General features: G+C 33.3%; 60 protein-coding genes, 1 tRNA gene, 2 rRNA genes and 1 pseudogene (2 of these 64 cut by a window edge). 36 read left to right on the top strand and 28 right to left on the bottom strand.

Annotated elements, in window-relative coordinates:
• Together MR07_RS00690 and MR07_RS00685 are read right to left on the bottom strand one after the other, a co-directional pair.
• Positions 1-162, bottom strand: the 5' portion of a protein-coding gene (locus tag MR07_RS00690; protein WP_024070940.1) for a hypothetical protein. It extends 81 nt beyond the left edge of the window; only the first 162 of its 243 coding nucleotides appear in the window; its start codon is at positions 160-162; its stop codon lies off the left edge, out of view.
• A 193-nt stretch (positions 163-355) separates the two neighbouring features.
• A complete protein-coding gene (locus tag MR07_RS00685; protein WP_144079540.1) occupies positions 356-1,123 on the bottom strand; it encodes a hypothetical protein in 768 nt (255 codons plus the stop codon).
• 795 nt (positions 1,124-1,918) lie between these two features.
• Between MR07_RS00685 and MR07_RS00680 the strand changes: the two genes are divergently transcribed.
• The 7 genes from MR07_RS00680 (at position 1,919) to MR07_RS00650 (ending at position 7,171) form a co-directional block, all read left to right on the top strand.
• A complete protein-coding gene (locus tag MR07_RS00680) occupies positions 1,919-2,437 on the top strand; it encodes a hypothetical protein (RefSeq protein ID WP_024070937.1) in 519 nt (172 codons plus the stop codon).
• Between the two features lie 98 nt (positions 2,438-2,535).
• Positions 2,536-2,742, top strand: a complete 207-nt coding sequence (locus MR07_RS00675; protein WP_024070936.1) for a hypothetical protein — start codon at positions 2,536-2,538, stop codon at positions 2,740-2,742.
• A gap of 44 nt (positions 2,743-2,786) precedes the next feature.
• Positions 2,787-3,116, top strand: coding sequence for a hypothetical protein (locus MR07_RS00670; protein ID WP_024070935.1), 330 nt, complete (start codon positions 2,787-2,789; stop codon positions 3,114-3,116).
• A gap of 203 nt (positions 3,117-3,319) precedes the next feature.
• Positions 3,320-4,369, top strand: a complete 1,050-nt coding sequence (locus tag MR07_RS00665) for a hypothetical protein (RefSeq protein WP_024070934.1) — start codon at positions 3,320-3,322, stop codon at positions 4,367-4,369.
• A 281-nt stretch (positions 4,370-4,650) separates the two neighbouring features.
• Complete coding sequence (locus MR07_RS00660) at positions 4,651-5,733, top strand: hypothetical protein (RefSeq protein ID WP_024070933.1); 1,083 nt, start codon at positions 4,651-4,653, stop codon at positions 5,731-5,733.
• Between the two features lie 388 nt (positions 5,734-6,121).
• Positions 6,122-6,406 carry a hypothetical protein gene (locus MR07_RS00655; RefSeq protein WP_024070932.1) on the top strand — a complete coding sequence of 95 codons (285 nt, stop codon included), beginning with the start codon at positions 6,122-6,124 and terminating at the stop codon, positions 6,404-6,406.
• Positions 6,407-6,559: 153 nt separating this feature from the next.
• Positions 6,560-7,171, top strand: coding sequence for a hypothetical protein (locus tag MR07_RS00650; RefSeq protein WP_235062726.1), 612 nt, complete (start codon positions 6,560-6,562; stop codon positions 7,169-7,171).
• Positions 7,172-7,532: 361 nt separating this feature from the next.
• Here the strand turns inward: MR07_RS00650 and MR07_RS00645 are convergent, their stop codons facing one another.
• The gene (locus MR07_RS00645) at positions 7,533-8,081 is read right to left on the bottom strand and encodes a phospholipase D-like domain-containing protein (protein ID WP_024070930.1); all 549 of its coding nucleotides are present in this window, start codon (positions 8,079-8,081) and stop codon (positions 7,533-7,535) included.
• 4 nt (positions 8,082-8,085) lie between these two features.
• The gene (locus MR07_RS00640) at positions 8,086-8,805 is read right to left on the bottom strand and encodes a restriction endonuclease PLD domain-containing protein (RefSeq protein ID WP_024070929.1); all 720 of its coding nucleotides are present in this window, start codon (positions 8,803-8,805) and stop codon (positions 8,086-8,088) included.
• A 31-nt stretch (positions 8,806-8,836) separates the two neighbouring features.
• On the opposite strand from MR07_RS00640, the gene MR07_RS00635 reads away from it, so the two are divergent.
• Positions 8,837-9,961: a hypothetical protein gene (locus MR07_RS00635; protein ID WP_043901142.1), complete on the top strand. Its 1,125-nt coding sequence runs from the start codon at positions 8,837-8,839 to the stop codon at positions 9,959-9,961.
• 193 nt (positions 9,962-10,154) lie between these two features.
• On the opposite strand, the gene MR07_RS00630 is transcribed toward MR07_RS00635, so the two are convergent.
• Together MR07_RS00630 and MR07_RS04540 are read right to left on the bottom strand one after the other, a co-directional pair.
• Positions 10,155-10,709 (bottom strand): phospholipase D-like domain-containing protein, encoded by a 555-nt coding sequence (locus tag MR07_RS00630; RefSeq protein ID WP_043901141.1) that lies wholly within the window; start codon positions 10,707-10,709, stop codon positions 10,155-10,157.
• A gap of 4 nt (positions 10,710-10,713) precedes the next feature.
• Positions 10,714-11,330 (bottom strand): annotated as a pseudogene (locus MR07_RS04540) (restriction endonuclease PLD domain-containing protein).
• A gap of 100 nt (positions 11,331-11,430) precedes the next feature.
• On the opposite strand from MR07_RS04540, the gene MR07_RS00620 reads away from it, so the two are divergent.
• Together MR07_RS00620 and MR07_RS00615 are read left to right on the top strand one after the other, a co-directional pair.
• Positions 11,431-12,486: a hypothetical protein gene (locus tag MR07_RS00620; protein ID WP_024070925.1), complete on the top strand. Its 1,056-nt coding sequence runs from the start codon at positions 11,431-11,433 to the stop codon at positions 12,484-12,486.
• Between the two features lie 120 nt (positions 12,487-12,606).
• Positions 12,607-14,031, top strand: a complete 1,425-nt coding sequence (locus tag MR07_RS00615) for a type 2 periplasmic-binding domain-containing protein (protein ID WP_024070924.1) — start codon at positions 12,607-12,609, stop codon at positions 14,029-14,031.
• 154 nt (positions 14,032-14,185) lie between these two features.
• On the opposite strand, the gene MR07_RS00610 is transcribed toward MR07_RS00615, so the two are convergent.
• Complete coding sequence (locus MR07_RS00610) at positions 14,186-14,515, bottom strand: hypothetical protein (RefSeq protein ID WP_024070923.1); 330 nt, start codon at positions 14,513-14,515, stop codon at positions 14,186-14,188.
• Positions 14,516-14,724: 209 nt separating this feature from the next.
• A complete protein-coding gene (locus MR07_RS00605; RefSeq protein ID WP_024070922.1) occupies positions 14,725-15,141 on the bottom strand; it encodes a restriction endonuclease PLD domain-containing protein in 417 nt (138 codons plus the stop codon).
• Positions 15,142-15,372: 231 nt separating this feature from the next.
• Between MR07_RS00605 and MR07_RS00600 the strand changes: the two genes are divergently transcribed.
• On the top strand, positions 15,373-16,500 hold the full coding sequence (locus tag MR07_RS00600; protein ID WP_024070921.1) for a hypothetical protein: 1,128 nt from the start codon (positions 15,373-15,375) through the stop codon (positions 16,498-16,500).
• 208 nt (positions 16,501-16,708) lie between these two features.
• On the opposite strand, the gene MR07_RS00595 is transcribed toward MR07_RS00600, so the two are convergent.
• Both MR07_RS00595 and MR07_RS00590 read right to left on the bottom strand, forming a co-directional pair.
• Positions 16,709-17,263, bottom strand: a complete 555-nt coding sequence (locus MR07_RS00595) for a phospholipase D-like domain-containing protein (RefSeq protein WP_024070920.1) — start codon at positions 17,261-17,263, stop codon at positions 16,709-16,711.
• Positions 17,264-17,284: 21 nt separating this feature from the next.
• The gene (locus MR07_RS00590; RefSeq protein ID WP_024070919.1) at positions 17,285-17,887 is read right to left on the bottom strand and encodes a restriction endonuclease PLD domain-containing protein; all 603 of its coding nucleotides are present in this window, start codon (positions 17,885-17,887) and stop codon (positions 17,285-17,287) included.
• 171 nt (positions 17,888-18,058) lie between these two features.
• On the opposite strand from MR07_RS00590, the gene MR07_RS00585 reads away from it, so the two are divergent.
• A complete protein-coding gene (locus tag MR07_RS00585; RefSeq protein WP_158432897.1) occupies positions 18,059-19,135 on the top strand; it encodes a hypothetical protein in 1,077 nt (358 codons plus the stop codon).
• A 185-nt stretch (positions 19,136-19,320) separates the two neighbouring features.
• On the opposite strand, the gene MR07_RS00580 is transcribed toward MR07_RS00585, so the two are convergent.
• A complete protein-coding gene (locus MR07_RS00580; protein WP_024070917.1) occupies positions 19,321-19,869 on the bottom strand; it encodes a phospholipase D-like domain-containing protein in 549 nt (182 codons plus the stop codon).
• A gap of 4 nt (positions 19,870-19,873) precedes the next feature.
• Positions 19,874-20,491, bottom strand: coding sequence for a restriction endonuclease PLD domain-containing protein (locus MR07_RS00575; RefSeq protein WP_024070916.1), 618 nt, complete (start codon positions 20,489-20,491; stop codon positions 19,874-19,876).
• A 29-nt stretch (positions 20,492-20,520) separates the two neighbouring features.
• On the opposite strand from MR07_RS00575, the gene MR07_RS00570 reads away from it, so the two are divergent.
• The 4 genes from MR07_RS00570 to MR07_RS04080 all read left to right on the top strand — a co-directional run bounded on the left by MR07_RS00570 (position 20,521) and on the right by MR07_RS04080 (position 23,383).
• Complete coding sequence (locus MR07_RS00570; RefSeq protein ID WP_024070915.1) at positions 20,521-21,393, top strand: hypothetical protein; 873 nt, start codon at positions 20,521-20,523, stop codon at positions 21,391-21,393.
• A complete protein-coding gene (locus MR07_RS00565; protein ID WP_144079538.1) occupies positions 21,357-21,758 on the top strand; it encodes a hypothetical protein in 402 nt (133 codons plus the stop codon). The genes MR07_RS00570 and MR07_RS00565 overlap by 37 nt, the downstream gene beginning before the upstream one ends.
• Positions 21,759-21,890: 132 nt before the next feature.
• Positions 21,891-22,280, top strand: a complete 390-nt coding sequence (locus MR07_RS04535) for a hypothetical protein (RefSeq protein ID WP_043901139.1) — start codon at positions 21,891-21,893, stop codon at positions 22,278-22,280.
• Positions 22,265-23,383: a type 2 periplasmic-binding domain-containing protein gene (locus MR07_RS04080; protein WP_327084504.1), complete on the top strand. Its 1,119-nt coding sequence runs from the start codon at positions 22,265-22,267 to the stop codon at positions 23,381-23,383. Before MR07_RS04535 ends, MR07_RS04080 begins: the two co-directional genes overlap by 16 nt.
• Positions 23,384-23,511: 128 nt before the next feature.
• Here MR07_RS04080 and MR07_RS00550 read toward each other — a convergent pair whose 3' ends face one another.
• From MR07_RS00550 to MR07_RS00535, 4 genes are all read right to left on the bottom strand, one after another.
• A complete protein-coding gene (locus MR07_RS00550) occupies positions 23,512-24,063 on the bottom strand; it encodes a phospholipase D-like domain-containing protein (RefSeq protein WP_024070913.1) in 552 nt (183 codons plus the stop codon).
• 4 nt (positions 24,064-24,067) lie between these two features.
• Positions 24,068-24,685, bottom strand: coding sequence for a restriction endonuclease PLD domain-containing protein (locus MR07_RS00545; protein ID WP_024070912.1), 618 nt, complete (start codon positions 24,683-24,685; stop codon positions 24,068-24,070).
• Positions 24,686-24,986: 301 nt separating this feature from the next.
• On the bottom strand, positions 24,987-25,544 hold the full coding sequence (locus tag MR07_RS00540) for a hypothetical protein (RefSeq protein ID WP_024070911.1): 558 nt from the start codon (positions 25,542-25,544) through the stop codon (positions 24,987-24,989).
• Between the two features lie 231 nt (positions 25,545-25,775).
• Entirely contained in the window at positions 25,776-26,174 is a 399-nt protein-coding gene (locus MR07_RS00535; protein WP_024070910.1) for a hypothetical protein, read from the bottom strand.
• A 13-nt stretch (positions 26,175-26,187) separates the two neighbouring features.
• On the opposite strand from MR07_RS00535, the gene MR07_RS00530 reads away from it, so the two are divergent.
• The 4 genes from MR07_RS00530 to MR07_RS00515 all read left to right on the top strand — a co-directional run bounded on the left by MR07_RS00530 (position 26,188) and on the right by MR07_RS00515 (position 31,789).
• Positions 26,188-27,531 carry a hypothetical protein gene (locus tag MR07_RS00530; protein WP_024070909.1) on the top strand — a complete coding sequence of 448 codons (1,344 nt, stop codon included), beginning with the start codon at positions 26,188-26,190 and terminating at the stop codon, positions 27,529-27,531.
• A 135-nt stretch (positions 27,532-27,666) separates the two neighbouring features.
• Positions 27,667-28,755 (top strand): hypothetical protein, encoded by a 1,089-nt coding sequence (locus tag MR07_RS00525; RefSeq protein WP_024070908.1) that lies wholly within the window; start codon positions 27,667-27,669, stop codon positions 28,753-28,755.
• Between the two features lie 281 nt (positions 28,756-29,036).
• The gene (locus tag MR07_RS00520) at positions 29,037-30,167 is read left to right on the top strand and encodes a hypothetical protein (RefSeq protein WP_024070907.1); all 1,131 of its coding nucleotides are present in this window, start codon (positions 29,037-29,039) and stop codon (positions 30,165-30,167) included.
• A gap of 128 nt (positions 30,168-30,295) precedes the next feature.
• Positions 30,296-31,789, top strand: coding sequence for a type 2 periplasmic-binding domain-containing protein (locus tag MR07_RS00515; RefSeq protein ID WP_024070906.1), 1,494 nt, complete (start codon positions 30,296-30,298; stop codon positions 31,787-31,789).
• Positions 31,790-31,917: 128 nt separating this feature from the next.
• Here MR07_RS00515 and MR07_RS00510 read toward each other — a convergent pair whose 3' ends face one another.
• The 5 genes from MR07_RS00510 to MR07_RS00490 all read right to left on the bottom strand — a co-directional run bounded on the left by MR07_RS00510 (position 31,918) and on the right by MR07_RS00490 (position 34,976).
• Positions 31,918-32,466: a phospholipase D-like domain-containing protein gene (locus tag MR07_RS00510; protein ID WP_024070905.1), complete on the bottom strand. Its 549-nt coding sequence runs from the start codon at positions 32,464-32,466 to the stop codon at positions 31,918-31,920.
• A gap of 4 nt (positions 32,467-32,470) precedes the next feature.
• Positions 32,471-33,088: a restriction endonuclease PLD domain-containing protein gene (locus MR07_RS00505; RefSeq protein WP_024070904.1), complete on the bottom strand. Its 618-nt coding sequence runs from the start codon at positions 33,086-33,088 to the stop codon at positions 32,471-32,473.
• Positions 33,089-33,323: 235 nt separating this feature from the next.
• Positions 33,324-33,590 carry a hypothetical protein gene (locus tag MR07_RS00500; RefSeq protein WP_043901137.1) on the bottom strand — a complete coding sequence of 89 codons (267 nt, stop codon included), beginning with the start codon at positions 33,588-33,590 and terminating at the stop codon, positions 33,324-33,326.
• Positions 33,590-33,979 (bottom strand): hypothetical protein, encoded by a 390-nt coding sequence (locus tag MR07_RS00495; protein WP_024070902.1) that lies wholly within the window; start codon positions 33,977-33,979, stop codon positions 33,590-33,592. The genes MR07_RS00500 and MR07_RS00495 overlap by 1 nt, the downstream gene beginning before the upstream one ends.
• A 64-nt stretch (positions 33,980-34,043) precedes the next feature.
• On the bottom strand, positions 34,044-34,976 hold the full coding sequence (locus tag MR07_RS00490; protein WP_024070901.1) for a DUF6856 family protein: 933 nt from the start codon (positions 34,974-34,976) through the stop codon (positions 34,044-34,046).
• 339 nt (positions 34,977-35,315) lie between these two features.
• On the opposite strand from MR07_RS00490, the gene MR07_RS00480 reads away from it, so the two are divergent.
• Positions 35,316-35,816: an inorganic diphosphatase gene (locus tag MR07_RS00480; RefSeq protein WP_235062725.1), complete on the top strand. Its 501-nt coding sequence runs from the start codon at positions 35,316-35,318 to the stop codon at positions 35,814-35,816.
• 11 nt (positions 35,817-35,827) lie between these two features.
• Here the strand turns inward: MR07_RS00480 and MR07_RS00475 are convergent.
• A tRNA-Arg gene (locus MR07_RS00475) sits at positions 35,828-35,904 on the bottom strand.
• Between the two features lie 11 nt (positions 35,905-35,915).
• Between MR07_RS00475 and MR07_RS00470 the strand changes: the two genes are divergently transcribed.
• The 13 genes from MR07_RS00470 to rrf all read left to right on the top strand — a co-directional run bounded on the left by MR07_RS00470 (position 35,916) and on the right by rrf (position 47,927).
• Positions 35,916-36,662, top strand: coding sequence for a hypothetical protein (locus MR07_RS00470; RefSeq protein WP_024070898.1), 747 nt, complete (start codon positions 35,916-35,918; stop codon positions 36,660-36,662).
• A 4-nt stretch (positions 36,663-36,666) separates the two neighbouring features.
• Complete coding sequence (locus MR07_RS00465) at positions 36,667-37,005, top strand: thioredoxin family protein (RefSeq protein WP_043901135.1); 339 nt, start codon at positions 36,667-36,669, stop codon at positions 37,003-37,005.
• Between the two features lie 6 nt (positions 37,006-37,011).
• Entirely contained in the window at positions 37,012-38,052 is a 1,041-nt protein-coding gene (locus MR07_RS00460; RefSeq protein WP_024070896.1) for an ECF transporter S component, read from the top strand.
• A gap of 48 nt (positions 38,053-38,100) precedes the next feature.
• Positions 38,101-39,390, top strand: coding sequence for a His/Gly/Thr/Pro-type tRNA ligase C-terminal domain-containing protein (locus MR07_RS00455; protein WP_024070895.1), 1,290 nt, complete (start codon positions 38,101-38,103; stop codon positions 39,388-39,390).
• A 6-nt stretch (positions 39,391-39,396) separates the two neighbouring features.
• On the top strand, positions 39,397-41,283 hold the full coding sequence (locus tag MR07_RS04075) for a CHC2 zinc finger domain-containing protein (protein ID WP_024070894.1): 1,887 nt from the start codon (positions 39,397-39,399) through the stop codon (positions 41,281-41,283).
• Between the two features lie 42 nt (positions 41,284-41,325).
• Positions 41,326-41,718 carry a Holliday junction branch migration protein RuvA gene (ruvA, locus tag MR07_RS04210; RefSeq protein ID WP_084289601.1) on the top strand — a complete coding sequence of 131 codons (393 nt, stop codon included), beginning with the start codon at positions 41,326-41,328 and terminating at the stop codon, positions 41,716-41,718.
• A gap of 27 nt (positions 41,719-41,745) precedes the next feature.
• A complete protein-coding gene (locus MR07_RS04205; protein ID WP_084289599.1) occupies positions 41,746-41,937 on the top strand; it encodes a hypothetical protein in 192 nt (63 codons plus the stop codon).
• 3 nt (positions 41,938-41,940) lie between these two features.
• Entirely contained in the window at positions 41,941-42,909 is a 969-nt protein-coding gene (gene ruvB / locus MR07_RS00440; RefSeq protein WP_024070893.1) for a Holliday junction branch migration DNA helicase RuvB, read from the top strand.
• Positions 42,910-43,007: 98 nt separating this feature from the next.
• The gene (locus MR07_RS00435) at positions 43,008-43,622 is read left to right on the top strand and encodes a hypothetical protein (protein ID WP_043901134.1); all 615 of its coding nucleotides are present in this window, start codon (positions 43,008-43,010) and stop codon (positions 43,620-43,622) included.
• A gap of 289 nt (positions 43,623-43,911) precedes the next feature.
• Positions 43,912-44,220 carry a hypothetical protein gene (locus tag MR07_RS00430; protein ID WP_024070891.1) on the top strand — a complete coding sequence of 103 codons (309 nt, stop codon included), beginning with the start codon at positions 43,912-43,914 and terminating at the stop codon, positions 44,218-44,220.
• Between the two features lie 41 nt (positions 44,221-44,261).
• Positions 44,262-44,645, top strand: coding sequence for a hypothetical protein (locus MR07_RS00425; RefSeq protein ID WP_024070890.1), 384 nt, complete (start codon positions 44,262-44,264; stop codon positions 44,643-44,645).
• Positions 44,646-44,814: 169 nt separating this feature from the next.
• Positions 44,815-47,756, top strand: a 23S ribosomal RNA gene (locus tag MR07_RS00420).
• Between the two features lie 61 nt (positions 47,757-47,817).
• Positions 47,818-47,927 (top strand): 5S ribosomal RNA (rrf, locus tag MR07_RS00415).
• A 239-nt stretch (positions 47,928-48,166) separates the two neighbouring features.
• Here the strand turns inward: rrf and MR07_RS00410 are convergent.
• The 6 genes from MR07_RS00410 to tmk form a co-directional block, all read right to left on the bottom strand.
• A complete protein-coding gene (locus MR07_RS00410; protein WP_024070889.1) occupies positions 48,167-48,958 on the bottom strand; it encodes a hypothetical protein in 792 nt (263 codons plus the stop codon).
• Positions 48,959-49,010: 52 nt separating this feature from the next.
• Positions 49,011-50,399 (bottom strand): M17 family metallopeptidase, encoded by a 1,389-nt coding sequence (locus MR07_RS00405; RefSeq protein WP_024070888.1) that lies wholly within the window; start codon positions 50,397-50,399, stop codon positions 49,011-49,013.
• A gap of 67 nt (positions 50,400-50,466) precedes the next feature.
• Complete coding sequence (locus MR07_RS00400; protein WP_024070887.1) at positions 50,467-51,576, bottom strand: hypothetical protein; 1,110 nt, start codon at positions 51,574-51,576, stop codon at positions 50,467-50,469.
• Between the two features lie 2 nt (positions 51,577-51,578).
• Positions 51,579-52,832 (bottom strand): threonine--tRNA ligase, encoded by a 1,254-nt coding sequence (locus MR07_RS00395; protein ID WP_024070886.1) that lies wholly within the window; start codon positions 52,830-52,832, stop codon positions 51,579-51,581.
• Complete coding sequence (locus tag MR07_RS00390) at positions 52,820-54,700, bottom strand: M3 family metallopeptidase (RefSeq protein WP_024070885.1); 1,881 nt, start codon at positions 54,698-54,700, stop codon at positions 52,820-52,822. Before MR07_RS00390 ends, MR07_RS00395 begins: the two co-directional genes overlap by 13 nt.
• A 14-nt stretch (positions 54,701-54,714) precedes the next feature.
• Positions 54,715-55,377 carry a dTMP kinase gene (gene tmk, locus MR07_RS00385; RefSeq protein WP_024070884.1) on the bottom strand — a complete coding sequence of 221 codons (663 nt, stop codon included), beginning with the start codon at positions 55,375-55,377 and terminating at the stop codon, positions 54,715-54,717.
• Positions 55,378-55,444: 67 nt separating this feature from the next.
• Between tmk and MR07_RS00380 the strand changes: the two genes are divergently transcribed.
• Positions 55,445-56,425, top strand: a complete 981-nt coding sequence (locus tag MR07_RS00380) for an ATPase domain-containing protein (RefSeq protein WP_024070883.1) — start codon at positions 55,445-55,447, stop codon at positions 56,423-56,425.
• A protein-coding gene (gene metG, locus MR07_RS00375; protein WP_327084515.1) for a methionine--tRNA ligase crosses the window boundary here: on the top strand, positions 56,407-57,671 show its 5' portion. It continues 277 nt past the right edge of the window; 1,265 of the gene's 1,542 nt are visible here — the first part of the coding sequence; it begins with the start codon at positions 56,407-56,409; its stop codon lies beyond the right edge, outside the window. The genes MR07_RS00380 and metG overlap by 19 nt, the downstream gene beginning before the upstream one ends.

Here is a 57,671-nt window from a genome sequence, read left to right as displayed (position 1 = left end):
GGCCGCTTTTCGAAGCTCGTCTCTTTTGAACAGCGTAAGCTCTATAACGGGACTCTCCATAGCTCCCTTGCCCATTGCCCCATAAATAAAGCTTCTATCTTTGCTCATGACTCTTAAGTCATAATTTCTATTATAATCTCCATATTCCTTATATCCCCCCACCTGTCATTTTGCAATATTGCCCGACTACACCAAGTAAAACTCCAAAATATCCCCTTATATTGGCCTGGGCCATTTCAATAAAGAGTTCCCCCATCCTTAGAACTAAGAGTCATCACAGAATATTCACTCAACCCTCCGCCAAAGCTATTACCATAATGCAAAAGCAAAGTCAAATTGAACCCGTGTCCTCCGTTTACCTTCCCCAATCCCTCGCAAACACCATAACCTGTTGAAACCATCTTGTTATCTTTGTCTCACTTCATCTGATCTCCAATCAAAGACTTATTTTTATCGTTTTGTCTCACTTCATCTGATCTCCAATCAAAGACTTATTTTTATCGTTCTCAAACCCAGTTCCAACGGCAAAAATAAAACCCAAAGAACTTAGATTGTCTATTTGTTTATTCTTGGTTATAAGTCTTGCCATACAAACCGTCCTTCCCAAATAACTGAGTTGATCATCAGTCGCTTTCTGATTTACTAAAGGAACCAAATCAACATCTAAATGTCTTGTGATAACCTGCCCCTCCCGTCTAGTCTTCTCACTATTTTCTGGACAACTTCTTAGATCTTTCCATTTAGCTCCATTCTTATTACTTACGAGTATACATGGCCCAGTGATCTCTTTGACTCTTATTCCAAGACCACTAATTAAAGTTTTGAATTTTTCCCCGCCAGAAATGGTATGCCCGCCTTCAGCCTTCCCATTTAGTCAACTGTAATCTTTAAATCCAAAGATACTTTCATCTTTATAAACTTTTCCAGATTTTGTTAACCTTCATGCTTCACCTGCCGAGTCATTTGTAAATCCAAAAGCAATTGGATTTCTTTCTCGTAAAAAGTTCCCATCCGCGTTTTGATAAATTTTCCCACCCTTCGCCTTAAACCCATCCATTTGTCCATCATCAACTGAATCACCAATAGCAGTAAGGAGTGGAATCCCAAAGATGGAAAGGGGCATGAAAAGCCCGATTAGACCTTTGAAAAGTTGCAAAAATAAAATATACCCTTCCCTTAGTAAAAATTATACAACGATTTGGTTTCAGATGTTTGCATCTGAAACCAAAAACGATATCTATAGCAAAGGTGTATAATTTGTTTTTGTCTGGGGGCGATCTCGATATGGCGTGAAATGGCAAATACAAGATTCGACCGTAGATGAATCTCACGCTCTCGACAAAACTTACCTAATGGATAAGCAGCTTAACTTTATCAAAAAATCAAAAGTAAGTTTGACCTTAAGCTCCAACGAACTGAAATTTGTTAGGAGATAAGCGAGGCTTCCTTAGTTATATCCCTTCCTCCCCCCCCTTCCTTTTTCGAGGAAACTTCTCCAGAGAGAAAAAGGTCTTGCCATCTGTTCCCGAAAGGATTACAAAAATTCTAGATACTTTATCAAAACTAAAAAGATTTTTGTGAACTTACACCATTTAACAGACTGAAAAACAAGAAATGAACTAAACTATTTTTCATACTTTTTGGCGTTGAAGAGTAATTAAGTATTTGAGAGGAAATACAAAAATATTATTCATAAATTCACTCCTCTCAATACAATTACTATTAATCCCTCAAACAAAGTAATAGTTATGAATATTATGCAAAGAATTGTCTTGTCAAAGAAGACAGGAACTGTTCATGAAAGAGATGCATAATCCTCTGCCTGTGGTTATGGTTTTTTATGAGAAATTTGGAAGAAAATTCAAGTAATAGAAAATACACTTTGTTATACTTCTTTAAATAAATAATTAACAAAGACATGAGCATCTTCAAATTTAAAAATAGAAAGAAAAAAGTTTTAAATAAGGACAAATTGCTTGAGCTTGCAATGACGGACCACGAAACTTGTCTCAAAATAATTCTGAAGCTTCCAGCTATTCAAATAGCAAAGGAACCAATAAGATTCAAAAGGGAAATGCTTATTCAAAGAAGAACAGTTGGAGACGAAGATGTTTATAGACATTCTGTTTCCATTGAATATCTTAAAGTGGGAATTTCAAAGGACGGAAATCTTGGATATGTTTTCCCTGATGATGAGCTTCCTGATGATAAAAATGAAAAAGATTGAAAAAAGTTAAATGAAACTGAACATACTGTGATTTATGAGAAGAGCAGAATTGAAAGAGTAGCTCGTACGGGTAATTCTTGCCCAAGGGCACTAGCGGAAGGGGAGGAAGAAATTGTAGAACATAAACTTAGTTCTGAAGAATTTTTTGATAAGTTGAGAGAACTAACTGAAGAACTGAAACGGATGAGAAAAAGTGGCGAAGTTAAATAAGAGGAAGAGTAATATTAATAAATTAGAGAAGCTTTATTTACTACTCCTTCCCTTTAATCCCATTATTATCTGGTAATTCAATTTATGAAAAGTAAATAGTGAAGTTTGAGAATCCGAAAGTAAATGTTAATTACATTTTTGATAGAAGGAATTGTGGTGATTCCGTTGTAACCGATAATGAGGGAGCTGCATGGAACAATCTAAGGTGCTTAAAGAAGGAAAAGAGAATTAGAATTCAAAGAGTTCCTTGTTATGTAGTTGAAGAAAAAGACTTAGTTGAAAAGGTGTTGGAGACAACTTTCTAATTAAAAGTTACGGCTGTAACCATTTAGAATACTGGTTCAAAAAGGTGATAAAACTAGGGATTGGTTATAGCTTAAAAAGTGATAACAGCAATTGAAGTGCTAGGGAGGGTAGTTTAGTAGTTCTTAAAAGTGGTGATGGAATAATTCAAGTCAATAATGACAAGGGAAAGCCAGTTATTCTCATTGTCTTGGGGTTGGTGTGTAATAAAATTCAGGCTTGAACTGTGAACTTAGCGAGGAAAGGAGGAGAGCCAGAAGATGAAGGGCGGGAAGTAATTCTGGATGATCAGTATGATGATTGGAATCAGCAATCATGGAATGATGTTGTGAGTGATTGCTCAAAAACAGTTAAACCAAGTAAGTTAAGGAGTTAAACCTGAATTCAAAGAAAACTGTCCTAGCGTTAAAAGTCGAACTAATGTTTTTAAGAGATAACAGGCAAACATAAATCTTACTTATTCTTACAGACTTCAATAATTAACTCTTAATTACCTATTTAAAAGAAGGGGAAGACACAAAAAGAAAAGAGCGCCCTCCCCTAAATAAATTTGGTGATTCAGTTGATGAAGGTGGAGAAGTGAAATTTAAGAGTCCGGATGTAAAAGTAAGTATTCAATCCTTTTTGCACAAGCGGAATGCGACGGGTTTAGGAACGGAGTTAGGAAAGATTGGAGATGTATGAAAAGGAAATAAGACAGGACAAATGTATCGGGATAGTTTTTATTACGTCGAGCCCAACTTTGGATGACTTAAGGGTATAGAAGGGTCGGAAAAAATTCAGAGCAAGGTAAGTGGTGTTGGTTGAAAGGTAATAACAAATAATGGCGATCCAATTGTTGCAGGAAAAGAGGGGATCACATGAAAGGATCTGAGGGAAAATCCTAGTTGAGTTGTTGCAAACCAGACGGACTTAAAGAAAGAGAAAAGCATCAAAATTAGACGCGCTCCATACTATGAAGTGAAAAATACAGACGGAAGTACACAAACCATTGATCTCAGTGAAAACACTTGTATTGTGAATGTAGGGAGCACGAGCACTGAAGGAGGCGTATATGCTTACTTAGTGATTGGATTTGCACAGGGGAAGGCTAAGAAAGAGAGCGGTAACGAATATAGACTTAGTTGAGAAAATGTTGGTAACAACTTTTTGATTAGCGGGTACGGTTGCGACAATTTGAAAGGATGATTTAATGGCGATGTTAATTTAGGGGTTGATTGAAGTTGGAATGACGGGGGTGGAAAATGGACTGCAAGAGAAGATAGTATGGTGGTTTTGAAAAGGGATGAAGAAATAATTAACCTTACGGGAGTGAGTGGAGACGCTGTCGTACCAATTGTATTGGGGCTGGTTTTAGATAAAGTCACTGTTGTACAACCGAATAGACCGAGAGGTTGAACGTACAATAGTTTAACTAACAATGAATGGAAACAAGTGGAGAAGGGGGAGCTTGATAAATGGAAAGTCGTAGACGAGAAGGGTAAAGACAGCAAGTGTTTCGACAAGACTGAACGAGGGAAGATACGAAAAATTAAAAAAGATTGTTTGAATGATAGAAATAGATTAAATACCTTGCAGAAAAGAGTGATGGAATTGAAACTCACTTATTCTTACAAACTTAAACAGTAGACATAATAGATTAATTAACTCTGAATTACCTATTTAGAGGAAGAGGAAAACAAAGAAAAATTTTGATATTTATTTATTTACTCACGGATTAGCAATAAAAAAGAATCTATATTAAATAATTCCAAAAAACATATACCAATCCTTATATAGCTAATAAAGTACAAGCTAGAACCAATCTATTCTTAATTAGCAAACAAAGTAAATGTCGACGTCACCCCCCCGCCGCTCTAGACTTCCCACTCCTTACTGCTATTGGTGATTCAGTTGATGAAGGTGGTACAGTGGAGATTAAGCAGGAAGGAGATTGATGAAAGAGTATGAAGGGCTTGGACGCAAGAAATCCAGAGGCATTAAGAGTTGGTCAGGGATCTATCTGAGCGGGCGGGAAGAAAGGAAATATCTTCGAGGACAGGTTTTATTATGTTCCTAAAGACTTTGGTTGATTGGGAAAGGACTTTAAGGGTGTGAAGTCATTAGTTAGTGGTATTGGACTAAAGGTGACGAGTATTGAAGGAAAGAATTTTACTAAAGACATGAGCGGTGTAACTTTTAAAAGCATGCGCGACAGAAAAGTGCTAAAGGATAACGAAGAAAGCGGTAGTAAAATGAAAAGGACGTTGAGTATTGAACGAGTTGCTTACTATAGAGCGAGTCAAGGGGAAACTTGAGAATTGGGGAAAGAAATATGTGTAGTTGAAAGAAAAGCTGGCAAAAGACCTATTTATTTGTTTTTTGGTTTTGTTGAGGTGCAGAAGGGAGAAAAGGTGAACGGCAGAGGGTATGCGTGAAACTTTATTGGCAACAAATTCCTTAGTGATGAGGGAAACTGTAATAATTTGGTGCGATGGGGCAAAAGCAAAGGGCATAAGTTGATTCAAAGCCTAGACGGTGATTATCGGAATGGAGATGGACAATACTGGACGGGTCCGAATGAGAAGGTCATTCTTCTAGGCAATAAGAACAATGGAGGAAACCAGATCTGACAATTCGCAGAGACAAAGGAAAGGAATGCGTTGGTTGGGATTCTAATGGGCATCGCCGTAAATCTAAGTTTTGATAAAGACTGCGATGGTGCGTTTGGGACGAACAATGGTAAGAGCACTAGCAAAGCAATTAGCGAATGTATTGGTAGGGCAAGAAGAAAGCTAGAGAAGCAAGAAAGCGAGGTAACAATGGGTGGGAACGGAGGAGTTGGATTCAGACCGTGAAAAATTGAAAGCAGTAGTGACGCTAGAGGGGGAACTGTGGACCTTAGTGAAAGTTGGGTTGAGCGACCTTGGAAAGAACTCGAAGGGAACAAAAAGAAGTTTACGAATTTAAGCGATTGAAAGGAGGAGATAGAGCTGTCGTACAAGTATAGTTAATGAAGTCGGTGACACTGGATGGTGTGTGTAGCAAATTAAATCTGAATTACCTATTTAGATGAAGGGGAAAACAAAGAAAAAACTTTTTGATATTTATTTTTTTACTAACAAGTTAGCAATGAAAGTGTTTTTAAGATAAATACTTCACATATTCATTTATCAGGATTTATATAGCTAACAAAGTGTTTTTGTTGTTTTCTCTAGAGTTTTCCATTTAGCAAACTAAGACTTTCTACTTTAGAAAAGGCTATACAACAACTTCAAAAATTGAATAATTCTATTCAAAGAAAGTTAGAGTCAATCTATTCTTAATTAGCACAAAAAGAGGGTTGCGTCCCCCCCCAAAAAAAACCCTGCTATTGGTGATTCAGTTGATGAAGGTGGAGAAGTGAAGTTTAAGAATCAAAGTGTAGAGGTGAATGTTAATTACATTTTGGACAAACGAAATGAATCGGGTTTGGGAGCGGAGATAGGAAAGATTGGAGAAGTGTGAAGGAGTGACAAAGTAGGACAGATATATAGAGATAACTTCTTTTATGCTGAGCCTGACTTTGGTTGGATTGATGGAATACAAGGGGCAGAGAGGATTAAAAGCAGGGTGAGTGGTGTTGGTGTAAAGATAATAAAGAATAATGGTGATCCGATTGTTGCAGGAAAAGAGGGGATAACATAAAAGGATCTGAGGGAAAATCCTAGTTGAGTTAATAACACCCAAAGAGACTTAAAAAAAGAAAAGGAAATCAGAATTCAACGGGTCCCTTACTATGAGGTGAAGGGTGAGAATGGGAACACACAGATCATTGATCTCAGCGAGAATACTTGTATTGTGAATGTAGGGAGTATGAACCTAGAAGAGGGAATACATGCTTATTTGGTAGTTGGCTTTGCTCAAGGGAGAGGGAAGAATGGAGGAGGTGGAAAATACAGACTTAGTTGAGAAAATGCTGACAAGAACTTTTTGGTTAAAAATTATGGTTGCAAGAACTTACCATGGCACACGGGTAGCAACCTAAGACTTAGACCGGACTGGAGTTGAAACACAGGAGAGGGGAATTGGTCAGCTAGAGGGGATAGTATGATTGTTCTTGGCAATGATAGCGGAATAATACAGATCGGTGGGGAGGGGGATAGACCTATTGTCGCTGTTGTTTTGGGATTGGTTTATAATAAGGTGACGGTTAAGTGAAAAAACAGGACTAAATCAGGTTGAGAAAAAGCATCAGAAGAGGGAGGTTGGAGAGGAATTCTGAAAGATGAAAGCGAAGAATGAAAAAAGCATCCATGGAGGGAAGGAGAGACAGAATGTTTTGCCCAAAGTGGGAGAAAAGTAGAAGTTAGGATTGAGGAGGGCTGTTTGAAGACAAAGGCGCGTCTTGATGCTTTCAAGGGGTGAAAGGCGAATCTAAAACTCACTTATTCTTACGAACTTGAACAGTAGACATAATAGATTAATTAACTCTGAATTACCTATTTAGATGAAGGGGAAAACAAAGAAATAATTCTTTTAACTAAAGGATTATTAACCTATCAATCCTATATCAGATGTGATTATTTAATAACTTTAAGGGAATTGATTACACACCAGTTCTTCAAGATTACAACAAATGCATTGAAAATACTCCAACAGAAGATATTTGTTAAAAAGAGGATTCTCGGCATTTAACCTCTCTTTAACTTTTGAAAGGTGAAAAAATAATTTTTAGTTAAAGGTCAGTTTCTTTAGTTTTTCTTAGTTAGCTAACTATATAATTTTTTTCAATTAATAAACAATCAAAAATATAAACTTCAAGTTTTTTAATCTAAAGTTTGAAAGGAAAAGAAATTAATCACACATCCCTTTCAATCCCTTGTTTATCCTTCTCAGTTATAGTCGTTTTCTTTAAAATTACTTGATTTCCTCCGTAATCGTCCAAATCTTCTTTAGTAATTACTCCTCTTTTTCTAGGATCTTCATCTACATAATCAAAACGGTTCACAATTTCACATTGAGCTAGCCTCCCCTTTATTCACTTACCTATAAGTCTTGAATTTTCAAAAGAACTTAATCATTTAATTTTTCTCCCCGCAAAACAAGCCTTAAATAAATATCCATGATCTGTAACTAAAAAGAACCATTCTTTTCTAGAAGGAAGATTATCTTCACCTTCAACGGTTAGCCTTACATCAAATCAACTTTGCTTTTTTCCAGTTCTCTTATTAATCAAAGGCTTACTATAACAAGCATTCAGAGGTGATTTAGATAAATCTAATTCTTTTGAATTTAAAACTTCTTCCTCCGAAGGAACAATCAAAGGCAAAGTAATAGTGCGGAGAGATATGGAGTCTTTTAAATCTTTAAGACACAACATCGATCTAAGGAGAAAAAATTTTGTAAATAATTTTAGATTGTCTTTGTTCTCCCCCTAAATCGGGGTCTTTTTCTACATGTGATTTGTATTTTTCTAGTATTTCTATATTTTCAGAGATTCTTCTAGATTTCAAATACTCTAAATATTTTGCAAACTTTTTTAGTGTTCTTAGATTATTTGTTAGTAAGGCTATTTCATGTTGGGATGGGTAAACTTGCCTCTCAACTAAAAAACTTAAGTTTGGAGAGCCTATTATGGCTGAAACAATTCTATTTTTTCGGTAAAAACAATAAAGTTTTCCATGGTATTTGCAAGAATGTACCAATCTTATTTCCCCTATTCCTAACTTGCTTCATCTTTCATTAATTTCTAAAACCAATTCATATAATGAACTAAGCAATCCATCAAAGTAGTACATACCTAGGATTACACAAACATTTCTAATATTTCCCTGTAAAACCAATTTTTCTAATTCTTTTAATGATCTATAGGAACAAAATCCCACAGCAATTTCCAATCTATCAGACTTATTAAGTTCTCTCCTAAAACAATCATTTAGTGATTCTTGTTCTCCCCATTCTAACAGAGGACAAATATTAGTTCCCAGAAACTTTTCCTCAACTTCAATTACATCTTTATGGGAGAGGTGAAAGCTCTTTAAAGAACCAAAGAGTCAGCACCAAAAATTACATTTAATTCCAATAAATTTTTCTAATTTATTCATTCAATTAGTTAATTACTTCTCCTTGACAAAAATGCATAAATTTTTAACAAAAGAGGGTTGTGAGCCCCCCCCAAATAACTTTGGTGATTCAGTTGATGAGGGTGGGGAGGTGAAGTTTAATAATCCACAAGTAAAGGTAAGTTCTAATTACGTTTTGGATAAAAGGAGTAAAGAAGGCTTAGGCACAGAGAAAGGGAAAATTGGAAGTGTATGAAAAGGCAATGAAACAGGAAAGATATATAGAGATAACTTTTTTTATGTCGAACCACACTTTGGTTGACTCGCCGGTATTAGTGGCACGGAAAAGATTAAGAGTAAAGTAAGTGGTATTGGTTGGAAGGTAATAAGCAATAAGGGTGATCCGATTATTGCGGGAGAAAGTGGAATTGCATGAGGGGAATTAAGAAAGGATCCTAGTTGAATCAGTAATACTCAAGAAGAGTTAAAGAAAGAAAAGACGATCAGGATTCAACAAGTTCCTTACTATGAAACTGAGAAGGATGGAATTAAACATACCGTTGATCTCAGCGAAAACACTTGTATTGTAAATGTGGGAAATCGAGTGAATGGAAAGGGTGTGGATGCATATTTAATAATTGGATTCGCGCAAGGCAGTGGGGAGAAAGAAGATAAAAAGGGATACAGACTTAGTTGAAAAAATATTAAAGATGACTTTTTAGTTAAAGGTTATAGTTGCAAAAGCTTGAGTAGTTGATTTAATAATGGGGTTAGTTTAGGGCTTGATTGGAGTTGGGCGAGTGACAATGGTAGCTGAAGTGCGCGGGAGGATAGTATGGTGGTTTTGAAATCTGGGGGTGGAATAATTTATGTTAATGGAGACGTAGTCAAGCCGGTCGTACCTATTGTTTTAGGCTTAGTCGTTAATAAACTCACAGCTGAGTGACAGTACAAAGCGGATGACGATTGGAGGGAGAAGTATGGGAAGATTAAATGGGATAAAGTTCTTAGTAATAAAGAAGAAGACTGAAAGAATAGAAGCTGGGGAAATGGTAAAAAAAGCTGCTTTGTTGAGAAGGAAACAGGTGTGAAAGGTGAAATGACAGAAACCTGCTTAAAAGACAAAAAACGACTTGATGCTTTCACCAAAAGGGTAGGGAATATTACACTCACTTATTCTTACAAACTAAACCAATAGACATAACAGATTAATTAACTCTGAATTGCCTATTTAGAGGAAGGGGAAAACAAAGTATCTTTATTTTTGAAGTTTTTGTTAAATAGTTATTTTTTTAGAAGTAAATCCTAAATAAAAAATGTATTTCCCTTCTTAAACCTGTTGTAAAACCAATAAAGTTAAGAAGATAACTAACTAAATATGAACTTACAGTTTATATGTCAAAATTCAGAGGTAAAGAAATGAATCACACATCTCTTTCAATGCCTTGATTGTCTTTTTTAGTAATGCTTGTTTTCTTCAAAACTACTTGATCTCCTCCCAAAACTTCCAAGTCTTCTTTGGTAACTACTCCTTTTCTTTTGGGATCTTGGCAAACATAATCAAAGCCCCTCACTATCTCACAACCAGCCAAATCTCCTTTTATTCAATGACCTATACACCTTGAATCTTCAAAAGTGTTCAATCACTTATTTTTTTTGCCAGCAAAACAAGCCTTACATAAATATCCACTGTCTGTAACTAAATAAAACCATTCTTCTCTAGAAGGAAGATTTTCCTCTCCCTTAACGGTTAACTTTACATCAAATCAACTTTGTCTCTTTCCAGTTCTCTTATTAAACAAAGGCTTGCTATAACAAGCATTAAGAGATGACTTAGATAGATCTAACTCTGGAAAATTTAAAACTTCTTGCCTTGAAGGAACAATTAATGGAAAGGTAATCGTTCGAAGATCCTCAGCTTCCTCTAAGTCTTTAAGGCACAACATATCCCTAAGAAAAAATTCTGTACATGATTTTATCTTGCTGTTGCTCGACTTTTGAGTTAAGGTCTTTGTCTACTTGTAATTTGTATCTTTCAAGAATTTCTATATTTTCAGAGATATCTCTGCATTTTAACTCCTCTAAATGTTTTAAATAATCTTGGAGCTCTCTGGGATTACTGGTGATCGAAGCTATTTCATATTGAACTGGGTCATCTGTTTGTTTCTCATCTAAAAAACTCAAATTAGGAGAACCCATAATAGCTGAAAACATTTGATTGTTTAGAAAGAAAAAATAAAGTTTTCCATGATATTTCCCAGAATGTACTAATCGTATTTCTCCGATTCCTTCCTTTTTTCAATTTCTATTAATCCTCAAGGCCAAACTATGCAAGTATTTAGACATACCATTAAGTAATACATTCCTAGAATTAAACATACTTTTTTAATCTTCTTTTGCAAAATCAATCTCTCTAACTCTAGTAATGATTTGTAAGAACAAAATCCTACAGCAATTTCTAAGCGATCCGACCTGCTTAGTTCACTCGTGAAACAATAATTTAGTGGCTCTGTTTTCTCTCTATCTGATGAAGGGCGAAGTTTGGTTCAAATCGCTTGGTCTTTCACTTAAATTACATTTCTAATGAATTAATTTACCTGTTTAATTATCCAATTTTCTAAAAAGGAATAATTTTTTAACCAAAAAGGGTTACGGCCGCCCCCCCCGATGCACCTTACTGCTATTGGTGATTCAGTTGATAAAGAAGGAGCGGTTAAGTTTGAACGTCCAAATGTAAAGGTAAATGTTAATTACATTTTGGACAAAAGGAATGAAGCTGGTTTAGGAACTGAGATAGGAAAAATTGGAGATGTATGGAAGGGAAATAAAACAGGACAAATATATAGAGATAAATTTTTTTACACTGAACCGGACTTTGGTTGGATTTCTAATATTAAAGACGCGAACAAGATTAAGAGCAAAGTAAGTGGTATTGGGTGAAAGATAATAAAAAATAATGGCGATCCAATCATTGCTGGGAAAGATGGAATTACATGAAAAGATCTAAGAGAAAATCCTAGTTGAGCAAATAGCAACCAAGAAGACTTAAAGAAAGAAAAGGAGATCAGAATTCAACGAGTTCCCTACTATGAGACTCGAGATAAGGACGGAAGTACACAAATAATTGATCTTAGCGAAGGAACTTGTGTTGTAAATATTGGTGAAGTGGGGAGTAAGGATGTTTATTTGGTGATTGGCTTTGCTCAAGGGAGTGGGAAGAATGAAGGAAATGGAAAGTACAGACTTAGTTGAGAAAATGCTGACAAGAACTTTTTGGTTAAAAATTATGGTTGCAAAAACTTACCATTGCACAAGGGTAGCAAACTAAGACTAAGACCGGACTGGAGTTGAAACACAGGAGAAGGTAATTGGTCCGCTAGAAAGGATAGTATGATTGTTCTTGGCAATGACAGCGGAATAATACAGATCGGTGGAGACGAGGAGAGACCTATTGTTGCTGTTGCTTTGGGGTTGGTTGTTAACAAAGCCCAGATTATAAAAGAAAGGGATGAAAATGGGTGAATGAAAATATTAAATGATGGTGATGATATGTGAAAAGGGAGAAGTTGAGTCGGGCAAATAACAACGTGTTTGAATACAACAGGTGATAGTGAAATTCAAGTAAGGTTCGAAAAATGCTGGGGAAAGCAAGGACGAATTGATGCTATTAAAAAGTATAAGGCTAACGTGAAGCTTACTTATTCTTACAAACTTAAGAAGTAATAATTTTTAACTAATTAACTCTGAATTACCTATTTGGAGGAAAGGGAAAACAAAGAAAAACTTTTTGTATTAGTAATCCTGTTAATTCAAAGAATTAACAAAAAACTTTAAATCGAGAATATGGGGCTAGCAAAATTCTTCTTAATCCCTTCTTCGGGGGTACTGGCGATACCAATATCTTTAATGTCGCTAAATACCGAGATCGATGATGAGATAGTATTGGCAACTTATCAGTCCTACATCAATTCTGATATAGCCGATCAAGCTTTTAATGATTATTCATTAAAAACAATCTACTTTGAAACCGATAAAGAAGTTTTCAATGGTTTTGCTTCCGGAGCTTTTGATTTGGCCATCTTAAGCTCTTCTACATTGGAGGAGGCTATTTCCAAAAATTTAGCCAAAAAGATTGATTGAAGAAAATTTAGTTCTATTAAAGGCCAATTAGGAGAAAATGGAGGGGGCAATGGACAAGAAAAAATTAATGAGAAATTAGGAAAACTTTATTCGCCAGTTGTTAATAAGTTCTTTAAAAATGCCCCTGAATTGGCGGAATATGGAGTTCCTTATTTCATAAGCTATTTTGCTTTCGCATATAGAGGAAAACCTTTAGAAGAAAATGGTTCGACTGTAACTACAGTTTCGCACACATCCTCAACCACTTCCGAGACTTCACCAAAAACTCCTATGACTTGACATGATTTGATGCAAAAAATCTCCAAAGATAAACGTTTTCACTCAAAAGATGGTGAGCCGAAACTAGGGATGGTAGAAGATGAGTTAACTTTATTTTCGTTATCTAAGTTAAGTGGTAAAAATACAGAAAAGGAAAAAGTAGAGGAATTATTTAAAAAGGAGGAAAAGACATCTGAAGATGATTTTTACAGGCAATATATGCAAATAAATGAAGCGGGAATTAACAAAAAAATTTTGGGAGAAAGACCTTTGTTTTTTAGTCCTGACTCAGTTGTATTATCTACTGCCTTAAGTTCTGGAGATCTAGAGGGTATTTTCTTCTACAATGGTGATGCTTTATATGCCCACCAATTGCTAGAAGAAGAAAAGGAAGAAAAAGATTCAGAAGATGAGCGGGAGATTAACGTTGTACCACTGTCTCCTGCACTTTGGTTTCTAGATAGTATTGTTATTTCTTCAAAATCAAGTCCTGCAAAGGAAGCCAGAATTTATAAATTTTTGGAAAAGTTATCTTTTGAGCATTTTGACCAATTATCAAGCTTAAATAGAGAAAAAGAGTTAGGGGAAGAAAATGATGATCAGGTAGAAGAAGAGAATAGGCCAGAATGATTATTGGATAACTTTAAGGAAATTGGTTACACCCCGGTTCTCCAAGATTTCAATAAATGAATTAAAGGAGAACGAGCCAGTCCTCCGGTACCAGCACCTTCAGGAGGTAATGGTTATTTTTACAAAAAAGAAAAAGAATTTCTTTATGGTGAACCAGATATGGAAAAATGTTTAGAGCAACAAAAACGCAAGAAACAACTAATGGTAAAAATTGTTTTGTTATTTTTGAGAGAGGTTTAAATGATTCTCAGAATTTAAATCTTGCTTTGGCTTTTGAAAGATGAAAGAATCATTTTTAATTACAATGAAGTTGCTCTGAATTTTTCGCCTTTAAGCCTTTTTTACTTACAGAAATCAATAAATAACAAGAAATATAGATTTAAAGTTTTTTAATTTAAACCTTGAAAGGAAAAGAAATTAATCATTTAATTTTTTTGCCTGCAAAACAGGCCTTCACCCAATATCCATTATCTGTAACTAAAAAGAACCATTCTTTTCTAGAAGGCAAATTATCCTCTCCTTCAACGATTAGTTGTACATCAAATCAACTTTGTTTTTTTCCAGTTTTTTCATTCACCAAAGGTTTACTATAGCAGGCATTCAGGGGTGATTTGGATAGATCCAGTTCTTTGAAATTTAAGACCTCTTGTTCTGAGGGAACAATTAGAGGAAAAGTAATAGTTCGAAGAACTTCCGACGCTTTTAATTCTTTAAGGTTGAACATTTACCTAAGCAAAAGGTTTGTAGATTATTTTACGTTGTAATGGCTGATTGCTTAGATGGGGGATTTCTTCTAAATGTGATTTTTATTTTTCGAGAATTTCTATGTTTTCAGAGATTTTTTGTGACTTTAGATATTTTAAATATCTTGGAAACTTATTAAGTGTTATGGGATTATTTGTGATTATGGCCATTTCTTCCTGTTCTGTATTACTAAATCACTTCTCGGTTAAATAAAAAACTTAAATTCGGAGATCCGTAGATTGCTGAGAAAATTTGATTATTTTTGAAAAAACAATAGAGTTTTACATGGTATTTTCAAGCATGTACTAATCTTATTTCTCCTATTCCTGCCTTTCTTCACTTCTCATTAATCTCTAAAACCAAATCATGCAATGATTCGGGAATTCCATTAAAGTAATACATTCCTAGTATTAAACAAACTCTTTTAATTTTCTTCTGAAAAATCAATGCATCTAATTCTCTTAAAGATTTGTGGGAGCAAAAACCTACAACAATCTCTATTTGATCAGACTTGTTAAGTTCTTCCCGAAATCGATCATTGAGTAGTTCCTGTTCTAATTCTTCTAATAGGGGGTAAATATTGGTGAAAAGAAATTGGTCCTCCATTTAAATTACATTTTTATTTCAGACGCAATAATCTCATAGAAAAAACAAAGTTAAGCGCTGAAAATTACATGTAATCCCAGTAAATTTTTCTAATTTATTCAATTTATTAATTACTTGTCATCGACAAAATGCATAATTTTTTAACAAAAGATACTTCGGGCACCCCCCCCATTCCTTACTGCTATTGGTGATTCAGTTGATGAGGGTGGAACAATTTCTATTAAGCCAGTTGTGAACTGAAAGTGAAAAGTAGATGGGCTATATCCGAGAAATCCCGAAGCATTTAAGCCAGATGGAGGAGCTATATGAACAACTGGAGAGAAAGGTAATATCTTCGAAGATCAGTATTTTTATGTTCCAAAAGACTTTAGTTGATTAGGGGAGCAATTTAAGAATGTTAAGTCTTTAGTCAGTGGAATAGGTTTGAAAATCACAAATATCGAAGGTGAGAAGTTTACCAAGGATATGAAGAGTGTTAGCTATAAAAGTAAGAGAAGTGGAGATGTCAAAGAAAACACCAAAATTGGGAATGGTGTATTAACTAGAAAAGTAGATTTGGAGCGGGTTGTGTATTATCAACCTGATAAAAATGTACCAACATGAGAGTTTGGTGAAAGAGTTTGTGCTATCAAAGGAAAGATGAATAAACAGGATGTTTTCTTATTTGTTGGGTTTATTGAGGTTGCACCGGAGGGTAAGGGAGAAAAAGGAAGCGGAACACACTACTCTATACCTGATGATGGAAGAGGGGTTTTTATTAAGGAACAAATGTGTGGGTTATTGGGAGATTGAGGATCGTATAGCTTAGTTGAATTCAATACTAAGTCAAGGACACCTTTAATAGAAGGTAAAACAATGATTGGTCTTGGTCCTGCGGGTCAGAAGGGCAACAACATAGGAAGTCTTAGGAGTTCTGGAGCAAACCGACCCCTAGTTGGTGCTTTGATGGGTCTTGCGATTAATGTAGCGCAGTCAAAAAACGAGAAACACGAGGAGGGTAAAATATGCGGAACTACATGAGGAAAAGAATATGAAAAGAGAAATAAACTAGGTGAATGGCGAGCGAACGAAGAGCAAGCTAAAAGGGAAGTTTGGGGCAAAGTGTGAGATGAAATTATGAGGGCACGCAAGGAATGTATTGACGGATCGAAATTAAAACTAAATAAGAAAGATAAAAATGAAATAGGAACGTCTTTAAAAAGTAGTAGTGGATGAAAAAAAGGTGAAGAATATAAGAAACCTCAATTAATTTTTGACGCAACTAGAAAGATTACTGATGCTAAGAAACTGAGGTTAATGGGTGAGAGTAAGTGAGTTCCGTGAACAAGTTCTACTGAATTACCTTACCGATATGAATAAGTCAAAAATCTTTTTCAACTAATTAACTCTGAATTACCTATTTAGAGGAAGGGGAAGACAAAGTATCTTTATTTTTGGAGATTTTGTTGCATTTGCTATTCCCAAATAAAACTTGAATAAATAAAAAATATATTGTTGTTTTTAAATCTTATGTAAAACCAATAAAGTTAAGAAAATAACTAACTAATTAACTAAACGAAGAAGTTATTTAAAGTTTGAAAGGAAAAGAAATTAATCATACATCCCTTTCAATACCTTTATTGTCCTTTTCAGTTATGTTTGTTTTCTTTAAAAATATTTGATCTCCCCCATACTCCTCTAACATCTCTTTAGTAATTATCCCTTCTTTGTCCCGATCTTCTTCCACATAATCAAAACTACTCACTAATTCCCATTCATCAGCTAACTTACCTTTTATTCATGTACCTATAATCTCTGAATCTTCAAAGCAACTTAACCATTTAACCTTCTTACCTGCAAAACACGCCCTGAACAAATATCCACTATCTGTTGCTAAATAAAACCATTCTTTCCTCGAAGGCAAATTATCTTCGCCTTTAACGGTTAATTTTACATCAAATCAACTTTGTTTTTTTCCTGTTTTTTCATTAACTAAAGGCTTACTATAACAAGCATTAAGAGGTGATTTAGATAGATCTAGTTCTTTGGAATTTAAAACTTCCTTTTCTGAAGGAACAATCAAAGGTAAAGTAATCATTCTAAGAGCTTCGGCTTCTTCTAGTTCTTCAAGATATAACGTCATCTCCAGAAAATTTTTTGTAAATTATTTTAGAAATTTTTCGTGTCTTTTTAGATTTTTTCTTCTTTTTAATTTTGTCTTCAATTTATATTTTTCGAGAATTTCTATATTTTCAGAGATTTTTTTTGACTTTAAGTATGCTAAATATTTTGAAAAATTTTTGAGTTTTTTTGGATCATTTATAAGTACAGCCATTTCTTTCTGAGCCTTATCATTAACTGGCCTCTCAGTTAAAAAACTTAAATTAGGAGACCCGAATATTGCTGAGAAAATTTGATTATTTTTGAAAAAACAATAAAGTTTTACATGGTATTTTCAAGCATGTACCAATCTTATTTCCCCGATTCCAGCCTTCAATCACTTTTCATTAATTTCTAAAGCCAATTTATGCAATGCTTTAGGAATTCCATCAAAGTAATACATTCCTAGAATCACACATACTTTTTTAATATTCATTTGAAAAATCAATTCTTCCAACTCTTTTAAAGATTTGTTGGAGCCAAAGCCCACAGAGATCTCTAATCTATCTGATTTCTTAAGTTCTTCCCTGAAACGATCATTAATTAGTTCTTGATCTGTTTCCTCTAATGCAGGACAAATATTAGTAACAAGAACTTTTTCTCCCATTGATTTACATTGCCATTTAGCTGGATAATTTTTTCAAAAATTAAAAGTCCTATCTAATTAGTTAATTACTCTTCCTTGACAAAAATGCATAATTTTTGAAAAAGACAAGTTCCTCGCCTTCGCCTCCCCCCCCGAATCGCTATTTGTGATTCAGTTGATGAAGGTGGTACGGTGAAAATTACACAGACTGGGAAAGACTGGTGAAAAGCAATGAAGGGTTTAGACGCAAGGAATCCAGAGGCATTAAGAGTAGGTCAAGGATCTATCTGAGCAACTGGTAAGAAGGGAGATATTATCGAAGACAAGTTTTTTTATGTTCCTGAAAACTTCGGTTGATTAGGAGAGAAGTATAAAGACGTTAAATCACTAGTTAGTGGGATTGGGCTGAAGATTACAAATATCGAAGGGGAAAGATTTACAAAAGATATGAATGGTGTAACTTTCGGGAGTAAGCGGAGCGGAGAAGTGCGAAGGGATAGTAAGCAAGGAAGTGATGTATTAACGAGAAAATTGAACATGGAACGAGTTGCTTACTATAAGCCGAGTGGCGGGGGTATTTGAGAATTGGGTCGCGGGACGTGTGCGATTGAACATAAAATTGGAAAACGGGAAGTTTATTTATTTGTTGGGGCTGTTGAGGTTGAAAGGCTTGGTGAGAAAGACGCGAAGGGTTATGAATGGGAATTTAAGAAAGATAAGTTTTTTGATGGAACATATGGTTGCGAGGTGTTTAAGGGTAGGAGGGACGAAACAAAATATCAACTGATTAGAAAAAAAGTTGGTAAAGCGGGAAAGCATGATGGGCCAGAGGGAAATGAAGTGATTGTTATTGGAGTTGATGGTGAGGTTAACAATGGAAAAGGGGCGCTAGTCGAAGTGAACGGTGTCTTAGACTTCGGAGTGTCTAGAAACGTTAAAAGTACGATGGGGGTTTTAATGGGAATCGCGATAAATCTGATCCGAGATAAAGAGTGCAAGACGGCTTTTAGTGGAGACTCTAGTGAAGATACAAGCAAGGCAATTGACAAGTGTATAGAAGGAGCCAGAGATAAAATCGTAAAGGCAATCCAGCATGTCCGAGGCGGCCGCAATAACCTGAAAGTCCCTGGGGATTGGAATGGATCTGAAAAAAACATTGATCGAGATTGGGTTGTTAACCAGTTAAGAAGTCACTTGAAAGCTGGAGGGAGATTTGCGACTCTGAGTAGATGGAGACAGGATATAAAATTATCATACAAATATAGCTAAGCAGGAGGAGTAACTCTGAATTACCTATTTATAGGGAGGGGAAAACTAACAAAATTTTTGAGATATTATTAATAGTTGTTTCCAGAAACATTAATAAATAGAAAATATATTTTCTCCTTTAAACCTTTTACAAAGCCAACAACGTCAAAAAGATAACTTATGAAACTACTAATTAATAAAAAAATTTAAGCCTGCAAAGGAAAAGATATTAACCATACATCCCTTTCAAACCCTTGCTTATCTTTTTCAGTTATATTTGTTTTCTTTAAAATCACTCGATCTCCCCCATATCATTCCAAAACCTCTTTAGTAATTATTCCTGATTTTTTTTGATCTTCGCAGACATAATTAAAACCATCTACTAATTCACACCCAGCTAGCCTTCCCTTTATTCACTTGCCTATCAGTCTTGAATTTTCAAAAGAACTCAACCACTTTATCTTTCTTCCGGAAAAACAAGCCTTAAATAAATATCCACTATCTGTAACTAAATAAAACCATTCTTTTCTAGAAGGTAAATTATCTTCTCCTTCAACAGTTAGTTGTACATCAAATCAACTTTGCTTTTTTCCAGTTTTTTTATTAACTAAGGGCTTACTATAACAGGCATTTAGTGGTGATTTTGATAGATCTAATTCTTTTGAATTTAAAACTTCTTTCTCTGATGGAACAATTAATGGTAAGGTAATGGTTCGAAGTGCTTCGGCATCCTCTAATTCTTTGAGGTATAACATAGTTCTACAAGAATTTTTTGTAGACTATTTTAGATTGTTTTTTCTCATCTTGGAAATAAGATTCTTCTTCCCAATGTGATTTGTATCTTTCGAGAATTTCTATGTTTTCAGAGATGTTTTTAGACTTTAGATATTTTAAATATCTTGGAAACTTCTCAATTTTTATTGGATTGTTTGTGATAAAAGCCATTTCATGCTGATCTTGATTATTAAATCATGTCTCAGTTAAAAAGCTTAAATTCGGAGATCCAAATATTGCTGAAAAAATTTGATTATTCTTGAAAAAACAGTAAAGTTTTCCATGGTATTTACAAGAATGTACCAATCTTATCTCTCCTATTCCAGCTCTCATTCACCTCTCATTAATTTCTAAAGCCAATTTATGCAAAGATTCAGGAATTCCATTCAAGTAATACATGCCTAGAATCAAACAAACTCTTTTAATTCTCTTTTGAAAAATCAATGCATCTAATTCCCTTAATGATTTGTGGGAACAAAATCCCACTGCAATCTCTATTTGATCAGACTTGTTAAGTTCTTCCCTAAAGCGATAATTGAGTAATTCTTGTTCTCATCCCTCCAAAAAGGAACAGACATTAGTGAGAAAAAGCTTATTTTCCATTTAAATTACATTGCCATTTAGCTGGATAATTGTTCCAAGTAATAAAAGACCTATCTAATTTATTAATTACTCTTCCTCAACAAAAATGCATAAATTTTTACAAAATAAAGGGTCCCGTGTTACCCCCCCCGACACTCCTTACTGCTATTGGTGATTCAGTTGATGAAGATAGTTCAATAGGTCATGAGGTAAAAGTAAATGTCCAACAAAAAAGTTTTAAGATGTTGGGAGTTAGAAATGAAGATTTTATGGGAATTAGCAAAGAAAAAATTGGAAGTATATGAACAGGGGATAAAACAGGAGGTATTTATAAAGATGGATTTTTTTATGTTCCGGAGAACTTTGAATGACTAAAGGGAATACCGGATGCAGGCCAGGTCAAAAGCTTAGTAAGTGGAATTGGTATGAAGGTGGTTAAAAATTCGGGTAAAGCCATTAGTTTTGACAATAAACCTAGCAAATGAAGGGATGCGCTTTCTTGTAATAAGTGAGTTGAAAGCCACGGAAAGAAGAAATGTCTAATTGAGAAAGAAATAGAAGTTCAGAGAGTTGCTTACCTCGAAAGAGAAGGGAAACAGTATGAACTTGGAGAAAATATTTGCATGTTAAGGATCGACGGCAATAACAATAAAACAGGGAGAAACGGTTATGCCGTATATTTAATGGTTGGATTAGTTGAAGTTAATGTCAATGAAAATAGAGGAAATGGCAAAGACTGAGAATGAAAAGATGAAAGTTGGTTGAAGAATTTAAGAAGTTGTGATCTCTTGAAAAAGACTGGGTGAAAACAATTGAAACTAAAGGTTGAGAAACATGGGATATCAGGGGATAAAGGTGTTTCACCTGATAGTTGAATTATGGTTTTTTGGGGGGGGATACGAGCAATGGGATTGCAGATTTAGATGGGAATAAAACTGTTGGAATTGTTTTGGGGGCAGTAGTTAATTGGACAATGGATAAAAAGTATTGAGGTATGCACGGCGGAGTAAGGGGAACATTTGCATGCTTAGAAAAAGAATGATGGGATCATAAATTTGTAGAAGTTAGAAGTGGTAAGTGCGGATTTGAAGAAGAAAGAGTAAGAGACGAGGTTGAGAGGGTTCACAAAATGGTTCGCGAAGATCTTAGAGAGGACTTCAAGTCCCACTATTTAGAAAAAGATGGAAATCTCAATATGAAAATGATTAGAGCTAAGAATGAAGTTAAGGCACTCACTAAATGAGAAAGTAAGATGGCAATGAGGTATGAATGGAGCTTAGAAAGATAAGAGATAAAAAACCTTTATAAATAATTAACTCTGAATTACCTATTTAGAGGAAGGGGAACACAAAAAAATAATTTCTTTTAATTTAGTTGCTGTTAATTCTTTGAATTAACAAAAAAACTTTAAATCAAGAATATGGGGCTAGCAAAATTCTTCTTAATCCCATCTTCAGGAGTACTGGCGATACCAATATCTTTAATGTCTCTAAATACCGAGATCGATGATGAGATAGTATTAGCAACTTATCAATCTTATATAAGTTCTGATATAGCCGATGAGGCTTTTAATGACTATTCATTAAAAACTATCTACTTTGAAAACGACAAAGAAGTTTTCAATGGTTTTGCCTCAGGAGCTTTTGATTTGGCCATCTTAAGCTCTTCTACTCTAGAGGAGGCTATTTCCAAAAATTTAGCAAAAAAGATTGAATGAAGCAAATTTACTTCTATTAAAGATAAGCTGGAGAATGGGCACACTAATGGCGGGGGGGCGCAGGACAACAAGGAAATATTAGTGATAAATTAGGAAAACTTTATTCCCCTGTTGTTTCCAAATTTTTTAAAAATTCTCCTCAATTAGCGGAATATGGAGTTCCTTATTTCATAAGTTATTTTGCATTTGCCTATAGAGGTAAAAAAGAATGGGGAGAAAATGGAAGTTTAACAACAGCTTCAACAACTAGCTCTGATTCAAGTTCCACATCAACAACTCAAAAGCCAATGAGTTGGAATGAGCTTATAGAAAAAATATCTAAAGATAGTAGATTTAAGTCTGATGATAAGCCTAAATTAGGAATGGTAGAGGATGAGTTAACTTTATTTTCGTTATCTAAATTAAGTAGTAAAAATGATTCTTCTCAAATAGAGAAATTATTTGAAAAAGAAATCAAACAATCTGAAGATGACTTTTACAACCAATATATGAAGATAAATGAAGCAGGTATTAATAAGACAGGATTGGGAGAAAGACCTTTATTTTTTAGTCCTGATTCGGTTGTATTATCTGAGGAGCTTAGTTCAGGAGACCTAGAAGGTATTTTCTTTTACAATGGAGATGCTCTATATGCGCATCAATTGTTAAAAGAGGAAAAATCAAAAAATACAGAAGAAACTACTAGTCAAGAAATTCATATTGTTCCTTTATCGCCAGCCCTTTGATTCTTAGATAGTATTGTTATTTCTTCAAAATCCAGTCCTTCAAAAGAAGCCAGAATCTATGAGTTTTTAGAAAAGTTGTCTTTTAAAAACTTTGATAAATTATCAGAATTGGATAGACAAGAAGAATTAGGTGGAGATAGTGAAGATAAAGAAGAGGGAGACAAAGAAAGACCCCAATGATTACTTGGTAACTTTATGGAAATTGGTTACACCCCTGTTCTTCAAGATTTCAATAAATGAATTAAAGGGGAAAAACCTCCTAAAAGTCCCCCAGAACCTCCAGAAGGAGAAGGTGATTTTTACAAAAAAGAAAAAGAATTCTTATACGGTAATCCGGATATAGAGAAGTGTTTGGCACAACAACCGCCAAATAATGGCCAACAGTGTTCTATAGTTTTTGAAGGAGGTTTAAATGATTCTCAGAATTTAAATCTTGCTTTGGCTTTTGAGAGATGAAAGAATAATTTTTAGTTACAAGAAAGTTGCTCTGAATTTGTTGTTTTTAAGCTTTTTTTAAAACTAATAGAGTTAATAAGATAATTTTTTATTTAACTAATTAACTATAAAACTATCTTGAAATAATAAGTAACAAAAGAAATTTAAACCTTGAAAGGAAAAGAAATTAATCATACATCTCTTTCAATTCCTTGATTATCTTTTTTAGTAATATTTGTTTTCTTTAAAAATACTTGATCTCCTCCATATCATTCCAAAACCTCTTTAGTAATTATTCCTGATCTTCTTTGATCTTCGTAAACATAATCAAAACCATCTACTAATTCACACTCATAAGCTAACCTTCATGTAATTCATTTTCCTAACAGTTTTGAATCTTCAAAAGAACTTAATCATTTAATTTTCTTACCTGCGAAACATGCCTTTAGCCAATATCCATCATCTGTAACTAAAAAAAATCATTCTTTTCTAGAGGGCAAATTATCTTCTCCTTCGACGGTTAGTTGTACATCACATCAACTCTGTTTTTTTCCAGTTTTTTCATTAACTAAAGGTTTGCTGTAACAAGCATTGAAAGGAGATTTGGATAGATCTAGTTCTTTTAGATTTACAACTTCTTTCTTTGAGGGGGCAATTAATGGAAAAGTAATCGTTCGAAGTGCTTCGGATTCTTCTAATTCTTTAAGGTTGAACATTGACCTAAGAAAAAATTTCGTAGATTATTTTAGATTGTGTTTGCTTGTCTTTTAAGTGTGAACTTTTCTTGGAATCTAATTTGTATTTTTCGAGAATTTCTATGTTTTCAGAGATGCTTTTTGACTTTAAGTTTTTTAAATATCTTGGAAACTTGTTAAGTGTTTTTGGATTATTGATAAGCATAGCCATTTCTTTTTGATCTGAGTCATTATCTCATTTCTCAGTTAAAAAACTTAGATTCGGAGATCCAAATATTGCTGAAAAAATTTGATTATTCTTGAAAAAACAATAAATCTTTCCATGGTATTTGCAGGAATATACTAATCTTATTTCTCCTATGCCCGCCTTTCTTCACTTCTCATTGATTTCTAAAACAAATTTATGCAATGATTCAGAAATGCCATTAAAGTAGTACATTCCCAGAATTAAACAAACTTTTTTAATTTTCTTTCTCGAGATTAATATGTCTAGTTCTTTTAAGGATTTGTAAGAACCAAAGCCTACAGCAATTTCCAATTGATCTGATTTGTTAAGTTCTTTTCTAAAACGATCGTTGAGTAGTTCTTGTTCCCATTCCTCTAAGAAGGGACAAATTTCAGTGCAAAGAAATTGGCCTTCCATCTAAGTTACATTTCTATTTGACTTGACAATCTTTGTGGGAAATAAATTCAAAAATTAAAAGTCCTATCTAATTTATTAATTACTCTTCCTTAACAAAAATGCATAATTTTTTTAAAAAACGATTTAATTTCTTTTTTTAACTTATGAAATTAAAGAATACAGCAAATGGACTTTAGCCAAAGATTTTGAAGGATTTCTTAAGCGCCTTATAGCCCTTAAAAGTATTAATCAATACTCAACTAAATAAAAATTATTGAAAAAATATCCTCTAGAAATACTTAAACACTAAAAAATATCTAAATTAACAAATAACTTTTCAATCTTTCTTTTGTTCAGTTTGATCAATCACTCACTCAACAACACATTGTTCTTTAGTGAAGCTGGTCTTCTTTAAAGAAAAATAGCTTTTATCACTAAATAAGTGATCTGGTAAATCAAATCACTTACTTCTATTCTCTCTGCCTCCATTCTCAATGCCAATTACTTCTACATTGAGTCTATTGGGAGAAGCAAAACTAAATTGCCCTACATCGTAAGCAACATTATCTATAGTTTCTCCGGAAATTGTACCTAAAGATTCCATAAAGGTAAACTTAACCTTTTTATCATTCTGTTTATCGTAGCATAAAATAATTCTTCCCTCTGAAGATTTTGTTAATTCCCTGCAATTATCTATACTTGGTTCCTCCTGAATTGGGCTTGATGAGGAGCTACGAGAAGCTTTAGACTCTTCTGAAGATTCCTTTTCCACTTCTTTAAACTGTCTGTCTAGAGTGGTGTTAGAAACTACAGACCAAACAATTGGTGCAGAAGAAACACTTCCAACAAAAGTCAAAACTTTTAAGGAAAAGAAAGCCATACAACTAATCTAAAACGACAAACTCATTTTTGTTATCTACTCAAACAATTTGACATTTATCTAGTCTCAAAGGATAGTTATTACTTATGTTAAGTCTAGAATTTCACAGAAAGTTCATTTATTATGTTTACTTACTAACCTCTTCATTCGCAAACTTCTAGATCCGCTATTTTTCAATTTGTTTAAACCATATTCCGCTTCAACTACCCTGAAAAAGGAACTCTTAGTCTCCTATTGAAGGGAAAGGGGAATCGAAAAAAAATTTCTTTTCTTTAAATATTTAATTTTCAAACACAAAAAGCCAAAATTCTTATAAGAGAGTTCTTTTTTAATTAATAAATAACTTTCCAATGTAATAAATTGGAAAACACTTAAGATGGATAGCTGACTATCCTTTATATTCTTTTTTCTGCTCCTATTTGGAGTAGTTTTTCACAAATATAGATTATTAGGTTTATCTTCTTGTGCCTTTCTGGCACTGGGTTGTTGTTCTATATATAGTATTTTCTTATTAGCTGGTTTGACATTTAACAAATCAACTATTTTTGGCATCTTTGCCCTTCTATTCCTCTCTATATCTAATTCACTGAATTTATTCAGCTGAATTAAGAAATATCTAAAAACTAACAACTATACAACAAGAATGGCAATTTATTTGGCTAATAAAAAACATAATGTCTATCTTTATGAACTAGCATTAATGCTTTTGATTCCCTCTTCTTTATTGATATTTTTATTGCCTGCATCACTAAAGGAAATGGGAATTGTATTAGCATTAGGAACTCTTTTTATATTTGCCATTTGATTTATTTTCTCTAATTTCTATCTCCCTAAGTTAAGTTATTTGGGAGAAGATAAAGAGTCTTGATTAATTTCTTTGAAAAGTACAAAAGCAGATGGTTTGAGAGCAACTCACTCTTACTCGGGCATAGTCAAAGAGATGAGAGCCACAGGCAAAAAAGATCAAATCAAAGAAGAAGTTAGAAAGAGAAGGGCAAGTCTAGCCCCTCTAGACTTTGCTCCTGTAATTTTTCTTCTAGGATTTATTGGATTTATTCTCTGGCTTTCTAATTACGAATTGAATTACCCAAATTTTTTCAAGAGCAACAAGTTATTGTCTATGAATAAAAGTCTGCAATCACAAATCAACACTGTTTTAAGCAGTTTGAAAGGTAACTATAAAGAACTAAAAGATGTCCCAGAAGTAGCCAAGGAAAAACTATCTAATGGATCGCCCAATTTAATGTATTACTTATTTCCTGGGAATTTAGATCTAAAAACATTGATTGAAAAGTTGGGCGAAAATGGCACGAGCGGAGGAGGAGGTTCCATAAAAAACTGATCCATCCAGTTAACTAATGCCTTTTCAATTATGCCCTCTCTTGAGAAGTCTGTTAGCTTAATATTTTTCTCTTTAGCCCCTTTGGCTATTTACAACTTATTTAGATTTGGTTTGGCTAATAGTATTTCTCTAATACTTTCTTCCTTAATGTTTTTTGGAGTTAGTTTCCTAATTCTATTTTCTGGATTCTTTATTAAGGTTCCAGAATTATTTCCTGAATTAATTCTTTCTGCCTTCTTTGTTCTGCTTGGATTTTGAAATAAATCTGTCTTGTGCGCAAAGCAAGAATCTAAGATGGTTCCGGAAGAACAAAAGAATAAAAAGAATGCTTTTCAATATCAATCTTGAGGAATTAAATCTGAACTTAAAAAAGAAAATAATTTTTACTTCCTAGCCTTGCTAGGAATTATGACTATTGCTTGATCTTTGGAAAATCAAGAATTAATTAACTCTTTTGCGCTCTTTTTATTCCTAGTATTTGGTATTTGTATATTCTTTGTGCCAACTCTAACATCTTTATGGGCAAATATAAATCTACTAAAAGACAGATACTATTATCACCTAGTAGGTTTATTTGTTAGACAAAAAAATAGATTAAGAGAAGTTGGAACTGAGGAAGAAAATGTTTTAGGAATCAATTACTAATAAAAATTAGATTTATTCTTTCTTAAAAAGTAGCAGAATTTCAAAAGCGCGACCAAAACTTTTTTAAAGAAATATTGGGCTTTTTAGCCCCCCCCATTCCTTACTGCTATTGGTGATTCAGTTGATGATGGACAAATGGATGGATTTAGGGCGAAGGATGGGAAAATTTATCAAAACGCGGATGGAAACTTTTTACGAGAAAGAAATCCAATTGCTTTTGGATTTACAAATGACTCGGCAGGTGAAGCATGAAGATTAACAAAGTCTGGAAAAGTTTATAAAGATGAAAGTATCTTTGGATTTAAAGATTACAGTTGACTAAATGAAAAGGCTGAAGGCGGGCATACCATTTCTGGCGGGGAAAAATTCAAAACTTTAATTAGTGGTCTTGGAATAAGAGTCAAAGAGATCACTGGGCCATGTATACTCGTAAAAAATAAGAATGGAGCTAAATGGAAAGATCTAAGAAGTTGTCCAGAAAATAGTGAGAAGACTAGACAAGAAGTGCAAGTTATCACAAGACATTTAGATGTTGATTTGGTTCCTTTAGTAAATCAGAAAGCGACTGATGATCAACTCAGTTATTTGGGAGGAACGGTTTGTATGGCAAAACTTATAACCAACAATAATAAAATAGACAATCTAAGTTCTTTGGGTTTTATTTTTGTCATTGGAACTGGGTTTAAGAACGATAATAATAAGTCTTTGATTGGAGATCAGATGAAGTGAAACAAAGATAACAAGATAGTTTCAGCTGGTTATGGTGTTTGCGAAGGATTGGGGAAAATAATTGGAGGGCACGGGTTCAATTTGACTCTACCTTTACATTATGGTAATAGCTTTGAAGGGAAGTTGAATGAAAATTCTGTGATAACTCTTGGTTCTGAAAATGGGCCAACTCTTTATTGAAATGGCCCAGGCCAATATAAGGGATATTTTGGAATTTTACTTGGTGTAGTCGGGCAATGTCGCAAAATGAAAAATGGAACATATGATGAGTATGGAGACTGTAAAAGAAATTATGACTTAAAAACCATGCACAAAGATTGAACCTTTATACATGGAGCAAGGAATAAAAAAGATAAAGAATATGCCGTTATAGGGCTTACTTTGTTAGATAAAGAGAAGCTTCGAATTGCGGTTCAGGAAAAGAAGTTCTCTTTTGGGAAATTGAAACCACAGGCAAGCAGAAGTACTGCAAAATATATTGTTGCAAAGAATTAAGAAAAACAACACAAAAAATATTCACTTCAATTAGTTAGAAAACTTTTTTTCGCTTAATTAACTCTGCATTTACTTTTTAGAGGAAGGGGAAAACAAAGAAAAAACTTCTTAATATTTACCTTTTCAAAATGTGAGTAAGTAATAGACAAATATCTTAGGTTAACTAGTATTTACAATTCCTTAATTAACTTAGCATAAAAGGAGTCGCCCATTCCCCCCCTAAATGTCCTGCTATTGGTGATTCAGTTGATGAGGGTGGAACAATTTCTATTAAGCCAGTTGTGAACTGAAAGTGAAAAGTAGATGGGCTATATCCGAGAAATCCCGAAGCATTTAAGCCAGATGGAGGAGCTATATGAACAACTGGAGAGAAAGGTAATATCTTCGAAGATCAGTATTTTTATGTTCCCAAAGACTTTAACTGATTAGGGGAGAATTTTAAAAACGTCAAATCTTTAGTTAGCGGTATAGGTCTAAAGATTACAAATATCGAAGGCGAAAAATTTAGTAAAGATATGAAAAGTATTAGTTTCAAGAATAAGCGAGATAGGAACGACAAGAAGAACGGCGTGCTCGGAAAAAACATATACACTAGGAAAGTAGGCTTAGAGCGGGTTGCTTATTATAAACCTGAAAATTCAGAAAAAACTTGAGAATTAGGTAAAGGAGTTTGTATTGCACATGAAAAAATTGGAGATCAAAATGTTTACTTGTTTATTGGTTTTGCTGAGGTTAAACAAGGGGAGCGGGTGGGTGAAAGAAAAGGGCATAAGTGAAACTTTAACGAAAGTACAACTTTTAAAGATGGTATCGACTGTGGATATCTGAGGAATGTTTTCGGCAAAGAAGGTCAATTGATTGTGAGTGAAGATGGCGATTATCAGGTTAATTTAAATGGCCAAGACAACAAATGAGAAGCAAATAAAGTAATTCTTTTTGGGCATGAAGAAGGTAATGAGAAAAAAATATGAAACTTGCAACCTGCAGGAAAATTTGAGAAACCCGTGGTTGGAATTTTGATGGGGGTTGCAATTAATTTAGGTCTGTCAGAAGAGTGCAACAAAGCTTGAAGTGAAGAAGAGAATGGAATAAAGAGTGCTGGCGGGGGAGTTAAATTAAATGAATGACGTGGCACTGGTTGACAAGCAGAAAAAAGCAAAGCTTATGAAACTTGAGAAGCGGTTATGAACATGCGGAAAGCATGTATAAACAAAACTAGAGATGAATTGGAGAAAAATATGAAGGAGGAATTTTTAAAGGGAAAAGATCAAAACTGAAACTTTCTGAAAGGAGGCGGAAGAATTAATTGAAGAAGAAATAATGACATTACATCTAGCGACCAGTTTAGAAGAAGTGGAAATCGCTGAATTAAATGAACTGACTCTACTGAGTTACCTTACAAATATGCATAGATAAAAAATCTTTTTCAATCATTAACTCTGAATTACATATTTAGAGGAAAGGGAAAACAAAAAAATAATTTTTTTAATTTAGTTTCTGTTAATTCTTTGAATTAACAAAAAAACTTTAAATCAAGAATATGGGGTTGGCCAAATTCTTCTTAATCCCTTCTACAGGGGTGATGGCGATACCAATATCTTTAATGTCTCTAAATACTGAGATCGATGATGAAATAGTATTGGCCACCTACCAATCCTACATCAATGCTGATATAGCCGATCAAGCCTTTAATGATTACTCATTAAAAACTATCTACTTTGAAAACGATAAAGAAGTTTTCAATGGTTTTGCTTCCGGAGCTTTTGATTTGGCCATCTTAAGCTCTTCTACTCTAGAGGAGGCTATTTCTAAAAACTTAGCCAAAAAGATTGATTGAAAAAAGTTTAAGTCTATTCAAAGTAAGCTAGGAAATGGAGGAACTTCCAATGAGGGAATTAGTAAAAAACTGGGACAAATATATTCTCCAGTGGTTAGTAAGTTTTTTGAAAATGCCCCTGAATTAGCAAATTATGGGATTCCTTATTTCATAAGCTATTTTGCTTTCGCATATAGAGGAAAACCCTTAGAAGGCAGTTCTTCAACTGAGACTACAACTGTAAGGCCAAATTCAACTCTTTCCGAACCTTCTCAAAAAACTCCCATGAGTTGATATGAATTAATGCAAAAGATCTCCAAAGATGATCGTTTTAAGTCTAAAGAAGGAGAGCCTAAATTAGGAATGGTAGAGGATGAGTTAACTTTATTTTCTCTATCTAAATTAAGTAACAAAACCGCGGGATCCAATAATTCCTCTGAAATAGAGCAATTATTTAAGAAGGAGGAAACAACATCTGAAGATGATTTCTACAAACAATATATACAAATCAACGAGTCAGGAATTAACAAAGAAGTTCTCGGAGAAAGACCCTTATTTTTTAGTCCTGACTCGGTCGTGTTATCAGAAGCTCTTAGTTCAGGAAATCTGCAAGGTATCTTCTTTTACAACGGTGATGCTCTTTATGCTCACCAAATGTTAGAAGAGGAAAAGGAGGAAAGTGAAGAAGAATCAGAAGAGGAAACAATTAACGTTGTTCCTTTATCTCCTGCCCTTTGATTTCTAGATAGTATTGTTATTTCTTCAAAATCAAGTCCTGAAAAGGAAGAAGGGATTTACCAATTTTTAGAAAAATTATCTTTTGAGAATTTCGACAAATTTGAAAAATTAAATAGAAAGCAAGAATTATCCGGAGAAGAAACGGACAATAAAGACACTAAAGAGGAGAAAAGGCCAGAATGATTACTCGGTAACTTTACAGAAATTGGTTACACCCCAGTTCTTCAAGAATTCAACAAATGAATTAAGGGAGAAAAGACAAATCCTCCTTCTCCAGCGCCTGAAGGGGATGGTGATTTTTACAAAAAGGAAAAAGAATTTCTTTATGGCGAACCGGACATGGAAAAATGCTTAGAGGGATTGAAACAGAAAAAAGAGGCTAATGAGAAGAATTGTTTTGTTGTCTTCGAGAGAGGTTTAAATGATTCTCAGAATTTAAACCTTGCTTTAGCTTTTGAAAGATGAAAGAATAATTTTTAATTACAACGAAGTTGCTCTGAATTTTTCGCCTTTAAGCCTTTTTTAAAGCTAATAAAGTTAAGAAGATAATTTTTTATTTAACTAATTAACTATAAAACTATCTTGAAATAATAAGTAACAAAAGAAATTTAAACCTTAAAAGGAAAAGATATTAATCATACATCTCTTTCGATCCCTTGCTTATCTTTTTCAGTAATATTTGTTTTCTTTAAAAATACTTGATCTCCTCCATATCATTCCAAAGTTTCTTTAGTAATTATTCCTGATTTTCTTTGATCTTCGCAAACATAATCAAAACCACTCACCAATTCACACTCAGCCAATCTTCCTTTTATCCACCTACCTATAAGCCCTGTATTTTCAAAATAACTTAATCATCTAATTTTCTTGCCCGCAAAACAAGCCTTGAACAAATATCCATTATCTGTAACTAAAAAGAATCATTCTTTTCTAGAAGGTAAGTTATCTTGACCTTCAATGGTTAACTTTACATCAAATCAACTTTGCTTTTTTCCAGTTTTTTCATTAACTAAAGGTTTGCTGTAACAAGCATTAAGAGATGATTTTGATAGATCTAATTCTTTTGAACCTAATACTTCCTTCTCTGAAGGAACAATTAAGGGCAAAGTGATAATTCTCAGAGCTTCGGATTCTTCTAGTTCTTTCAGGTATAGCATCGTTCTAAGAAAATTTTTCGTAGATTATTTTAGATTTTTTCTGCTCGTCTTTTAAATAGGGATTTTCCGCTGAATTTAATTTGTATTTTTCAAGAGTTTCTATATTCTCAGAGATGCCTTTAGACTTTAAATACTCTAAATATCTTGGAAACTTGTTAAGTGTTTTTGGATCATTTGTAAGAAGAGCCATTTCATGCTGATCCGGATCATTAAATCACTTCTCAGTTAAAAAACTTAAATTAGGAGAACCATAAATGGCTGAAAAAATTTGATTTTTTTGAAAAAAGCAATAAAGTTTTCCATAATATTTTCACGAATGTACCAATCTTATTTCTCCTATCCCTTTCTTTCTTCACTTCTCATTGATTTCTAAAACAAATTTATGCAATGATTCAGAAATGCCATTAAAGTAGTACATTCCCAGAATTAAACAAACTTTTTTAATTTTCTTTCTCGAGATTAATATGTCTAGTTCTTTTAAGGATTTGTAAGAACCAAAGCCTACAGCAATTTCCAATTGATCTGATTTGTTAAGTTCTTTTCTAAAACGATCGTTGAGTAGTTCTTGTTCCCATTCCTCTAAGAAGGGACAAATTTCAGTGCAAAGAAATTGGTCTTCCATCTAAGTTACATTTCTATTTGACTTGAAAATCTTTGTGGGAAATAAATTTAAAAATTAAAAGTCCTATCTAATTTATTAATTACTCTTCCTTAACAAAAATGCATAATTTTTAAAAACTATCCATAAAACTAAGACAATAACCATGGAGTTTACTTTTACTTAATGGCTCAAAAACAAAGAAAAATCTTGTTTGAATAATTCTTTTTTTCGAAAAGACCATTAAACCTCCTAAAAATTAATTATTTTCTAAAAAAGAATTCAATCTTTTTTGTTCTAATTCCTGCAGTTTCAACCATGCTTCATGTGCGGCAGGGGAATCTGGGGAATAAGGTAATACAGGAGCAATAGTAGGAGTATCTTTCTGAGAGCTTGGCCAATATTTGTGTAACAAATTCAATACTAATTCTCCAATGCTAGTGAATGCTATAAGTCCTGTAGCAATACTCATGGCAGAAATTCCAGCCTTAATTTCTCTTTTTTCAGAGTTATTTAATTTCTTCATTACAAAAATCAAGGCATTGCAAAAGTTACTCCAGTCTTAGATGGATAAGGTGCAAATCTTATTACAGGTCTTATCGCCTCGGAAGCATAAGCAAAGAAATCTCTTTTGTTGTCTGCATAGCTGTCAAATCCATAAGACTTCCTCTTATATCATCTCCGAGAATCGGAATAAGGATTTTCTTGTTTTTTGGAAAACAAACTTCAAATTCCCTCTCCTAAAGTTATTAGTCCTGGAATACTGGAAAGAACTAATAGAGAAGCATTATGGGTGTTTCACTTAAATTTTCCTTTTGTTGTGGCTGTGCCTTTTTTGTATGTCGATGATCTAGTAGAACTTCTGCTAAACCCAGCTACTACTTCTCTTTTTTCTAAAGTAGATAATTTTTGCATTCTAAAAGTGAATTTTGTCTCCTTATTAACTTAATTACTTCTCCTCGCCAAAAAAGCATAAAAATTACAGTCATCACAATAATTCACCGCCGTAAATATATTTCAAATGCTTAAATAAGTCATATCTAAGTATTGCCGCTCTTCTTGATGTTTCATGTGTGGCATCTTGTAGTGCAGTTATTTGTTCACCTGTCTTTTTCTTTTCTTCTTCTATGTGTTCCAATTTGTCTGAATCATAGACAAATGGAACTCCATTTCTGTAGATAACTATTGTTGGAATACCTTTAACTTTTTGTCCAAAGTAATACAAGAATAAAGAGTGTAATTTTCTAAAGTTCACTGCTGATTCATCATTTCTAACATAGTCTCCCTCTATTCTTCCCTGACTAGTTAAAGTATTTGGTCATGTATTCCAAGGGATAGTATATAGGTCATCATTGTTTCTATTATCCATTGAAGGAACTTCATCGCTAAAGAAAATGAACTTTACTTTATTTATTAATATGTCTTCTTCTTCTTCTTCTTCTTTATGTTTATGTCTAGCTAAAGAATAAGTTTCAAAGAAAATACCATTACTATACAAATCTTTTTGATTTGTTCCTATCCAAGTTTTAGGGGATTCTCTATCGCTATATAAAAAGTTGTTACAGTTAGGGCATGCTTCTGAACCGAAATAAATTACATAGTTTCCATCGTTGTAGGATTTAGTTCCTTTAATTAATTGTGAATTTGAAATAGTAACTGTTGGGAAATTTGTGAATCTAGATTGGTCGTTAGTATGTTGCCCTCCTCCGCCCCCATCACCAGCCTGCACTAATTCAAGAGATGTATAGTTATAATCCGCAGGTTTTGGATTAAATTCTCTAAATAAAGGTTTTTCAAATTGATCTCCTGTGACTAGTACAGGAACAGCTATTGATCCTCCCCCTAAAGCGCTAACTCCAGCAAAAACAATAGCTTTAATTTTTCCATAAATAAGGGCTGTTAATCAGCCCATATTTAGTTAATCGGAAAAACCCAAGATTTAATCTATTGTTATTTAACTCTGTAGTAAAATTCTATTTTAATTCTTCTTTTGGCAGAGAGTTCAATGACAAATTATTAATTTCTTTCTAGCATCCAGTTCTAGGTATAATTTCTCTAAACAAGAAAAACCAGTAATTTCATGCCCTTGCTTTTCAATCTTCTTGGATATGCAAAAAGAATTTAGTTGCGCTTGCTTCTGCAAGCGAACAAGAAAAAAATGTCTATCCAAAAAGAGATAATTTTAAGTTCACTATTTGAAGCCTTTTTTTCAACTTAAAATCAAGTTGGAGTATTAAGTAGGTTAATCCAATTGAGTAGCTTAAGTAGTGTAGTTGAGTGTTTCATTGAAATTTCAAAGAATTCAAACATAAAGTACGAATTAACTGATAATAAGTTAAAGCTAGATAGAGTTTTATTTGGATCTGTAGCATATCCACATAACTACGGGTTTATACCCAATACTCTATCAGAAGATGGAGACCCTTTAGATGTTCTTCTTGTATCTCAATTTTCCCTAACACCTGGAACTTATGCAGATGGTAGAGTTATTGGAGCTTTAGAGATGATAGACTCTGGCGAAGAGGACTTAAAAATAATTGCAATTATGGATAAAGATCCAAGACTTTCTCACATAAATTCCATTTCTGACTTACCTAACTTCTGACTTTCAGAAATTAAAAACTTCTTCGAGGAATACAAGAAATTAGAAAATAAAGAAGTTAAATTGGGTAAACTAATTAATTTACCTAAAACACTTGAATTAATTGAGCATGCAAAGCTTAATTACAACTCTAGTTGTTCCTGAAACTAGTTAATTTAATTTGGCACACCCAATAGGACTTGAACCCATACTCTCTTGATCCGAAGTCAAGTGCTTTATCCAATTAAGCTATAGGTGCAAAACTAATTAATGGGATCAACGACCCAAACACTTTTGCCCGATCTCATCTCCTTTGTTCAGGAGAGTTTAGATGATTTATTCGAGAAAATCAATAATGAATTTAATCTTTCTCTTAAGTCTGCTTTAAGAGAATTTACTGAATATCACACATACAAATGTAATTACACAGGCTTTATAGCAGATCCTAAAGATTTAACTATTTATTATCAATTCCTCTATGACTCCAAAGAAAACCTAGCTACTTTAGATAAATGTTTTTTTGTTTCTCCGGAAGTTAGACACATACTAACAAACAACTATTTATTAGAGTTAGAGTCTTACACTAAGTCTAACTTAAAGAAGTATGTAAATAAAGTTAAATCTGCTAATTTAAGTAGAGAATTGTTTGGTTATGAAGATAAATTCAAAGGTTTAACTTTTTTTTCTGATTTCAATAAATTAGATAAATATCAAGCAAGAAAGATCTTGTTAGACTATTCTTACTTGAGAGAGAAGAATAAACAATTATTGATTCTCAAAAACTTAAATAAGAATTACGATTTTTTAAAGGAAGTGATAATCAAGTTTGATCTTTCTTTTCTCAATAAGTCTTCGTTTTTTGACAATGAAAGATATGTTAGTTTTAAGAAAATCCTCCCTCCTAACTTAATTATTGAGTTACCAGTAACCTTAGATTATGAATTACAACAAGTTCCTGAAAAATTAAAGAAGGAACAATTGATTGATTTATCTTCTTTAAAAATGGATATTTCTTAGTTCTATGTCAAAAGTTAGAAGTTTAACTAGTAAGGAAGAATTACAAGAACTACTTCAAAGTTCGAGTAATCTTCTTCTAGATTTTTATGCAGATTGATGTCCTCCTTGCCGACAACTAATTCCTATATTGGATATTCTTTCTCTGAATGAAAAATATAGTGAATCTATTCGTTTCATCAAAATAAATGTTTCTAATTTTCCGGAATTGTCAAGAAAATATGAAATATCTTCGATTCCTACTTTGATTTTTATCTCTAAAAATAATCTAAAGTCAGAAGAAAAGCATGTAGGATTCATGGATTTAGATCAATTATCTTTATTATTAGATAACTACTTTTTTTAGCTAAATATGGCCGATATAGGCCATATTAATAGTGGGGATATTCTGTTTTATGCGGGTATTGCCTTATTAGTATTCATTATCTTACTATTCCTCAAAAAGATATTCTTTAGGTTTTGGTTACAACAAAACTTTTTAATGTTTCCGAGCTTAAATATCAATACTATTTCAAGTATTGCAATGATTATTGCAACAAATACTGCAATAATTTTTACTATCACATTTTTAACACATAACCTACTAGGAATAATCTTTCAAATCTATCCGGGGAGTAGGTTATTAATTGAAACTATCCTAATAAAAATAGGTGGTAGTTTATACGGACCTGTAATAGGAATTTTGATTGGATTATTAACAGACCTACTAACTGTAGTTCTGACCTCTTCAGTATTTAATTATGGTTATTTATTAGCCGCTGTATTTAATGGCTTTTTAGGAGGTTTTATTTACATGTTTGGAGGCAGTCAATCTAAAAAAAAATGAAAGAAATGACAAAATGCTTTCTTTGTTACTGCTTTAATGGCAATTACCGCAATAGCTTACTACTTCTTCCATAATGCGGCATTAATTGCTAATGGCGAAAGTAATGGAGGAGAAATATCACTAAATATCTTCTCACAAACATTTAAATTCCCAAGTTGGTTCTTCCCTTCTTTCTTAATTGCAATAGCAACTGTTCTCCTATTTTCATTAGGCTTATGTTTGTGTTTCTCTTCTAACAAATTGTTCCCTGAAATATCTAAAAAAGCAGAAAAGTGGAATACTATTCTCAGACTAACAATATTGAATTTCTTGTCTTATATATTGGTAGACATAATAACTCTTCCGTTGTTTGACATAAAAATATCTACTCTACCATTCGAACAATTCTTTATTATGAGAAACTTCTTCTTAATTCCTTCAGTATTTTTCTCTTCCCTAATTATTTGAAAAATATTCAAGTTGAATAGGAAATTACACTTTACGACTATTAAAGAGAAATTACCCTTACCTAAAAAGAAAAAAGTTATGAGATTATGTTCAAATTTACACCCAAATTTAATCTATTAATCTGAGGTGGAGTAATTAACTAAATAGATAGTATAAAACTGATCTCTATTGAGCAGAATAGAAAAATTTTTACTGGACAATCGATTTATATATCCCTCCTGCTCTATTTACGGTGGACAAGAAAATAGTTGAGACTATGGTCACTTAGGAGTTTTACTTAAGGAAAACTTAAAGAAATGTTGAATGGAGTACTTTATCAGTGGCAAAGAAAATACAGTACTCTATGAGGGAAACTTGCTGACCAACAAGGAAATCTGAGAAGCTACTGGTCATATAAAACACTTTGAAAGACAACTAGTAGAGTGCAGAGATTGTAATGCTAGATTTGAAGAGATTGTTGATAAATGTAAATCATGTAATTCAGGCAATCTAACAGAACCTAAAAGTTTCAATCAAATATTTAAGGTCGAAGATTATTACCTAAGGCCTGAAACTGCTCAAACAATCTTTGTTAATGCCAAGTTAATTTCTCTCAATTCCAAGCTTAAATTTCCATTCAGAGTTGCTCAAATGGGTAAGGCTTTCAGAAATGAGGTAACAACTGGTAGAAAAATTTTTAGAACTAAAGAATTTGAACAATTAGAGTTTGAAGAGTTTACATTTCCAGAAGAAACTGAATCAACTCTTGAAGTTCAAAAAAAACAAGTCACTAACTTTTTAATTCATAAACTAGGATTTTCTCCTAACTCCTTTTACTTCAAAACTATAGAGGGGCAAGAACTTCCCCACTATTCAAAAAAGAATCTAGATCTTTACTACAAATTTGAATTTGGGGAAGAAGAGTTATGGGGGATAGCCAATAGAGGAGATTTTGATCTTAAGGCACATCAAAAACATTCAAAAGCAAAATTACATATACAAGCTGGTAGTGATCAAACTACCTTAATTCCAAACATAGTTGAACACTCAGTTGGTCTCAATAGGTTGATGTTGGCAGTAGTTACTGAATTTCTCCAAACAAGAAATAATAGATCTTGAGAAATTTTGTCACTCCCTTTAGCTCTCGCCCCCTATAAATTTGCTGTGCTTCCATTAAGCTCTTCGCAAGAGGATGAAGCCAAAAAGCTTCATCAATGATTGCAAAAATTTTCTATTTCAACCACATTATCCAAAGGAGGTTCGATCGGAAAAAGATATAAAGAGCAAGACCAATTTGGGACTCCTTATTGTCTCACTGTGGATTATGATAGTGGCTCCTTACAACAGGAAAATTTCTCATTCACAATTAGGGAAAGAGACTCTGGAAGCCAAATAAGAATTGGACTACAAGAGCTTAAAAATTATGTTTTTAAGTGTCTAAATCTAAAAGAATTAATTTCAAAACATGAATCCAATTAAAGAGAAATGCAAAGAAGTCAATTAAACGTCAAAGAGGTTATTGAGAGCTATCTGCAACTAGAAAAAAAGGGAAAAGATTATAGAGCCATCTGCCCATTTCACGAAGATACAAATCCCTCTTTATTCATTTCTTTAGAGAAAAACATATTCAAATGTTTTTCCTGTGGAGTTGGCGGGGATGCAGTTTCTTTCATTATGAGAAAAGAGAAAACCAGTTATCAACAAGCTTTAATCCAAGCGCACAAGATACTCAAGCTTCCTTTTGAGAATCTGCTTGATCCTGTAACTTACAAAGACATTTGTTTTAAGCAACAGTTAATTAAATTCAACGAATTTGTTTCCGAATTCTTTGAAAAGCACTTATTCTATCCATCAGGCAAAGAAGCATTAGATTACTTAATTCAGAAGAGAAAGTTAAATGTTGATCTGATCAAAAAGATGAGAATTGGATATGCTCCTAGTGGTTTGATATTGTTGCGAGCTATAGAAAGAATCCAAAAATCTTCTGAAGAATACAAATTTATTGATTCAGAATTTATTTCTCAAGTTGGAATATTTTCCAAAGAAAAAGATAAAGACACTTTAATTCCCATATTTCAAAACAGAATTACATTTCCAGTGTTTTCTGCTTCAAAAGAGCTTGTGGGCTTTAGCGCTAGGGCTATGCCTAATTCAAGAAGTGAGATTAGGTATCTGCATTCCAAGGAAACTCTTTTGTTTAAGAAAGCTCAACTTCTTTACAACCTTCCTGCATTGGCAGAATTAAAAAATGACGAAGAAGTCTATTTATTTGAAGGTTGTTTTGATTTATTTTCACTGTTAGTATTGAAACCCAGTGCCAAAGGATGTGCTTTAATGGGAAGAGATTTATCTAGCGATTGTTTAGAAATATTACAGAAAAGGGGAGTTAAAAAAATAGTTCTAATGTTGGACTCTGACAGAGCAGGTATTACTGCTTCGCTAAAAATAATTCAACAATTATTAAAAATAGGAATCCATCCTTACTCCTTAGAAATAGATCTGCAAAATTGTAAAGACTTTTCGGAGTTTTATTGCACCCATCCTGATTTCAAGCTTCCGGAACCAACACTTTTTGTTGATTGGATTAAGTCTAACTGAAAGAAATCAATCAATAAATCAAATCCTGAAACTGAATTATTATCTCTGAATCAATTGGTAAATGCACTGTTAAGTTCTATATTTAACTGAAATCCCAATCGATTTTTTTATCTTAATCCTTCTCTAGAAATAAAGTTTGCAATTGATTCCCTGAATAAGATATTTAGCCTTTATGAACTAGTAAATCTTTCAGAAAAAGAAAAAGAAGTTATATTGTCTAAACACCAAAGTTACTTAGAAACTATTAACTTGTATTGTTTGAGCCAAAATGGTACGTCTAGAAGAATTCCACCTATGGTTAGAGAGCCAGAAAAACCAAAAACTATTATTTCCAATTTCTCTAACATTTTGGTCTTATGAACTGCACTAATCAAATCAAGGAAATCACAAGACATTATCAAAAAAGAATTACAAGACTGACAATCTAAATCTCTGGAAGATTATGCTGAATTATTTCAATGAATATTGCTTCCAGAAGAAAGACTTTTTTTAAGTCAATTGACAGATAACTTAACTAATGAAAAGACCAACTACACTCTCTCTAATTCAAAAATCACAAATGTGTCTTTTGATAATCTTTGAGATTTTTTTGAACTTTATTATTCATTAATTTATTTACTTTTAGATAAATCTGAGACATATCTACAATCTGATCATTTAACTGACTTGTCAATGAAATTAGATTGACTTAAGCGAATAGAGGCCGATAGGGAGCTTTTAAGAAGTAAAAGTTCTAATACTTTTAACAAACTTTTGGAGTTGGAAAAAAGTTAAATTTTATGCTTTTTTGCCGAGGAGAAGTAATTAATAATATAGATGTATTACTTAAAAGGTCAAGTTATTGAATTTCAGAAAGATCATATTGTCGTTGAGTCTCAAAGCATAGGTTATCAAGTCCATTTCTTAAATTCTTCTTATTTAAAAAAGGGAGAAGAATATTTAATCTATATTTTTCAAGATATAAGACTAGAACCTAGAGGCCAATTAGTTACTCAATTATTTGGATTCTTAACCAGACAAGATTATGAAATTTTTAGATTTCTCTTATCTATCAAGGGAATTGGTTCAAAAACAGCACAAAAAATACTAACTAATGACTGAAATAATATTTTGAGTCTTGCGGAACAAGAAAATCGGATTCAACTGGCATCTTTAAGAGGATTTACATTGAATACTGCTCAATCTTTTATTTCAACTCTAAGAAATTAAAAAACTATTAAACAGAGTTGACTTAGCTTGCCAATTTCAAATTCCGATAGTGTTTGGGATGAAAGGCAAATAATCTCTTCATTAACAGAGATTGGCTACAAATGAAGAGATATTAGAAGAACTATAGAAATAGTTAAGACTAGAAAAAATGAGTTTTTTGATCTAAATTCCATCATTAGTGAGTGTTTAAAAACAATCTCTCAAAATAATTTCGCTTAAAAAGTGATTGATTCAGAAACTCTCAAAGCTAGACCTAGCCGTTTGAGTGAATTTATAGGAAAAACTGAAATTGTTAAGAGCTTACAAGTTGGAATTGAAGTCTCAAAAAAACTAAATAAACCTATGGAACATACACTTTTCTATGGTCCTCCAGGGGTTGGTAAAACTTCTTTGGCACAAATTATTGCTAATGAATTGAAGGTAAATATAAAGATAATTCCTGCAACTAATATTCAAACTTTGCCAGACTTAATTGGAGTTTTGAATACCTTACGAGACTTTGATGTTTTATTTATTGATGAAATTCACAGCTTAAAATTGGAATATGCTGAAATGTTGTATTCGGCTTTGGAAGATAATGTTTTGGATTTATTAGTTGGTAAAAATTACAACTCCAAGGCTATTAGAATAAGTCTTCCTAAATTTACATTGATTGCCGCTACTACCAACTTAGGAGCTTTACCTAAGGCCCTAGAAGAAAGATTTGGTTATGTCTTTTTTATAGATTGCTATGAAGATCGAGAAATTGTAGATCTCATTAAATCTTTACTAAATCAATGAGAATTAACTCTCACTGAAAAGGAAATAATTACTATTTCTAACAATTCTAGGGGAATTCCTAGAAATGTCAAGAGAATCTTGCGAAGAGTTATGGATTACAAGACTATAAATAGCAAATGTGAAATTCAAGAAATTATTAAAGAATGTGGATTTTTATTTCAAGGACTTACAGAAGTTGACATTAAGTACTTAATTTTTTTAAGTGAAGCTAATAGACAAACTGCGGGAATAAAAACCATTGTTCAAGGAACAAATATAGATGAATTAACAATTATTAAAAAAATAGAACCTTATTTGGTTTTCAAAGGTTATATCAACAAAGGATTAAAGGGAAGGGTTTTAACCTTAGAAGGTCAAAAAATAATTCGAAATTTTAATGACTTTAATAGAAAGAGAGGTAGAAAGAACTAGAGAGGTATCCACATTTTTAGACTGGAGACAAATCTGAAGTTTTATTCCCTTAAAACATTTGAAATTTGGATTTCTAGGATAATTTCTCCTCTCTATTTGTGTCGATTCCAACAAAAGTTTTATTTACTGCATCTACCTTAGGTAGCTGTTGCGTTGGGATCCCGTTACTTTCTTCTAAACAAACACCCAGTAAAGTCGATAAATCAATGAAACTGGATGAAACTGCAAAGTCTTTAGGTCCTGAATTAATTTCAGACCACAAATACTCAGAAAGAAAAACTATTGTTAAAGGAGAGTGCGAGGTGGTATTTACTGTATCGGATTTGGATGAATTTCTAAAGAAGCAAAAAGAGGATAAGAATGACTATGTTGCAACTTCTTGCAAAATTACTAATGTCAAAAATGAATATATTTCCCTGCCAGAAAGATGAAATGTATTATTCCCGAAATCTGTTTTAGACAGCAACTATTCATTTAAATTAGGAGAAAAGTTTGACTTTTATTCTGAAACGGTGCCGAGAAATGATTTGAACAATGGGGGGGGCATTAACACTTTTTTCAAAGGAACAGTTTTTAAAAATGAGATACAAGGAGAGTGAATCTATAAGGGGACAATAAAGCTGTTGTCAACAGTTACTACTGTTGAAATAAAAGGGTGAGGACTTTTTGGTAAACGAATCTATATTTACTTTCCTTATGAGAGGGGAAAATAGAAATTACAGAAATTTCTTAGTTAATCATCATAAATATAGGTAATCGGCAACAATATGATTTTCTAGGCAAGGTTTATAAATTCTGACTAGATAATTTTGCGGAATTAAAAGAGAGGAAGTGCTATAAACATAGACATATAGTTCAGAAATAAGTTTTGTTGTTTTACTCCTGTTTTTGTTGGAAAAAGTTCATTCAAGGCAGATACATTAACCCAACTAAGTATTAATTAATGTTTCTGCGGGGGGGGCACTTCTTAAAGGAAGAATTGCATATTTATGTCTAACATTATTGGGACTTTCCGCAGGAATAAGTTTTACAAGCGCAGAAGTTAGTCAGAATTTAGTTTCCAAAGCTTTAGGAAAGCTCGGCGGGTGAGTTGCAACCATATTTAACTATGATGGATCCACATCATCTCCTTCTCTTCCCTCTGAACCTTTGAATCCCATTCCAACTATGACCCAAGCTTGACATAAAGTATCTGAAGTGGTCACAAGTGTTATTGGAATTGTTCCAATAAGTTATCAATGAATCAAAACGAGTGGAAATTCTAAGTTTTTGTTGGATTTCTTAAAAACTTTTGAAATTACAGTTTTTTAGAAAACTTAGTTTTTAATTTTCACTCAGTTATTAAGTCATGAATGGGAATATTGACGGAAGCTGAAACTTTATCCAAGTTGCCTGATGCTTTCACAACATTTCAAAAACTTGCTAAATTTCTTAGCAAAGAAGAAAGTCAAAAAAATGGGGACAAAGACATGATTAACTGGCTTTACATCAGATCTATTGTTAATCCCAGAAGAACAATTGGCGTTTTCTCTAAACATCAAAAAAGTGGTCAAGGTACAACAGAAGGAGAAGAAGGGCTAAAGTGCAACGGAGCAAAAAAGAAGGGGAAGAAAGAAAACAACTTACCTTTAGGAACTTGTTTTATTTGTAAATCGGGAAATAAATTAATCCCAGAAATGATTGATTTTTTAAAAAAAGGAGAAATTCCTAAGGATAAAAAGAAAAAGGAAAAATAAAATCTTAATTTGATTGTCTCTAGCGATTGGAGATTTTCTCTTTTCGCTGAGAATAATTTTTGTGCACTTGTCTTGAATAATAAAGTTGTTTGAGATGTGCTAGATCTTTGACAATTTTTCAGGAAGTAATAAGACCGAGTAAATAAAACAGAAGTAAAAACGAAAGATTCTTTAAATTACTAAGGGCTAGTAACGGATTCCTTGGAAATGATAGGCGATGAAGGACGTGCTAATCTGCGATAAGTATCGGGTAGTCGATAAGAGACCTTGATCCGGTAATCTCCGAATGTAGCAATACAGTAGAAATTAATATTTCTACTATTATTACCTGAATCCATAGGGTAATAAGGCGAACTTGGCGAAGTGAAACATCTCAGTAGCCAAAGGAAAAGAAAACGAAGTGATTCCCTAAGTAGTGGTGAGCGGAAGGGGAAGAGGCCAAACCAAAAAAGCAGAACTTTTTTGGGGTTGTAGGACCTTACACGGCATCTCCGCGCATAGCAAAAATTCATTGGAATGTGATGCTATAAAGGGTGAAAGCCCCGTATGCGAAATGCAAAGAGAGCCAAAGTTATCCTGAGTAGGGCGGGACATGTGAACCCTGTTTGAATCAACCCGGACCATCGGGTAAGCCTAAATACTAATCATTTACCGATAGCGAACAAGTACTGTGAAGGAAAGGTGAAAAGAACCCAGATATGGGAGTGAAATAGAACATGAAATTACTAGCCTACAAAGTGTCAGAGCGCGATTAAGCGTGATGGCGTGCGTTTTGAAGTATGAGCCGGAGAGTTATTGCAAGTTGCGAAGTTAAGCTGTAGAACAGCGGAGCTGAAGCGAAAGCGAGTCTTAATAGGGCGTTTAGTAGGTTGCAATAGACCCGAAAGGGGACGAGCTAGCCATGAGCAGGTTGAAATTTGAATAACATCAGATGAAGGACTGAACCGACTGTCGTTGAAACGATAGCGGATGACTTGTGGCTAGAGGTGAAATTCCAATCGAGTTCCCTGATAGCTGGTTTTTGTCGATATAGTTTTAGGACTAGCGTCAAGTAAATTTGCAGTTGGAGGTAAAGCACTGAATCTATACGGGCGGTTCGCGCTGTACCAAATAGAATCAAACTCTGAATTCCAATTGTTGTACCTTGGCAGTGAGACTATTTGGGATAAGCTTTATAGTCGTGAGGGAAAGAGCCCAGACCAACAAATAAGGTCCCTAAATTAAGCTAAGTGGAAAAGGAAGTCAAAATTCATAAACAACTAGGATGTTGGCTTAGAAGCAGCCACCATTTAAAGAGTGCGTAACAGCTCACTAGTCTAGTTTTTTGGCGCCACAAGTATAACGGGGCTAAGCTTAATACCGAATTTTTGGATGGTGACATAGAATGTCAAGCATGGTAGACAAATGTTGTATAGGGGTTGAAGCTTGAGCGTGAGCATGAGTGGACTATATACAAGTAAGAATTCCGGCGTGAGTAACGAATGAAAGTGAGAATCTTTCTAGCCGATTGATCAAGGTTTCTGGGGCTAGGCTCGTCCTCCTCAGGTAAGTCGATCCTAAGTTGAGGCCGAAAGGCGTAGATGATGGGCAACGGGTTAATATTCCCGTACTACCTTGAACGTTCGATGGGTTGACAGAAAAGGTTAAACTGGGAGGGTTATTGGATTCCCTTTTAAGATTTTGAGTACGTTGAGTATGAAAATCAACTCAACATAAGTGCAAGGATTGAATACGATCTCGGCCAGCAATGGTTGGGAAAGCCAGACTTAATCATATTCTCCAGAAAAGACTCTAAGAGACAAAGACGTTCAAGGTACTCGTACCGATAACGAACACACGTGATCAAGGAGAATATCCTAAGGCTAGCGAGCGAACTACAGTTAAGGAACTCTGCAAAATGACTCTGTAACTTCGGGAGAAAGAGTGCCCGCATAGAATGCGGGTCACAGTAAAGAATGAGGGCGGACTGTTTAACAAAAACACAGCTATATGCAAAATTCAAACATGAAGTATATGTGGCGACACCTGCCCGGTGCCAGAAGGTCAAAGAAGGAGGTCAGGCTAGCTTGGCTAGCTGAAGCTTTTAACTCAAGCCCTGGTGAACGGCGGCCGTAACTATAACGGTCCTAAGGTAGCGAAATTCCTTGTCAGGTAAATTCTGTCCCGCTTGAATGGTGTAACCAGCTCTTAACTGTCTCGACTGTAGGCTCGGTGAAATCCTGGTGAGAGTGAAGACACTCTCTTGCCGCTATGGGACGGAAAGACCCTATGAAGCTTTACTGTAACTTGATATTGTGAAGATTTGTTGTTATTAGAGGATATGTGGGAGGCTGGGAAGATGGGGCGCTAGCTCTGTTGGAGCCGACAGTGGAATACCACAATTTCAATAAGTCTTTACTTACATATCTCCGTGAATCCGGAGTATGGACAGTGTTAGGTGGGCAGTTTGACTGGGGCGGTTGCCTCCTAAAAAGTAACGGAGGCGCGCAAAGGTACACTTAGTACGCATGGAAATCGTACAGTAAGGGTAATACTATATGTGTGCTTGATTGTGAGACAGACAAGTCGAACAAGTAAGAAATTAGGCTATAGTGATCCGGTGGTTCTGAATGGAAGGGCCATCGCTCAACGGATAAAAGCTACTCTAGGGATAACAGGGTAATAATCTCCAAGAGTTCATATCGACGAGATTGTTTGCTACCTCGATGTCGACTCATCTTATCCTGGGGGTGAAGCAGCTCCCAAGGGTTCGGCTGTTCGCCGATTAAAAAGATACGTGAGTTGGGTTCAAACCGTCGTGAGACAGGTTGGTCCCTATCTGTAGTGGCTGAAGGAAAGTTGAGGGGATTCATTCCTAGTACGAGAGGACCGGAATGAACACACCGCTGTTGTATCAGTTGTCACGCCAGTGGCATTGCTGAATAGATAAGTGTGGATTAGATAAACGCTGAAAGCATCTAAGTGTGAAACTAGCCTCAAAAAACTTTCCCGCCCCGCGCCAGAGGTGCTGGGCATAAACATGGTAGAAGACTACTACCTTGATAGGCTACAAGTGTAAGTACAGTAATGTATTCAGCTAAGTAGTACTAATTATGTGAAAGATTTAAGGAAGATCTTTCGTTGCAAGATTTATTTCTGACTTAGTCTTATTTATTCCTAAAATTGTTGCTTGCGCAGTCAGGATACTACGGTGGAAATACTTATTCCCATCCCGAACATAACAGTCAAGCACCATAGGCTCTGCTAGGCCCCTAGAAGGGAGCTTAGAAGAGTTGACTGCGCTACTTTATTTGGTTTTTGTTAATTAGTGGAAAAATTAATTTCTATTAATTATTTGATTTTTTGTAATTTGTGGAAGAAGTTGGAAATAACAAAAAATTATTTCTCTTGAAAGGTTTAACTAAAGATTTTTCATATTTAGGTACTAAAGTGTAAACGGATTTAAAGTAAGTAGATAAATTTAAGAATTTTAAACAACTAACCTAGTTACTACTATTTAACTTCTTCTTTAGCTGAAGAACTTACTTCTTCGGTTCTTGTGAATCAGTACCAATTCCTAGCTTTTTGGCTAAATTTTCCAAGTCACTTACTAATTTTGCCGTGCTTTCTCATTCTTTTTCTATATTCCAAGCTCTACCTCTTGTAATCAAATCTTGGAAAACTTTACTAAATTCTTGCCTTTTCTGAGAAAGAAACTGTCTTCTTTGTTGAACTACATTTAACAAGCTTTTCTCATAAGTATCAATATTCTTAATCTGCTCTTCGGTCACTCCATCCTCTTTCAACAAATTAAAAATATTTTCTAAACGACTATATTTTTTTAATTGTTCAGTTAATTCATCTTTGCTTTTTTGAACTTCAGCCTTGCCTTCTTCAGCACTTCTCTTTTCTCCTTCCAATTTTGTTTTTGCTTCTTCAAACTCTTTCTTTTGTTGCGCCAAATCTCCTTCAAACTTTTGTGTCGCTTGTGTCAGTTCTTGTTTTTTATTTTCTAACTCCTGTTTAATCTTGTCAAGTGCAGACTTTTGTTCTGCTAATTGTTGGTTAGTCCCCTCAAGATTGGTCTTTTGTTTATTTAACTCCTCTAGTTGTGACTTAATTGATTCTATTTCCTTAAGACTTTCTGAGTATTGAGATTGTACTTTTAATAAACTAAGTATTTGTTCAACTGATTCATCCTTTAATTGAGTAATTCTCCAAGACTTGTCAGCTAACTCCTTCTTTAATTTCTCTACTTCTTGTGGTGTAGTTAAACTACTAGTTCTTGTTAAATATTCTCTTGTTCCGACACCAATTGCAGTTCCGACAACCATCACCCCCCATCATAGTTAAAAGAATTTTTGCCAAAGCCATAATTAAATTATTTTAATTGGGCAGACTAATTTTTCTCCCCTTTAAATAGAAATAAATAGTTTTAAAGAGAGGAGCTAAAGCTATATTTGAGTGTTGGTGACAAGTTTTACTGGATACATTTGCTATATCTAAATGAATAAACTCCTTATTATCACTAAATTCTGCTAGGAATGCGGCGGCCCTAGAAGCGCCCCCGATCCCAGTTGTAGCAGAGTTTTTCAGTTCCGCTATACTACTTTTTAATTTTTCTAGATAATACTTATCTAAAGGTAATCTCCAAACATATTCCCCTGTATAGTCTGAAAGGGAATTAAACTTCTTCCAATTTTCTTCGGAGGTAGATCAAGCTCCTGCATATTTTTTTCCTAAGGCATAACCGACAGCTCCAGTAAGAGTAGCTACGGTCATAATTTCGGAAGCCTCTAAATCTCTAGACGCATAAGCAATTGCTTCTGCAAGAAGCAATCTACCTTCTGCATCTGTATTAGAGATTTCTATAAATTTACCTCCATATGCTTGAATAACACTATCCACCTTTATAGAATCTGAACCTATCAAATTCTCAGAAATTGGCAAAAGAGCTATTACTTCATTTTCTTCGGAGAATTTACTTTTTGCTAATGTAAAAAAAATGGCAGCCACTAAACCCGCACCAGTCATATCAAATTTCATTCCTGCCATATTTCCACCTGTTTTAAGACTTAAGCCCCCAGTATCAAAGCAAATTCCCTTACCTATTATGACTATTTTCTTTCTTTTTTTGTTTGAATCTTCTTCTCTTTTCTCTCTTAAAGTAATCAAATAAGAATTTTTCTTATTTTGTCCAACTGCGCAAGTAAGCTTAAATCCTTTTGAATATAATTCCTCTCAATTAAAGACTTCGTAATTTAAATCTAATTCTTTGGAGGTAGAAATAATTTCTGATACAAATTTTTCTGCATCTAATATATTTGGTGGAAGTTCTGCTCATTCCTTAATTTGATTTTCTCCATCTAATATATTGGTGATTTCTTCAGAAAGATCTTCTAGGCCAACTAACTTAATTTGTCTATTAATTTTTTTGTGATCATTTCTTTTTTCTTTTTGAAAATATTTTTTAGGAGACCTGAGAATGCAATCTACTAGACTTCTTAAACATAACTCTAATTCAAACTCATCAAAGTTTGGTGCAGTAGCCTCTAAGAAAGATTTATAGTTAACTTCTCAAGAATAAGCAGATTCTAGACAGCTTTTTAAGGCTGGTATGAACTCTTTGGTTTGAACTTTTGCTGAATCAATAAAAAACTTCGCAGTAGCGTTTTCGTAATCTACTTGATAATCTAGGTGTTTTAAAGATTTATCGACTACCTTAGTAGCAATTAATTGAAAAACTCTTAAATCCTTTTTAGGTTGTATTACCACTCGTTAAGAACCACCTCTTCTATATTTAGTTTATTAATTTAAGCAGATCTCGAGCAAATTTAATAAACTAATTAGCTAAATTTTTAGAAACTAACAAATTTTTTAATTGCTCAGGTCACAAAAAAAGAGTCACTAAACTTTCCTTATGTTCTAACAAACTTTTTCTTTGAAAAAGTGCTCAAGAATTTCATCTTTCATTAATTGCTTTAGACCTAAATGATCCGCTAATCAAATCCAATTCAAAACAACTGTCGTTGTTTTCTTCAATATTTGTCTCTAATCTATTAATTTTTCGAGAAATTCAATTTAACTTCAAAAGATTCTCTCTCCAAAGATAATCTTGATCTCTTCATCAATCAATCCAAGCTTGACTGTTATTTTCTAAAAAAATGACTGACTTGTGAGGTAATTCCCTTCCAATTCAAGTAGCAAATTCAGAAAATGAAAGTCAAAAAAACGAACTTTCAGCTAATTCCAAATCAGGAGTTGCTCAAGAAGAATAAATAAGATTACTACTTATTTCTTCTTGATTCGCCCCCATAACTTCACTAATTATTTGTAACTTGGAATTATTTTTTGAAAAAAGATAAATAATTGGATCAACTACTAAATAATTTATGTCCACCTTTAAATTTTTTATGCTATTCAAACAATTATTTATCTTCGAAAGTCTTAATTCTGAATTACTTTCTTCAAACAATATTTCTAAGCTATAAACAGAATCACTATTAATTACCTCTTTAATTTCCCATAAATTCTTAAGTTGAGAAAAATATAAATAAGTTCCTTGTTTCTCAGGAGTTAAATAATCAAATCCATAGATAAAAGACTGATTGGAATAATGAGCAATAAAAATTAAATCATTAAAAAAACTAAATCTAAGTATTGGTTCCAATACTTCTTTACCTAAAATTTTTTCTTTCTCTTTCTTATTAGTTATTAAGTTGTAAACGCAGGATCCTGAATTTGAAACTAAATAACCTATATTTAATTCCTGTTCTCTTAGGAAATTAATTGACTGTTGTAAAGAGTTATTGGTAAATAAAAAAAGATTATTGTAAACACCCAACTCTTTCAATAAACTAAACAGGTTATTTAATTCTTTAACAGAATAATCTTTCTTGCAACAAAGAAAATCTAACTCAAAAGCTATTATTTTCTCTCCTGCAGGGAACACTACTAAAGGTTAGATTCAGAATTTAATTCTTTTAGATGAGAAATAAATTCTTGAAACCTAAAATTTTTGACTTCCTTTTCTCCTAGTTGTCTAACTTGTAAAGTTTCTAAAGATTGGGCCTCCTTTTCCCCGATAAGTATTTGGAAGGGGATTTGAGCTTTGCTGGCAAGCAAAAGCTTTTTAGTGAATCTGTTTTTTCCGAGGTCTAAGAAGACTCTGAATCCTTCTTTAGATAGTTTTTTAGAGAGTTCTTGAGAAGCTTCTGCAAACTTCTCAGAATTTATTGGAATAATTGAAATTTGAGTTGGACATAATCAAAAAGGTAATTTTCCTTTATACCTTTCAATTAAATAAGCAATAAATCTCTCTAATGTCCCAATAAGTCCTAAGTGAATAATTCAAGGATGTGAAGAATCTAATTCAAATCCCAATCTTTGTGACATAAAACAGTCAAGTTGTAAGGTTGAAATGGTATATGTTTGATTTTGCTTATCTAGCGCATTGAAATCTATTTTGGGACCATAAAAGGCTGCATCTCCAGCCCTTTCGACTAATAGATTAGATAAATTATTTTCTTTAGCTCAATTAATAGTTGAGTTAAATAAAACACTTTCAACTCTTTCCCACTCATCTTCTCCAGAAATATATTTGTTTTGAGAAGCTTTGGTTGCGAGAACTATTTCTTTTAGTTCAATTTGAAATTTTTGCAACAATTTTCAAATTCAGGAAAGGACTTTGGGAATTCATTCAGAAGATTGTTCTGGCAACAAAAAAATATGTGTGTCAATCAATTCCATTGCCCTAACTCTCTTAAGTCCCAATAAACCTCCTGAATATTCATCCCTGTGGATTAGGGAATTTTCCCCCATTAAGTAAGGTAATTGAGATTTACTAGTAATAATTTCCTTGGCAAGAAGAATATGATGGGGGCAAGTCATTGGTCTTAAAATCAATTCTTCTTCCCCTTTCTTAATTTCAGAAAAAATATTCTCTGAGTATAAAGGTAAGTGTCCAGTCTTTAAAAATAATTCTTTTTTGGCTAAAACCGGTGTTTTAACTAATTGGATTCCGCAAATTTCACTTTGAAATTTATTGATATAGTTTCTAATTAACTCCTTTAATTTATATCCTTGAGGTCCTCACGAGAAAAATCCTGGAGCTGTATTAGCAACAAATCAATGATGCTCTAAGCCAAAAGTTCGATGTTCAAAACTTTCTTTTTTATCTTCCGCTTTAACCTTCTCTAGCTCTTGCAATTATTAAATGATTCACTTTTAACTCCATACAACTCTTTACCTAACATCTCATATTCCCTCAATCACCCTTTAAAAACTTGATGAATTCTTTTGTAATCTTGGGATTGCAATAAGTTGACAGATAAGGAATTCAATAATTCCAAATTAGAAAGAGAATTTCCTGCAGATAAAAATTTGAAATAGTCAGAGAGAGCTTTCTCTCTTTCAGATGCATTCATTATTCTTTCTGATAGTAATACAGAGGTTAACATCCCAACAGCATATTTGTATACATACAAAATTCCACTATAAAAATGTGGAATAGAGAATATTCTATACCATGATTTCTTTTGCAAATCTGGATTTTCTGTGGAACTTTCTCCCAAATAACTCTTAACTATTTCGGAATATGCTTGAGCAGATTCTTCTAAATCTAAAAATTGATTATTAGATATTTTCTCATTGAATGTGTATTCTCACTCGCTGTATCCGAGTTGAACAGAAGAAGTACTTACAAAAGTACTTAACAAGTGATCGAGAATATGGAATTGTCTAAATTTATCCCCTTCTCTTCTATATTTGTCCAATAAGTAATATTGAACCAATATCTCGTTTAATATAGAAGGAATCTCTGCTACAAAAATAGTGGGAGAGTAATAGTAAGTTTCTGTTTTATCTATTTCAATATCATGAACAGCATGTCCAAGTTCATGAGCAAGAGTTAATAAATCATCAAAATATCCGTTGTAATTTAAAAGAACATATTTACCTTCTAATCTATAAGCTTCTCCGGAGAAATAAGCTCCGCTGATTTTGTAAGGAGGATTAGGTTTTCAGTCTATTCAATTCTTGCTAAACATGAGATTTAAAGAATCAATGTATCTTTGTCCCAGAACTTTCAAAGACTCTAAAATGATCTTCTTTGAATCTTCTATCTCAAATGTGATTTGCTTTCCAGAAGTATCTTTAAGTTCCAAATAACCATCTCACTCTTGAAATTTAGATAAATTTCAAACTTTTTTTATGACTGATTTTCTTATATCCCTGAATCTTTGAATATCTGGTCGAAATGCTTTCATGTTTTTATAAAGATTCAAAAGAAATTTATTTGGAACTTCATCTGCATATAAAGCACTTTCTGTATAACCATTTTTGAAAGAAATATTTTTAGATCCAATATTTCAAGCTAAAAACTGATAATACAGTAATTTGTGTAAACCTTCTTTTTTTTGATCTAAAAAATTTACATAACTGGTAAATAGGTTCTTTCTAAAAGTTGAGTCTTCTTTTTTCATATGCAGAATATATTCTGCATAGTTTCTAACAGTACAGGTATTTCCCTTAGAATCTTCAATATCTTTTAGTAAAAAATCTTTTTCAGAAAGAATATTGAATATTTCATAGAAAGCTGAAGATAGAGGAGCTTTAGTCTCCTCATATTTTGCTACTATGGCAGGTAATCTTCTTGATTGATATCTAAAAAGACTGTCATAACTTTTCTTTAAATGTGCAAATTTTGGATCTGCATAAAAAGACAAGATAGTCTTTTTATTTTTAATGGCATATGTTTGGAAAGTTGATAAAGCTTGACCAAATGGAATTGTTTTTTGAATAAATTCTTGCTCTTTAATAAATCACTTAGGTTCCGTTAAATCAGTATTTTTGCTATTGTTTATATAAGTTCCTATTCTGTTAGAAACAATATCTAAATCTTTAAGTAACTTGTGAAACTCTATTAATCCTTCTAAGTCTTTAAATAGATTGACTGAATATTTCTCAAGAATGAGTGTTTGAAGTCTTTCCATCTCACTCATTCATCAGTCCAGAGTTTTTGACTCTAATATTTGGCTTAAATCCCACTTCAAAGAATTATTAATACCAGTTTCCATCTATTTCTAATTTATTAAATAAATCTTTTGATATAAGAAATCACTAATTCTGCCTTCTGTTCCCAGTTATAGAAAGCGGGAATTGAGATCACCTCTTCTCCTGAATTTCTTAAGTGTTGAATTGCTCAACTATAAGCTTCCACTAAATTCTCATAAGAAAATGAATTCACTGAATCATATTCATTATGAGACTCTAAATTCTTTTTCTTTTTGAAACTTCAATGATCTTCTTTAGAAATTTCTAGCACAAAAGTAACTAATGGATGAATTCCCTGAGAAATGTGTTTCATATTGAAGTTGAGTCAATCAATATCTACTTTCTTGAGATATGATTGATAAGCCAAAGTAGAAAGAAAATATCTATCACAAAAAATCATAGATTTTTCCTTGATCTTAGGAATAATGAAATTGGAAAGATGGTCTGCTCTCATTGCAAAAAATAAACAAGCTTCTGCAACAGAACCAAAACTATTAGAAAAAATACAGTCACTTAACTGTGAATATTTTGATTCTTTACTATGGCCATAAGGTTCTGAAGTGAAATAAATTTTTTCTCCAAAATAACTCTTAATCAAAAGATTTTTAGGTAACTCTAATTGTTTTTTAATGAGCTCAATTAGAGTGGTTTTGCCCGAATTATCTATACCTTCAATAACAATAAAAAAATTATTTTTCATACTTTTTGTCTAGGACGAGTAATTAATAAATTAGAGGGACAAATAAAAAATTAACAATTAATAGATAATGATTTTTGGTAAGTCAAAAAATTTAAAAGAGAAATTTAATTCTCTTGGAATTCAAATATGGGATGATGAAAAAAGAATTCAAACAAATCCTATCAATAATAACTTCACAAAAATTCCTACAGGTTCTTATGCCCTAGATAGAGCTCTCGGCACTGGAGGTTGGCCTGGTGGAAAAATTATTGAAATTTTTGGAGCTGACTCTTCCGGAAAATCTACTTTGGCTCTTCATGCTATTGCTGAAGCTCAGGCGCAAAATAAAACTTGTGTCTATATCGATTTAGAAAATACACTAAACAAAGTTTGGGCAGAAAAAATAGGAGTTAAGTCAGATCAACTATACATTTGCTATCCTTCTAGCGGAGAAGAAACTTTCAAAATAGTTAATTCACTAGTTCAAGGGGGAGAGGCGGACTTGATAGTGGTTGATTCTGTCGCGGCAATGGTACCTAATGTGGAATTAGATAGTTCTCTAGAAGATCAAAGTATGGGATTGCAAGCTAGATTGATGAGCAAAGGTTTAAGAATCTTGCAATCTTATTTAATTAATTCTCAAACAACAGTAATTTTTATAAATCAAATCAGAGACCAAATAAAACAATCTTTCTTCCCTTCAACTACAACTTCTGGAGGCAGGGCTCTAAAATACGCTGCAAGTATAAGAGTTGAAGTGAAAAGACAAGAAGCAATAAAACAACAAGAAAAGACCGTAGGCTTCTTAACAAAAATTACAATCATAAAAAACAAATTTAATAGTCCTTTAATTCAGCTAAACCTAAGGCTTTATTTCGACTCAGGTTTCTGTAAGGCCTATGAACTTATCAATGAAGCACTTGAAAGAAAGCTCCTAGAAAAAAGAGGCGCTTGATTCTATTACAAAGATAAAAATATATCTCAGGGGTTATCTGCTTTAAAGGAAAAGTTATTCAGCCCTGAATATAGCGAACAACTTCATGAACTTAAATCGAGTCTAGAAAAATAAATCATTCGCAAAGTGAGCTTCTGCTCACTACTCCCCTCTTTTATGCTTCGGGAGATCCCCATATTGGACATGCATATACTCTCTTACTGGCATCTCTAACTAAAAAGTACTACCAGTTAATAGGAAAAAAAGTCTACTTATTGACTGGAGTAGATGAGCATGGAGAGAAGATATTACTTAATGCCAAGAATGCGAATCTAGAACCACAAGCCTTTGTAGACCAAATAAGTCAAAAATTTCAACATTTAAATCAAGCTCTTGAATTATCATCTGATTTTTTTATAAGAACCTCTTCAACAGAACACAAAGCTTTTGTCAAAAGTTTTTTCAATGATTTAGTCAAAAGTGGTAATATTTACCTCTCTCAATGATCTGGTTATCAATGTATTAATTGTGAAACTAATTATTCCACAAAATATTACGAGAAAAGTAATCTTTGTGAAATGGGACACGAATTAATTATTAGGTCTGAAGAAAGTTATTTTTTAAAAGTCAAAGAGTTTAAAGATTGATTTTTAGACTATTACCAAAAAAAACACATAATCTTTCCAGATCACTATAGAAGTAATTTAGAAACAGGAATAATTAATGAATTGGAAGATCTTTCTGTTTCTCGAAGGAATTTGGAATGAGGCATTCAATTAGATAAACATAACTTTTGTGTTTATGTGTGATTTGATGCTCTTTTAGGTTATTTAAGTAACCCTTTAATAAATAAAAAATGAAAAAATAAAGAGCTACAAATAATACAAATTATCGGAAAAGAAATATTCAAATTTCACTCTATTTATTTTCCTTTGTTGCTGGAAGCCAAAAAATTAACTCTTCCTTGCAAATTAATGGTTCATGGATGATTAATTAATCAAAAAAATAGAAAGATCTCTAAATCTGAAGCCAGTCTGATTGAAAAACCTTTGCCAAAAATATTACAAGAATTTTCACTTGAAACTCTTAGATGATATTGCGCTTATTTAAATTGAGGTCAAGATCATGTTTTCTCTGAAGAGCTTTTAAAAGAATATCACAACAAATATTTACTTAATTTGCATGGAAACCTAATTAACCGATTAAAGGGAATACTTTTAAAAAACAATTTAACTACTAGTAAATTAGGAAGTTCAAAAGATTTTCAAGTTACTGAATTTCAAAGGGAATTTGAATTAGGTTCACAACTCCTAGAGCAAATTCAATCTAAAATAGAAAATCTTGAATTTTGATGAATAATCAATCAAGTAGTGAGTCTTCT

Origin of the sequence: Mycoplasma ovis str. Michigan (assembly GCF_000508245.1) — a bacterium.
Taxonomy (GTDB): Bacteria; Bacillota_I; Bacilli_A; order Mycoplasmatales; family Mycoplasmoidaceae; genus Eperythrozoon_A; species Eperythrozoon_A ovis.
This window is presented reverse-complemented; position numbering and strand designations above follow the sequence as displayed.